A 57,671-nucleotide genomic window follows, 5' to 3' on the forward strand; every position below is an offset into this window, starting at 1 on the left:
GAAGCGTCGCTCTGCGGCGCTTTCGCGTATTTGAGGGTCAGTCCTCGGTAAAATACGTGATCCAACGGTAATCCCGTTATAAATTGGACTCGATGATCAGGCGAGAACGTCACTTCTTGCAAGTCCGCGGCTTTTAAGGCCTGTCGCATCGCATTAACGCGAGATTCACTCCAACTATTGAAGTCTCCAGCGAATAGGATCGGCCCTGTATGATGCTTTAAAAGCATTTCAAGAGCCGTTAGCTGAGAGACATACTCTTGCGTGCCAACCGTGAAGTTAATCGCATGTACATTCACCACAGCGAGTCTCTCGCCATTGCTTAATTGATATTGGCTGTATAGTGCAGACTTGGGTAAACGCAGCCAAGGCTCTTTAGACGTATAAGCACAGGCTTTTTCTGGTTGCCCTTGAGCGATACTAATCACACCCGCACCGCTGCCCAGCGCCTTAAAGGCACTCACTTGGTTGCTGACCCAGTTGCCATCCACCAACCATTGCTTAAAAGATGGTGTCATGCTGGCTTCTTGCAATAACAGCAGCTGCTTATCAGCAGAGAATTCATTGAGTGCGCTTTGCCAATTAGTCCGGTTCTGTTTGTAGATATTCCAGACAAGTACATTGATTTCACCGCCCTGATCCAGAGCTTTTGAGCCGCTAAATTCGATACACCTAATATCCTGCGTCAGCTCTGAACCTGTTTGAGTAATGATTTGCGGCTGATCTGGTACGGTGAAAATAACCTGGAAGCCGACCAATACCGCCATAATAAGAAAAGCTAACGCCAGAAAAAAACGCTTAAACATACGACAAACCTGAATATACACACCCTAAAACTGGAACAACCAACCTCGGGTTATTGGATTTCACTGAAAGTAAAAAACAAAAAAGGAGCCACTTGGCTCCCTTTTAGCATAATAAATACGAGACAGGTAACAAGAAACCTTAGATCGCGTCTTCGTCTTCTTCACCAGTACGAATACGAACCACACGCTCAACATCAGTCACAAAGATTTTACCATCACCAATTTTGCCAGTTTGCGCGGTTTCAATGATCGTCTCTACGCATTTATCAGCCACATCTTCCGTTACAACGATTTCGAGCTTCACTTTAGGCAGAAAGTCCACCATGTACTCTGCACCACGGTAAAGCTCGGTGTGACCTTTTTGGCGACCAAAGCCTTTCACTTCAGAGACGGTCATCCCTGTAATGCCAACTTCAGCTAGCGCTTCTCGAACATCATCCAATTTAAATGGCTTGATAATCGCTTCAATTTTTTTCATGTTCATCCCTTAAGCTTCAATCGATTGCGCTTATTATCGTTTAGCGTTTCGCAACATTCAATGTTTGTCTCTGATCCACCAGCGAAAATCCAGATTGAGCAAATTAACATAGCGAATATCGTGAGTTGATAAAACCCCAGTGAGGACTGCTCAATGCCCAATCGTCCAAGCTTTTTCAGACTCGCGTTTACTTCAAACTTGCGTAGTAAGCCGCTAGATTTGCGATATCTTCATCAGACAACAGTGAAGCTTGAGCTTGCATAACGGCAGCAAGACCACCTGTTCGCTCTTTGTTTTTATAGGCTTTAATTGAACTGATAATGTATTGCTCGTTTTGCCCTTTCAGGTTTGGGTAACCCGGAATGACAGCAATGCCGTCGGCGCCATGACACGCAGCGCATACTCCTGCCTTTGCTTGACCTGCTGTGGCATCTCCCGCTGCTAGAGCCTGCCCACTGAGCATGGTTAGCGCCACCATTGCGCCCATGATTGTTTTCTTCATTGCTTCACCTAATCAATTATTATTTAAGGATTTTTATATTTTATAATCGACATTGTGGCATGAATTTCCATTACCTGTGCCAAATAAGTTCACAATCTTGACCATTAAACGCCAGATCAACGAACAGATCTGCCACAGCAACGACTCGGTCTTGATACATCAAAATCGGAATTTGACGACGCAGCCAGCTTGGCACATTGTATTCTTGGAACAACTTCTTCAGTTTTCGACTGTGATTACGCGTGGTTGGATGCGCTGATAAGCCTTCCGGATTAAAGGTCACGCGAAGCAATTCTGGCTGACTCGGAAGCGCAATCGTTGCGTTGCTAGAACTCGTCGTTAAGGTCAGCTCCCCTAGCCGCTCTGGAAGCGATAAAACGGTATCGACTTGAATCGTACTTTGCCACTCAGTGACGTCAGCGATTTCCGTTACCCAATAGAGACGATTTCGAAAACGGCGCACTTCACCTTGTTTAAGTTGTAGTTTGGGGTTGGCATCTTGCTGAGCTAATGCGACTTCATTCCAGATAAGATTGAGTTGTACCTGAGTCGGCATACTAGTATTAAGCTTAGCCAGCCACATACGAATCAAGCGCGCACGCGCTAATTCACTGTGCTTAGCCAGTTCTTCAATACTCAAACTTAGATCCGTTTGTAAAGCGCGTTCAAACACCGCGCTCAATAGTTCATCCAATAGCGCTTCTTGTTGAGCACATAAGCTTGCACTGCGCTGAACCGCTTGATGGATACTAGGCCAGCGACCAGACAATTCAGGGATAACACAATGACGAAGAAAGTTACGATCATAACGAGTATCTTGGTTGCTTTCGTCTTCCACCCACTCCAAACCTAATTTAGTAGCCGCGTCTTCGATGGTCTTCCGCTTGATAGTAAGCAATGGTCGAACTAGGGACCCACTAGAAAACGGCATACTCTCCGCCATCGAAGATAACCCTTTTGGCCCGCTGCCTCGCTTAAGAGCAAGGAGAAAAGTCTCTAGTTGATCATCAGCATGTTGGCCGGTCAACAGTATATCGCCTTCTTGAACGTACTTAGTTAAGGCTTGATAGCGAGCTTCACGAGCAAGAAGTTCAATACTTTCACCATTGCTGATGTCTAAGCTCACTCGCTCAATCGAGCATGATATCCCCACTTGTTTTGCCCACAGTAGGCATTTATCAGCCCAATCATCGGCATTCGAGCTCAAACCATGGTGCACATATACGGCGTGGCACTCTATCGAATGCGCTTGTTGATAGCGACTGAGTAATTCGAGTAAAAGACGTGAATCCACTCCTCCGCTAAACGCCAAGACAACCTTAGTGCCTGATTGATAGTAGCGGCCGAGAACTTGAGCAAAATGCGGGTAAAGCGATTCCATAAGCGATCCGATAGGTACAAAAAAGGGCTGGACTCTCATCCAACCCTTTCTATTTTAACTGTTATCACTTGAGATATCAGCTAACGCTTAATTGCAATCACCGAAATTAACAGTAACCGTAGCTCATTAGGCGCTGGTAACGACGTTCACGTAGCGTCTCTTCATCCAATTGTTCTAGATCTTCTAGCTGACGAAGTAGTGTCGCTTTCATATTCGCTGCCATTTGAACATGATCGCGATGAGCGCCGCCTAGTGGCTCTTCAATGATTTCGTCGATCAGTTCAAGCTCTTTAAGACGAGGAGCAGTTAGACCCATCGCTTCTGCCGCTTGCGGCGCTTTGTCAGAATCACGCCATAGGATTGAAGCACAACCTTCAGGAGAGATTACTGAGTACGTAGAGTACTGAAGCATGTTCACGTAGTCGCCTACACCAATTGCTAGTGCGCCGCCTGAACCACCTTCACCAACAACGTTACAGATTACTGGCACTTTAAGACCAGACATCACTTTTAGGTTTTTCGCGATAGCTTCAGATTGACCACGCTCTTCTGCGCCCACACCTGGATACGCACCAGCCGTGTCGATAAATGTGATGATTGGCATATTGAAACGCTCTGCCATTTCCATCAAACGTAGCGCTTTACGGTAACCTTCTGGTTTTGGCATACCAAAGTTACGTTTCACTTTCTCTTTGGTTTCACGACCTTTTTGATGACCGATGATCATCACAGGACGGCCTTCAAGGCGAGCCATACCACCCACAATCGCTTTGTCATCTGCAAACGCGCGGTCACCCGCTAATTCATCAAATTCCTCAAAAGCATGTTGGATGTAATCCAGCGTGTAAGGACGTAGTGGGTGACGAGCCAGTTGAGCTGTTTCCCATGCACCTAGGTCACTGAAGGTTTTTTTCTTCAGCTCTAAGCTTTTCTTCTCAAGCTGTTCGATTTCTTTATCCAGGTCAATCGCAGAATCACCACCGTGACGAGAGACATCACGTAATGCTTCAATTTTCGCTTCTAGTTCTGCAATTGGCTTTTCAAATTCAAGAAAGTTTAGGCTCATCTATGAATCCTTGTTTACTCAGCGTCTAACATATTGCGCTGAATTTTTAGTTAAATTCGAGTTCTACCTGGCTTTTGCCAAGCAACTGTTTTAAATCGTCGAGCAATGTATCACTTGGCGTTACTCGCCACTCGGTGCCCAATGTTAACCGCGCTCTGGCGTCGGCACGCTGGTAGTATACATTGACGGGTACGGTTCCGGCTTTGTGCGGTTCTAAAATACGGCTGAACTGCTCAAAAAACTGATCGTTGATCTGATTTGCATCTATCGATACCGACAAACCACGAGCGTATTTCTCGCGCGCACTGCCGAGATCCATAACTTCACGCGCCGACATTTTAAGGCCACCGTTGAAGTCATCAAAGCTGACCTGTCCAGAAACGACCAAAATTCTGTCTTTTTCGAGAAGTTCAGCGTATCGATCCAGCGCATCGGAGAACAACATCACTTCCATACGACCACTTCGGTCATCCAGTGTCATAATACCAATTCGTGTACCACGCTTGGTCGTCATTACACGAGCGGCAATAACCAGGCCGGCTACCGTGACAGATTGATCGCGGCGAGTGGGCGTTGCGTCTTTTAGTCGACAACTGGTGTATTTGTTTAGTTCCTTTACGTAGGCGTTAATTGGGTGCCCTGTCAAATATAGACCTAGGGTATCACGCTCGCCCTCTAACCACACTTTTTCTGGCCAAGGCGGAACCTGCGTATACTTATGCTCTACTTCTTCAGGCGCATCCGTTAGCACACCAAACATATCCGTTTGACCAAACGCCTCAGCTTGGTGATGTTGACTTGCTGCTTTTACCGCATCATTGAGTGACGCCATCATCGCCGCGCGGTGTGGGCCTAGTCGATCCAACGCGCCCGCGTAAATCAGCTTCTCTATCACTCGTTTATTGACGCGTTTTAGATCAACTCGAGCACAGAAATCAAATAGGTCTTTAAAGTGACCACCATTATTTCTCGCCTCAAGAATCGCATCGATAGGGCCCTCACCTACCCCTTTTATCGCACCAATACCGTAAACAATTGCGCCATTTTCATCAACATTAAAGCGATATAGGCCAGAGTTGATGTCTGGTGGCAGCACGGTGAGCTTCATACGGAAACACTCATCGACCAAGCCAACGACTTTTTCCGTGTTATCCATATCAGCTGTCATTACCGCGGCCATAAATTCGGCAGGATAATGGGTTTTCAGCCAAAGAGTCTGATAAGAAACCAATGCATAAGCAGCAGAGTGCGATTTGTTAAAACCATAACCAGCGAACTTCTCTACCAAGTCGAAGATTTTCATCGCCAACTCGCCATCGATACCGTTCTTTATCGCACCTTCTTCAAAGATAGCACGTTGTTTTGCCATCTCTTCTGGCTTTTTCTTACCCATTGCACGACGGAGCATGTCCGCACCACCTAGCGTGTAACCCGCTAAGATCTGCGCAATCTGCATTACCTGCTCTTGGTACAGGATGATGCCGTAGGTTGGATCAAGCGTCTCTTTTAGCGACTCGTGTTGCCACTTTTCATCTGGATAAGAGATCGCCTCTCGACCATGTTTACGGTCGATAAAGTTATCTACCATGCCCGATTGCAAAGGACCCGGACGGAAGAGTGCTACCAATGCGATAATGTCTTCGAAACAGTCTGGCTGAAGTCGCTTGATCAGCTCTTTCATGCCTCGAGATTCAAGCTGGAATACTGCTGTCGTTTCAGAGTTTTGCAACAAACGGAAAGAGGCAGGGTCTTCTAACGGTATGGATTCAATTTGAACCGGCTCCTTACCTTCTCGCTCTAGACGTGGGTTAATCAGCCCTAACGCCCAGTCAATAATGGTTAAGGTACGTAAACCCAAGAAGTCAAACTTAACTAGGCCAGCGGTCTCAACATCGTTTTTATCAAATTGAGTAACCGGGAAGTGACCTTCAGCGTCTGCATAAATTGGCGCAAAATCGGTAATTGTTGTAGGTGAAATTACAACACCACCAGCGTGTTTACCGGCGTTTCGCGTACAGCCTTCCAAAATATGACACATGTCGATGAGTTCTTTAACTTCCTCATCGGCCTCATACAATTCAGGTAGTGCAGGTTCAGCTTTAAACGCCTTATCTAGCGTCATGCCTGGATCGGGCGGGATCAGCTTTGAAATACGATCAACAAAACCAAATGGATGGCCCAATACGCGGCCAACGTCACGGATTACCGCTTTTGCCGCCATGGTACCAAACGTGATGATCTGAGACACCGCGTCGCGACCATACATTTCTGCAACGTGGTCAATAACCTGGTCACGTTTATCCATACAGAAATCGACGTCGAAATCGGGCATCGAAACACGTTCTGGGTTCAAGAAACGTTCGAACAGCAAGTCGTATTCTAGTGGATCCAGATCGGTGATTTTTAGTGCGTAAGCCACCAAAGAACCTGCACCGGAACCACGTCCAGGACCTACAGGAATTCCATTATCTTTTGACCACTGGATGAACTCCATTACGATCAAGAAGTAACCAGGAAATCCCATTTGGTTGATAACATCTAGCTCTATCTGAAGACGTTCATCATATTCAGGGCGGCGACGTTTTCTCTCTTCCTCATCTGGAAATAGGAACTCTAAACGCTCTTCCAACCCCTCTCGGGATTTCATGACTAGGAACTCAGTCTCTTTCATCCCTTCGGTTGGGAAGGCTGGTAGGAAGTACTCCCCTAAGCGCACAGTCACGTTACAACGCTTCGCTATCTCGACACTGTTTTCTAACGCTTCAGGAATATCAGCAAACAGCTCGCACATTTCTTCTTCTGTACGAAGATATTGCTGCGGACTGTAGTTTTTTGGCCTGCGCGGATCTTCTAATGTGTAACCATCGTGAATCGCTACGCGTATTTCATGAGCATCAAATAGGTCTGGACTCAGGAATACAACTTCATTGGTCGCCACTACTGGCAAGTCTTGCTGCTCTGCCAATTCAACTGCAAAGTGAAGATAAGTTTCTTCATCTGGACGACCGGTACGAAGTAACTCAAGATAAAAGCGATCTGGAAAATGCTGTTTATAAAAATCAACACACCCTTGCACTATTTGACGGTTGCCTTTCAAAAGGCCGCGACCAATTTCCCCGCTTTTACCGCCGGATAATACAATCAGGCCTTCAGACATTTCAGCCAACCAGGCTTTATCAATCACAGGGTGGTGTTGAACATGTCCACGTAAGTACGCTTTTGATATCAATAACGTCAGGTTCTTATAACCCACATTATCCGCCGCAAGCAAAGTCACTTGAGTCAGCTCTTCACCAAACTCGTCCGACTGCATTTTAAAGTCAGCACCAATGATCGGTTTAACACCACTGCCATGCGCCGTACCGTAAAACTTCACCAAACCACATAGGTTGGTAAAGTCGGTCAACGCCATTGCGGGCATACCGAGCTCAGCAACTTTCTTTACGATTGGCGGAACTTTGTTGAGGCCATCCACCATCGAGAAGTCACTATGAACACGCAGGTGGATGAATTTGGGATCTGACATTAACAGGTACCGTGTAACTCTATTTTGTTGGGGATTCTAACCTAAAGAGGTTGGGTTTATAACACCAATTAGATCGTTTGATTATTCTATGCCTAACGCTTTTTTTACTGGCTTGAAACTCTTGCGGTGTTCACTGATCACTCCGTGTTGCTCAATCGCTTCAAAGTGCGCTTTAGTTGGATAACCTTTGTGCTTCGCGAAGCCAAATTGTGGATGAAGTTTATCCAACTCTTCCATCTCTTGGTCACGCACGACTTTGGCAATAATGGAAGCCGCACTGATTTCGGCAACGCGTAGATCGCCTTTTACTACAGCTTGAGCATCCATTGGCAGCTCCGGACAACGATTACCATCAATCAACACCAAATCAGGTTGAACCTTTAACCCCGCCACTGCACGCTGCATCGCAACCATAGTCGCCTGCAAAATATTCAGTTGATCGATTTCTTCAGGAGAACAGCGCCCGACCGCCCACGCCAATGCTTTTTCTTTAATTTCAGGAAGCAGCGCCATGCGTTTCTTTTCGGTCAATTTTTTCGAATCGTTCAAACCTTCAATAGGATTGTTAGGATCAAGGATAACCGCAGCGGTGACGACGTCTCCCACCAAAGGGCCACGTCCGACCTCGTCGACTCCGGCCACAAGCTGGTAACCTTGCGGATATTCAAACGGAGGGAGTTCAACTTTGGTTTTGGTCGCTTTTGGTTTAACAGCCATGATAAATCTCTATTTTTCAATCAGTTTTAGAACCGCGTTTGCGGCTTGTTGATCCGCATCTTTACGGATCCAATGATGCATTTCCGTAAACTTATCTAACATCGGTTTATTGTCGCTTTCCAATAAGCGAGAAACCTCAGCAAACAAATTTTCTGGTATGCACTCATCTTGTAGATATTCTTTGACGAGCTCATCATCCGCCAAGATATTCGGCAATGACACATACTTCGTTTTCAATAAACGTTTAGCTAAGAAAGCGGTAAATGCATTCACACGATAACCCACCACCATTGGACGCTTGAGAAGCATACACTCCAACGCTACGGTACCAGAGGCCAGCATCACGGCATCGGATGCGGTGATGACGTTGCGTGCGGTGTCATCAACTAACTTGAAGTCCAACTCTGGCGCGAGCTCTTTCCATGCTAGCTCAAACTGCTCTCGGCGTTTTTGATTAACAAGCGCGACAACAAACCCCAGTTCTGGAAATTTTTCATGAAGTAACTTGCAGGTTTCAATAAATGGCTCAGAGAGCATTTTTAACTCGCTACCACGACTGCCTGGCAGGACAGCAAGCCACTTTTTATCTTGTTCTAAACCAAGCAACTCACGTGCAGGCGCTTGTTCTGATTCAAGTGGGATGGAATCAGCCAAGGTATGACCAATGAACTCGCAAGGTACATTAAATTTGTCGTAGAACGCTTTTTCAAAAGGAAGAAATGCTAACACCAAGTTCGTTGCCGCTTCTATTTTAAAGATGCGCTTCTGACGCCAAGCCCAAACAGACGGACTCACGTAATGAACGGTTTTAATGCCCGCTTGCTTGAGGTCAAGCTCCAGGCGTAAGTTGAAGTCAGGAGCATCGATCCCGATGAAAACATCAGGCGGATTCTGAGTAAAATACTGAACGAGCTCAGCTTTCACTTTAAGAAGTCTCGGTAAGCGGCCTAAAACCTCGACTAATCCCATCACCGCAAGCTCTTCCATATCAAACAGAGACTCGCAACCTTGGGCTATCATTTTCGGACCGCCAATGCCTACGAACTCAGCGTCTGGATATTGCTGCTTTACTGCTTTGATAAAGCCTTCACCTAGCGTATCGCCAGACAATTCTCCGGCAATGATGCCAATACGTAATGGTCTTTCCATATCTACTTCGCTATTTTTCCTGTGCGCTATGGATAACGGTTTGCCTTATCCATAAAACACAAAAAGATCGTAACCTCAAATTCGGTCACGATCTTTTTATTTATTGGTTCATTCGCCAATTAACGAATAATGCCACGTTCCGTCGTTTCCAGAATATCTGAGAAACGCTTCACAGCCGGCCACTCTTGAGCCATTTCAGCCAGAATAGGCTTCACTTCTTCTAGCGTCTTACCTGAACGATAGATTTCTTTATACGCTTTTTGCAGCGCACGAATCTCTGGTTTCTCAAAGCCGTTACGCTTCAAGCCAACAAGGTTCAAGCCGAAAGGAGTCGCGTGGTTACCTTGCGCGAGTACGTAAGCTGGGACATCTTGCACCACTGCTGAGCAGCCGCCAATGTACGCGTAGGCGCCCACTGTACAAAACGGATGAATCGCAGACAGTGCCATCACACCGGCATAATCTTCAACAGTAACGTGACCACCAAGAATCGAGTTATTACCGATATGAGTATGGTTACCAATAACAACATCGTGCGCAATGTGTGCATTCACACATAATAAGTTGTCATCACCAATGATCGTGGTTGCTTTGTCTTGCACTGTGCCGCGGTGAACTTGGACCGCTTCACGAATGACGTTACGATCACCGATAACCACAGTTGTGTCTTCACCACCGTATTTTTTGTCTTGGTTTTCTTCGCCAATGACAGCATGCGGGAAAATACGGTTATCTTTGCCAATAGTCGTGTGACCTTTGATCACAACGTGAGACATCACTTCTGTGCCTTCACCAATTTCAACCGTAGAGGTGATGTACGTAAAAGGACCTACCGTTACGTTAGCACCAATTTTGGCACCCTCTTCTACCACCGCTGCCGGGTGGATTTTAGCGGTTTCATGAATCATATTAAAACTCTCGACGAGCACACTTCAGTTCTGCAGAACATACCACTTCGCCGTCAACTTTTGCTACACCGCTAAATGCAGCAATGCCGCGACGTTCTTTCAGAAATTCTACCTCAATAACCAATTGGTCGCCCGGAACCACTGGTTTACGGAATTTCGCGCCGTCTACGCTTGCAAAGTAGTACAGTTCATTTTCTGTTGGTGCACCAAATGATTTAAATGCAAGTAAGCCTGTTGCCTGAGCCATTGCTTCTAAAATCAAAACACCTGGGAATACTGGTAGTTGAGGAAAGTGACCTGTGAACTGAGGTTCGTTAACCGACACGTTTTTAATCGCGTGAAGGTACTTCTCTTCTTGGAAGTCTATCACTCGGTCGATCAATAAGAATGGGTAGCGATGAGGTAGTAGCTCTTGAATTTCAGAGATGTTCATCGTTTTCTTTTCAGTAGTCAAAGTCGTCTTCCTATATCAATTTTTTGCCGCCAAGATGGCAAACGTGGCAACAGGTCGTAAAGCCGAATCGCTTTGCAATATACTAGCAAAATACGCACCATCTTGGAGTTAAATCTACTTAGAGCGCGTCATTATAGAAGAAAAAGACCCGCATTTCGCGAGTCTTCTTACAGAATATGGAACTAGAGCTTATTAGCCTTCGTGTTAAATACAGAGCGAAAGATAACTGGCTCTAAATTTCTTCTTTCTGTTCCAGCTGTTTTTCAACCGCTTTTAGGCGCTTATTCATCTCATCAATACGGTGAACTCGAGTTGCAGTTTTACGCCACTCTCTGTTCGTTTGTAGTGGAATACCTGATGAGTAAAGGCCTTTTTCTTCGATACTGCGCATTACCATGCCCATACCTGTAATCGCCACACCATCTGCGATAGTGATATGGCCATTCAGAACAGACGCGCCGCCAATCTGGCAGTACTTACCAATTTTTGTACTGCCCGCGACAATAGTACCACCAGGCATCACGGTACCATATCCGATCTGCACGTTGTGCGCGATTTGAAGTTGGTTATCAAGAATGACATTGTCTTCAATGATAGTATCTTCGAGTGCACCGCGGTCAATCGTAGTACAAGCACCAATCTCAACGCGGTTACCGATACGCACTGAACCAAGCTGAGGAATTTTAATCCACTCGCCTTTGTCATTCGCATAACCGAAGCCATCAGAGCCAATGACGGTGCCCGATTGAACAAGACAGTCATCACCCAATGACACTTCATGGTAGATAGTGACATTAGCCCAAAGCTTGGTGTTATTCCCTAGCTTGGCGTTCTTACCGATAAAACAACCAGCGCCAACGCTTACGTTGTCGCCGAGTTCCACGCCCGTTTCAATCACGGCGTTAGCGCCGATTGTAACGTTCTCACCCATCTTAACGTCAGCGGCAATCACAGCACTTGGTGCAATATCGTCTGCCGGTTTTGGTGTGGTATCCATCGCTTGGACCACACGAGCAAATGCGACATAAGGGTCCGAAACCACTAGCGCATTTCCAACGCATTGCTCTTTATGCTCAGCCTTTACCATAACAACGGTAGCTTGGCACTCAGAAAGGTGTTTTGCGTATTTTGGGTTAGACAAGAAGGTTACATCACCTTCTTGTGCTTTATCCATTGGGGCAACACGGCTTACAACGAGAGACTCGTCACCAAACAGCTCACCCCCGGTAATTGTCGCCAATTCGGCTAATGTTAATGTCTTCATAACTTCTTATTTTAGAGCTTTAATTACGTCTTCAGAGATATTGTATTCTGGCTTGCCGTACTGCAAAGCAGAGATATCAATCACAAGATCGTAACCATTTTTGTCTGCGACTTTCTTAACTGCATCTTGAATCGTTTTGAAAAGCTTCGCTTTTTCTTCAGCTTCACGACGCGCACTTGCTTTTTCAAGTGCTTGTGCTTTCACTTTGTACTCGCTGTCTAGCTTCGCGATATCGATACGTAGCTTTTCAACTTCGTCTTGACCCAAAAGCTCGCCGTCACGTTGTAGCTTCTCAATCTTTGTTTTAGCTTGTGCTTGGATTGACTTCAGTTCATCAGCTTTGCTTTTGAAGTCTTTCTGCATTTTTTGTAGTACAACTTCACGTTGAGGAAGAGCTTGGAAAACTTGAGCTGTATTTACATAAGCAATTTTCTGTGCAGCTTCTGCCGCATTTGCAAACATTGAAGAGCTCAGTACAAGAAGGCCAATCCCAGCCGCTTTGATCATTTTATTCAAAATATTTTCCTCTTTAGAAAGTTCTACCGATAGTGAATGTGAAGAACTCTTCATCATCGCCATCAAATTTCTTAATTGGTTTCGCTAGTGAGAATACTAGTGGCCCCATTGGAGACATCCACTGCAACGCCGCACCGTAAGAAGAGCGGTAGTTGGTTGGATCTGAGTAATCGTAGTAGTAGTTAGCACCCGAAATGTTGCTATTTTCTCGATAATCAAACTCGGTATCCCAAACACTTGCCATATCAAAGAAGATACTGGTACGAATTTGGTTTTGTACTTCCTCTGATGCGAACGGCGTTGGAACGATCAACTCAATACTTGCTAATGCGACTGCGTTACCACCGACTGAATCATCTGTCGCAATATCTGTACCATTGTTAGAGCCGGATGTATCGCGGTAAACCGCTTTAGGGCCAACAGAGTTTGAGCCAAAGCCACGAAGCGATGTAAAGCCACCTGCGTAGTAGTTTTCGTAGAATGGGAACAAGTTATCGTTACCATCCGTTTGACCGTAACCATTACCGTAACCTAAGCGGCCACGGAACAAGAGGGTAAACTCATGCTTTTTAGTTAATGGTACATACTGGCGAACATCGTACTGCAGTTTAAAGTATTGAACGTCAGAGCCAGGTACGGTCATTTTATAGAATGCACGTTGGTGGTTACCTGCCGTTGGGAAGTAACCACGGTTTAAGTTATTACGTGTCCAAGAGATATTGAAGTCGAAGTCGTTCGTATTCAATGCCCCACTTGAATCTATATTATCTTTTTGCGCTTCTAAGAACTGCTCTACCTGTAGGTAAGGAGATAAGTTACCGATCTTGTTGTGCGTATAACCGACACCGAATTCAAAACGGTTCAGCTCATCGAATGGGAAGCCCCACGTTAAGCTCGCACCATAGCTTTCGTTGGTATAGTCAACGATATTGGCTTCTTTCGCTTCAAATTCGTTGTAGAAGACCTTACCACCTAAGCTAACACCGTCTAAGTTCCAGTACGGGTCTCGGTAATCTAGACTGATGTTTTTCTGGTAGTCATTCATCATCGCGTTGATACCAACACGGTTACCGCTACCAATGAAGTTATCTTGTTGCAGACCGACCTGGAAGCTCACGCCTGATTCGGTACCGTAGCCAACACCGAAGTTAACGCTACCAGAGTTCGCTTCTTTGACAGAGTAAACTAGGTCGACTTGATCATCACTACCTGGCACTCGAACGGTTTGTACTTCAACATTTTCAAAGTAGCCCAAACGGTTTAGACGAGTTTTACCCGTTTCAATCGATTTCGAGTTCAACCAACTGCCTTCCATCTGACGCATTTCACGACGAAGAACTTCATCTTTGGTTGAGTTATTACCCGTGAAGCGGATATCACGTACGTAAATACGGTTACCTGGATCGACGTTAACGACCAAAGAAACTTCTTGATTCTCGTCGTCAAACTCAGGAATGGTATTCACTTGTGGATAAGCGTAGCCGGACTCACCAAGCACACGTTTAATACCCTCTTCCATTGAAGTGACCAACGAGCCGTTGTACGTCTCATTGTCTTCAAATGGTACAAGTCGTTCGAACGTCGCTTCCTCACCGATCAAGTCACCACGGAACTTTACGTCCTTGACGGTATAAACCTCTCCCTCTTCTAAGCCAAGAGTAATGTATACCCCTTTCTTGTCAGGAGAGATTGCAACTTGTGTCGAATCAACGTTAAATTTTAAGTAACCGCGGTCCAGATAGAATGATTTGAGCGCTTCAATATCACCTGCAAGCACTTGTTTTTGGTACTTTTCGTCAGACAGGAAATTCCACCACGGCACATCAACATTCAAGTTAAAACGAGAAAGAAGGTCCTCATCGCTGAAAACTTCATTGCCGATAAAATTGATTTGCTGAATTTTTGCCGACACGCCTTCAGTAAAGACAAACTTTAGGTCAGAACGGTTACGTGGCAGTGGAGTCACCACAGCTTTTACTGTGGCGTTGTATTTACCTACGCTGTAGTAAAAGTCTTCTAAGCCTTTTTCAATGTTGCTTAGCGTGGTGCGGTCAAGCGCTTCGCCTTCACGAACACCAGATGCGTTCAGGTTTTCTTGTAGCTGCTCGTCCTTGATTGCTTTGTTACCAGAAAATGAGATGCTGGCAATGGTAGGACGCTCTTTGACTTGAACCATCAGAACGCCGCCGTCACGTAACACTTTCACATCTTCAAAGTTACCAGATGCATACAGTGCACGGATAATCTCTGCAACATCGCCTTGGCCAATGGTATCACCGACACGTACAGGCATTTTCAACAACGCAGCACCCAGTGCTACACGCTGCAATCCATCGATTTCAATATCTTGAACTACGAAGTTCTCTGCTCCATTTGCAGATACACTGGTCGCCAGTAAACTTGCAAATAGAATTCGCTTAATCGCCATACTTGTTCTAATTATTCCTTGCTACTGCTTTTGTCTCTGAACTATCACAGACGAGTAAAATCATTAAATAGCGCTAACGCCATGAGCGAGAAGATGATCGCACCACCAATTCTAAAACCCATTTCCTGCACTCTCTCAGGAACGGGACGTCGAATGACTGCTTCAATTGCAAAAAACAACAAATGACCGCCATCCAACATTGGTAAAGGAACGAGATTAATAATACCTAGGTTAACACTAATTAGAGCGAGAAAACCTAAAAAGTAGACCAAGCCATAATCAGCCGTCGCACCTGCGCCTTTGGCTATTGATATTGGACCACTCAGATTATTCAGACCAACGTCACCAACAATCAGTTTCTTAAGCATGCTGATTGTCAAGCCAATGACTTGGCCGGTTTTGTCTACCGCCTTACCTACTGACTCGAATACACCAAACTGAAGGTCGAAGCGATAACTTTCTGGCCATTCTGCGACTTTAGGTGCAATACCTGCAAAACCAACGACTTCTTTGTTAGCTAGCTCACGGCTACCAGGCGTCAGCGTTAATGTTTGCTCATAGCCCTGACGCAATACCGTTAATTCAATCGGTGTATCAGGATTAGAGCGAACCGCTTCAACAACTTGCTTCCACTCCGTGATGCGTTGTTCACCAATAGCGACAATCTCATCACCTGGAAGCACACCTGCTTTTTCCGCCGCTCCACCTTGCGAAACCTGTTCGATAACGCGATATACCTCCGGTGTATACGGCGCAAAACCTAACGACTGCATCGCAGACTGAGTTTCAGGGTCGAACTCCCATTCGCGCAGATCGAGAGTTTTCGTTACTTCTGAACCAACTTCATTCGCTGACGTCAGTGTTACTGTCATCAAATCATCGCCAATATGAGAAATCAATCCCATATTTACCGATTCCCAATCCGGAGTTTTGATACCAGATATCGATTTAAGTTCCATTCCTGATTCAATTCCGGCTTCTGCGACGATCGAATTGGGCGTAACTTCACCAATTACTGGCTTAACTGCTGGGATACCAATAAGAAATACGAGCCAATAGGCGAAAATTGCGAAAAGGAAGTTAAAGATAGGGCCTGCCGCAACAATAGAGGTTCGCTTCCATAGCGGCTTCTTATCAAACGCTAAGTGCTTCTCATGTTCTGGCACCTCATCAACACGGCTATCAACCATTTTTACATAGCCGCCGAGAGGGATCATTGAGATGCTGTACTCCGTTCCGTCTTTGCCTACCTTACTCCAGATAGACTTACCGAAACCGATTGAAAACTTTTCAACTTTCACGCCGCAACGGCGAGCAACCCAAAAGTGCCCAAACTCGTGCACAGCGACAAGAATGCCCAGTGCGACGATAAAAGAAATGAGATTCCACAATATACCAGTCATCAGATACGCTCGCGTATGGTTTCTAGGGCAATAGTTCGTGCCATTCTATCTAGCTCTAACAAGCTTTCCAAGCTATTCGCATTCTCAGCTTTGCAGCTTGCATTGATTTTATTCAACACAGACTCATTGATGCGAGCGATATCCGTAAAACCTAGGCTGTTATTTAAAAATGCATCAACAGCGACTTCATTCGCTGCATTCAGTGCCGTTGTTGCATGTTGACCTTCATAACAAGCGTCAATTGCTAGTTTTAGACATGGGTAACGAGCAAAATCAGGTTGCAAAAACGTCAATTCGCCAATTTGCGTGAAGTCTAGTGGCTTAACCCCAGCTTCAACCCTTGATGGGTATGACATAGTCAGTGCAATAGGGGTCGCCATATCCGGCTCACCCATTTGTGCCAAAACCGAACCATCGCGGTATTGAACCATTGAATGAATAACAGACTGCGGATGAATAATAACCTTTAGCTGCTCGCGAGCCGCATTAAACAACCATTTAGCTTCGATATACTCTAAGCCTTTGTTCATCATCGTGGCTGAGTCAACGGAAATCTTTGGTCCCATCGACCAGTTTGGATGGGCGATCGCCTGTTCAGGAGTCACCTTTTCCAGTTCTGCGATGTCAGTGTAACGGAAAGGACCACCAGAACCAGTCAGCAAAATATGAGAAATGCCATGTTCTTGTAAATTACAACGACCTAAATTGGTTTGTACTTGCTGTGGTAAGCACTGGAAAATAGCATTGTGTTCACTATCGACGGGAAGTAGCTCCGCACCAAACTCTTCTACGGCATCAATAAATAACTGGCCTGACATGACCAGTGCTTCTTTATTTGCCAACAATACTCGCTTACCAGCTTTCACAGCAGCCATGGTAGGCAGTAGACCAGCCGCTCCGACAATAGCAGCCATCACACTGTCAACTTCGTCCAATGAAGCAATATGGCATAGAGCATCCACACCACCTAATACTTCGGTGTTTGGCGAAACCAAATGTAACTCAGATTGGAGTTGAATCGCTGCGGCTTTGTCCGCCATTACCGCGTATTTAGGTTGCCACTGACGACATAGCCCGATCATCTTTTCAACGTTGGTGCTTGCCGCTAAGGCAACGACAGAAAACAGCTCTGGGTTTTGTTCGACCACTTTAAGCGTGCTTGCACCAATAGATCCAGTAGCACCAAGAATCGTTAACTTTTGCATGTTGTAAGACCGTTAGAAAGCTCAGGAGCGACAATGCCGCTCCTGATAAATTAGAATACGTAGTAAAGAAGAGCAAAAACTGGGAATGCTGCGGTTAGGCTGTCAATACGATCGAGCACACCGCCATGTCCTGGGATAATGTTGCTGCTGTCTTTAATGCCTGAGACACGCTTGAACATACTTTCCACCAGATCGCCGAGCACTGATATAACAACAGTAACCAACGTAATCAACACCATATGGACAGGACTGGAGAACTGAATATCAAACCAATCAGCAAATGCCCACGCCACGATCAATGCCGTGATAATGCCGCCAATAAGCCCTTCAATGGTTTTATTCGGACTGACATGTGGCGCCATTTTACGTTTGCCTAAGCTTTTGCCTGCAAAGTAAGCACCGCTATCTGCAGCCCATACCAAGAAACAAACGTATAACACGAGCTTTGCTCCGTGGTATGGATCTACCGTAATGTCATGAGCTCTAAGAATAACTACACTCCAAAGGAATGGAATTAATGTCAGAAAACCAAACACATGGCGTAAAACAAAATTATTTTGCCAAGATTTCGTTGTTTTGGGATAAGTAATCGCCATTAAGCTAGCAATAATCCACCAAACAAAACCAAGGCCCAGCACAACATAATGAGGCGTTGCTAAATGGTTGAGGCTATGTGCGTCAGGCGAAATATATAGAAAACTAAGTCCGGTAACAATGACTGCCGGAACGAGGGCAGCAAAGCGAGAGTTGCTTCCTGTAAATTGAGTCCACTCCCAAAAACCTAATAGGGTAATTGCAGTTAAAGCGGCAATAAAGCCCATTAGGGGTAATTTAAAAATGCCTAAAATAACCAGGGGAGCTAAAATTAGTGCTGTTATTATTCTCTGTTTCAAACTAACTAGTCCTTATTGAGCTGCCATCAATGCCTTTATTTGTTCACCTGTACAGCCAAAACGACGTTCTCGATTGATAAACCAAGTTACAGCTTCAACTAAGCTGTCTTCGTCGAATTCCGGCCAATACTCGGGTGTAAAGTACATTTCTGCATAAGCCATTTGCCACAACATAAAGTTGCTGATGCGACACTCTCCACTGGTACGAATCAAAAGATCCACTTCAGGTAAGTCTGCCATGGTCAAATGCTCAGTGATTAGCTGCTCATTGATATCCTCTACACGAATCTCACCGTTACGTGCTTTTAACGCTAACGTTTTGGCCGCTTCTGTGATGTCCCACTTACCGCCATAATTGGCTGCAATGTTGATCACCATCCCCGTGTTACCTGCCGTTAGATTTTCAGCTTCTACAATCTTCTTTTGTAGACGCTCACTAAATCGACTGGTATCACCGATCACGCGCAACCGTAAATTATTTTTGTGTAGTTTTTTTACTTCACTAGACAGGACCGTGATAAACAGTTCCATCAAAAGACCCACTTCTTCCTCCGGACGACGCCAGTTTTCACTACTAAAAGCAAATAGCGTCATGGCTTTAATGCCAAGCTTTGAAGCAGCAGCCACGGTCTTACGAACGGCATTAACGCCTTTTTTGTGACCAAATACGCGAGGTTTTCCTTTGGACTTAGCCCAACGGCCATTACCGTCCATAATGATGGCAATATGCTTAGGAAGGGAATCAGAGAAGGCTTGAGAATTTTGCATAGGGAGTTAATTGAGTTCCATCAGTTGGATAGACTAACATAAAAAAACGCTGAGCTGTGAGCACAGCGTTTTCCAACAGTGATGTGTGTGGGAGTATTAAACTTCCATCAACTCTTTTTCTTTTGCAGCAAGAACTTCATCGATCTTCTTAACTGCAACGTCAGTTAGTTTTTGAATTTCGTCTTGTGCTTTACGATCTTCATCTTCAGAGATTTCTTTATCTTTTAGAAGCGCTTTTAGATCGTTGTTTGCGTCACGACGGATGTTACGAACAGCAACACGACCACCTTCAGCTTCACCACGAACAATCTTAACTAGGTCTTTACGACGCTCTTCCGTTAGTGGTGGAAGTGGAACACGGATGATAGTACCAGCAGACATAGGATTTAGACCAAGATCAGACGTCATGATCGCTTTTTCTACTTTCGGAGTCAGCTCTTTATCGAAAACCGTGATTGCAAGTGTACGTGCATCTTCAGCAATAACGTTTGCTACTTGGTTTAGAGGTGTTGCTGCACCGTAGTATTCTACAGAAATACCAGATAGTAGGCTTGGGTGTGCACGACCTGTACGAATTTTAGAAAGGTTGTTCTTAAGCGCTTCAACGCTTTTATCCATGCGCTCTTGCGCGTCTTTTTTGATTTCGTTAATCACAGTTTCACCTTAAAAATGTCATCTTTCCTGAAGAAAGCCTAAAACGGTTGAGCAAAGCAAACGCCACCCTAACGCTTTGGGTGGCACCTTGGGACAAGCTTATTCGTTGATTAGCGTGCCTTCTGCTTCGCCCATAACCACGCGACGTAGTGCGCCTGGCTTGTTCATGTTAAATACGCGGATTGGCATTTTGTGGTCACGAGCTAGCGTAAACGCCGCCAAGTCCATCACTTTCAGCTCTTTATCCAGAACTTCTGCGTAAGATAGCTTATCATACAGCTCTGCGTCTGGGTTTGCTACAGGGTCAGCAGTAAATACACCATCAACTTTCGTCGCTTTTAGTACAACATCCGCTTCGATTTCAATACCACGTAGGCAAGCAGCAGAATCCGTTGTAAAGAACGGGTTACCCGTACCAGCAGAGAAGATGACAACACGGCCTTGGCGAAGCTCACGGATCGCATCAGCCCAATTATAGTCGTCACATACGCCTTTTAGAGGAATGGCAGACATAACGCGCGCATTCACGTATGCACGGTGAAGAGCATCGCGCATCGCTAGGCCATTCATTACTGTAGCAAGCATACCCATGTGGTCACCAACTACGCGGTTCATACCAGCTTCAGCAAGGCCTGCACCACGGAACAAGTTACCGCCACCGATAACTACACCAACCTGAACACCCAGTTCAACCAGTTCTTTCACTTCTTGTGCCATGCGATCAAGGACCGCAGGATCAATACCAAAACCGTCTTCACCTTGAAGAGCTTCACCACTCAGTTTTAATAGAATACGTTGATACGCTGGTTTAGGGTTCGTAGTCATGGAGTTTACCTTCCAAAGAGAGTTGTTGATTAACAGTCATGAATAGACACAAATTCAGTTATGGCTATTCATCACGGCTAATCGTTCACTGCTCATAAAAAGACCGCAGCCAAGGCTACGGTCTAATCTTTATACAGTCTCTAAGGATTAACCTTTTTGAGCTGCAGCAACTTCTTCAGCGAAGCTCATTTCTTCTTTCTTCTCGATACCTTCACCTACTTCTAGGCGAACGAATGTAGAAACTGAAGCGCCTTTTTCTTTCAGCATTTCACCTACAGTTTTCTTAGGTTCCATGATGAAAGCTTGACCTGTTAGAGAGATCTCGCCAGTGAATTTCTTCATGCGGCCAACAACCATCTTCTCAGCGATTTCAGCAGGCTTGCCTTCGTTCATTGCGATTTCAACTTGAACCGCTTTCTCTTTTTCTACTACGTCAGCTGGTACGTCTTCTGGGTTAACGAACTCAGGCTTAGAAGCAGCAACGTGCATTGCAACGTGCTTAAGAGTTTCTGCGTCGCCTTCACCAGCAACAACAACACCGATTTTCTCACCGTGACGGTAAGAAGCAATTGCAGTGCCTTGAACGTATTCTACGCGACGGATAGTGATGTTTTCACCGATTTTAGCTACAAGAGCTACACGTGCGTCTTCGAATTGTGCTTGTAGCTCTTCAACAGTCGCTTTTGAAGCTAGAGCTGCAGCTGCAACTTCTTCTGCGAATGCAGTGAAGTTACCGTCTTTAGCAACGAAGTCAGTTTGGCAGTTAACTTCAAGAAGAACAGCAACGCCGTTTTCTTCTTTGATGATGATTGCGCCTTCAGCTGCAACGTTACCAGCTTTCTTAGCTGCTTTCGCTGCGCCAGATTTACGCATGTTTTCAATTGCTAGTTCGATGTCAGCGTTTGCTTCTACAAGCGCTTTCTTACATTCCATCATGCCAGCGCCAGTACGCTCGCGAAGTTCTTTAACTAGAGCAGCAGTTACAGTTGCCATTCTGTATTCCTCGTTTGATTCGAAATAAGGTAAAAAACAGGGGCCTAACATTGTCGGCCCCCATTGCTAACTATAACTTAGTTTATGCTACACAAAGGTTTCACATAGACCAAGTGTGACACAGAGCCGCTATTATTCAGCTTCTACGAAACCGTCTTTTTCAGCAACTGCAGCTACGTCTTTGTTACGACCTTCAGATACTGCTGAAGCAGCAGCGTTCAGGTATAGCTGTACAGCGCGGATCGCGTCGTCGTTACCTGGGATTACGTAGTCAACGCCGTCTGGGTTAGAGTTAGTATCTACCACAGCGTATACTGGAATACCTAGGTTGTTAGCTTCTTTAATTGCAATGTGTTCGTGATCAGCGTCGATTACGAATAGAGCGTCTGGTAGGCCGCCCATGTCTTTGATACCACCAAGAGATTTCTCTAGCTTCTCCATTTCGCGAGTACGCATTAGAGCTTCTTTCTTAGTTAGTTTGTCAAAAGTACCGTCTTGAGATTGAGTCTCTAGATCTTTTAGACGCTTGATAGACTGACGAACTGTTTTGTAGTTTGTAAGCATACCGCCTAACCAGCGGTTGTTTACGTAAAACTGGTTGCTTGCGATTGCAGCTTCTTTAACAGCTTCAGATGCAGCGCGCTTAGTACCTACGAATAGAACTTTACCTTTCTTCTCGCCAACTTTAGCTAGTTCAGCTAGAGCGTCGTTGAACATTGGTACAGTTTTTTCTAGGTTGATGATATGAACTTTGTTACGAGCGCCAAAGATGAATGGCTTCATTTTTGGGTTCCAGTAACGAGTCTGGTGACCGAAGTGAACACCAGCTTTTAGCATATCGCGCATTGATACAGTTGCCATTTTAAATTCCTCTATGGGGTTAGGCCTCCACATTCCCCATAACTCCGACCAAGCTTCTGCTCAGCACCCCGGAATATGTGACGGAATGTGTGTGATTTAAAGATAAAAGGTTATTCGGATGAAGCTTGCTTCGCCGCTTAGCTTTGCTAAACGAAGAGAACAGTCCTCTATTCCGGCGCGCTTTATACCATATTTTAGCTCACTGTGGCTAGTAAAAATTATTTCTTCACCGTGCCACTTTCTCCTATTTATAAGCAAAACTTTAAACATACGATCGAATTAAGAATGATGCATATTCCTATCTAACTTGGGTTAACGCCCCGATGTCTGATAGAATGCGGCCATTCGCACGTTTACGTGCTTAGGAATAAGTAGAGAAAGCCAATGTCAATCAAGATTAAAACTGCTGAAGAAATAGAACGCATGCGCATTGCGGGCAAGCTGGCCGCAGAGATTCTAGAAATGATCGAACCACACATCAAAGTTGGTGTGACGACAGAAGAGTTGAACAAAATCTGTCATGAGTACGCTCTAGAAAAAGGCGCATACTCTGCTCCGCTTGATTACCATGGTTTCCCTAAGTCGATTTGTACTTCAATCAACCATATCGTATGCCACGGTATTCCAGCAGAAAAAGACGAAATCGGTAGCAACGGTCAAATGAAGCCGGCGGTACTAAAAGATGGCGACATCTTAAACGTTGATATTACCGTAATCGTTCCAAATGACGAAAATGCGGATCTGAGCGTGCGTCCTCAAGGTTACCATGGTGACACTTCTAAGATGTTCCTAGTCGGTGATGTTTCACCTGCAAACAAACGTCTATGCATGGTTGCTCAAGAAGCACTGTATGTTGGTATGCGTACCGTTAAGCCAGGTTCAACAGTTGGTGACATCGGTACAGCTATCGAGAAATACATCAAAGAGAACAACAAAAACAACCCTCGCAACAAGTTTTCTATTGTGAAAGACTTCTGTGGCCACGGTATCGGCGATGAGTTCCATGAAGAACCACAAGTGGTTCATTACAAGAACAAAGACCGCCGCGTACTAAAAGAAGGCATGTGCTTTACTATTGAGCCGATGATTAACGCAGGTAAATTTGGTTGCTCTGTTGACGCTCAAGACGATTGGACCGTTTACACAGGCGACGGCAAGAACTCTGCGCAATGGGAACATACCATTGTTGTAACAAAAGAAGGTTGTGAAGTACTGACGCTTCGTAGCGACGATACAATTCCTCGCCTAATGAAAAACGCGTAAAGCTGACGACCACTCGTTGTTTACTATATCCCTGCTTCGGCGGGGATATTTTTTATCTGCCACAAATTTGTTAGATTGTAACTAGATTAGCTTGCACGGATGGCAAATATGACACTTCAGTCCCCTCTTACCTTTTCCGATGAACAAATCAATATCGGAGAACTCAAACAAGAGTTAGAGAAATTTAGCTCCGATCAAAGCCAAGAGTTTCTCAATCATCATCCGGTAACAAGCTTGGTTTTAGCCAGGGCAGAATACATGGATCTGCTTCTGAATCGTTTGTGGCAACATTTTGGCTTCAAAGATATTTACAACATTTCCCTAGTTGCCGTGGGTGGCTATGGGCGTGGCGAGCTGCATCCGCTCTCCGATATCGATATTTTGATTCTGTCGAACAATAAGCTGCCGACCGCACTAGAAGCAAAAATCAGCGAATTCATTACGCTATTGTGGGATTTAAAACTCGAGGTCGGACACGCAGTTCGCACCGTTAACGAATGTGCGGAAATTGGTAAAGCCGATCTGACCGTCGCGACAAATCTTCAAGAAGCGCGTCTACTGTGTGGCAGCGAGGATACCTTTCAGGCACTGAAGAAAGTCGTATTGTCAGACTCCTTTTGGCCAAGTGAAACGTTTTACCGCGCTAAAATTCAAGAGCAGAGAGAACGCCATGCGCGTTACCATGATACGACCTACAACTTAGAACCAGACATTAAGTCGACCCCTGGCGGGCTGCGCGATATTCATACATTAAGCTGGGTCGCCCGACGTCACTTTGGTGCCACATCATTGCTGGAAATGAGCCGATACGGATTTTTAACTGACGCAGAATACCGAGAATTGGTTGAATGTCAGGACTTCCTTTGGCGAGTGCGTTTCGCTCTGCACATGGAGCTTCGCCGCTATGACAACCGCTTGACCTTTGCCCATCAAGCACAAGTTGCGGAAAATCTAGGCTACGTCGGTGAAGGTAACCGAGGCGTAGAAATGATGATGAAAGAGTTCTACCGCACGCTTCGTCGTGTGGCAGAGCTCAACAAAATGCTACTCAAACTTTTTGATCAAGCGATCATTAATGGTGGTGCGACAGAAAGTGCCGAGATTCTCGATGCCGACTTCCAACGTCGTGGCTCTTTGATTGAAGCAAGGAAGCCCGCGTTGTTTCAAGCTCGCCCAGAAACCATCCTAGATATGTTCTTACATATCGCGAACGACTCAACCATTGAAGGGGTGAGTCCACCAACACTACGTCAGCTGCGCACCGCTCGCCGTAGGCTCAACAAATTTTTGCACACCATTCCTGCTGCGCGTGAAAAGTTCATGGCGTTATGTCGTCACCCTAATGCTCTGCATAAAGCATTCAGCCTGATGCACCGATTAGGGGTTATGGCGGCCTATTTACCGCAATGGAGCCAAATTGTTGGTCAAATGCAGTTTGACTTATTCCACGCCTACACGGTTGATGAGCACAGTATTCGCTTACTGAAACACATTAATACCTTTAGTGACCCAGACAATCATGCGAAGCACCCTATTTGTTGTGACGTCTACCCACGGATGCAAAAGAAAGAACTGCTGATTATTGCCGCTATTTTCCACGATATCGGTAAAGGACGTGGCGGTGATCACTCTGTTATAGGCGAAGGTGAGGCTTACGACTTCTGTATTGAGCATGGCTTATCAAAGCCCGAGGCCAAACTTGTCGCTTGGTTGGTAAGGCATCATCTATTAATGTCCGTCACCGCACAGCGCCGAGACATTTATGATCCCGATGTGATTACCGAATTTGCCAAAAAAGTCAGAGACGAAGAATCTCTCGATTATCTTGTGTGCCTGACAGTTGCAGATATTTGTGCAACCAACCCAGAACTTTGGAATGCTTGGAAACGAACCTTACTGGCAGAGCTGTATTACTCCACACAACGTGCTTTACGTAGAGGGTTAGAGAATCCTGTCGATGTGCGTGAGCGAATTCGCCACAATCAACAAATGGCCTCCGCAATGCTACGCAAAGAGGGGTTTGCCGCGCGCGAAATTGAAGTATTGTGGCAACGCTTCAAAGCTGACTATTTCCTTCGTCATACCCATACGCAAATCGCGTGGCACTGCGAACACTTACTTCGCATGGAAGATCCGACTAAGCCTTTAGTCTTGATCAGTAAAAAAGCCACTCGTGGCGGCACTGAGGTGTTTGTATATACGAAAGACCAGCCAGCTTTATTTGCGACGGTCGTGGCGGAGTTAGATAGGCGTAATTTTAATGTACACGACGCGCAAATCATGACCAGCAAAGATGGGCACGTGATTGATACCTTTATGGTTCTCGATCAACATGGCGAAGCGATTGATGAGTCTCGTCACGCCGCGGTGATTAAGCACCTCACCCATGTACTAGAGGCGGGCCGACCAACCAAGATTAAAACACGCCGTACTCCGAACAAACTTCAGCACTTTAATGTGAAAACCAAAGTCGACTTCTTACCAACCAAAGGTAAAAAGCACACGTTGATGGAGTTTGTCGCGCTAGACACACCAGGGCTGTTGGCCAAAGTAGGCCGTACGTTTGCTGATTTGAATATCAACCTTCATGGTGCAAAAATCACCACCATTGGTGAGCGAGCAGAAGACTTGTTTATTTTAACCAGTGATGCAGGGGGAAGATTAAGTGAAGAACAGCAAGATGAGCTAAGAGAGAGATTGATCGAAAAGTTATCTGATGAGGTCGCTGCTTAGATCAAACCTGCCAATCTTTTCGGTTCAGGGCGAGAGCGATCTTGCCCACAAGTTAAGCATTTTAGCTAAATATCAGCTATCTAGCTCATACATAGGCTGCTACAGTTATACCAATATCAATTCGATGTAATAGAGGTAGCCTATGTATCCCCACCTCACTGGTTTGGGTATTCACGACCCTAAGCAGATTGAACGTTATTCCCTACGCCAAGAAGCACACAAAGACGTGCTCAAGATCTATTTCCACAAGCAAAAAGGCGAGCTGTTCGCCAAAAGCGTTAAATTCAAATACCCGCGCCAAATCAAAAATGTTCTTGTGGACAGTGGCAGTCACAAATATAAAGAAGTAACGGAAATCAACCGTAACCTCACATTGGTCATTGATGAACTGAATAAAATCACTAAGCCAACGAAACAACCTGAGGTTGATGTCAAAGAGAAAATTCTCTCAGACCTTCGTCATTTAGAAAAAGTTGTTTCGAGCAAGATCGCAGAGATCGAGGCGGATCTCGAAAAACTAAAGTAAAACGTTAAGTATTAAATATTAAATATTAAATATTAAAAAAGGGTTAGCATTGATGCTAACCCTTTTTATTTGTACTCAATCATTATCTAGATCTAACTGCGCCGATTATCGGTTGATCATCGATTCATCCCACTCAAATCGAGTAAACAATTGCTGCCAAGTCTCATCAATATTGGCCGTCATGACAATCTCTTGAGCGGTAAATGGATGGACGAACCGTAACTCTGAAGCATGCAGTAGCAAACGATGAGAATCAAACTCTGTGCGATACAGCTTGTTGTGCTTTCCATCCCCGTGAGTTGTATCACCCACAATAGGATGGCGTAGATGCGCCATATGACGACGAAGTTGGTGCTTACGCCCCGTTTTAGGTTTCATCTCAACTAAGCAGTAGCGCGTTGTAGGAAATTTACCCGTCGAATAGGGAACTTCCACTTTAGCCAACGGTTTATATTCCGTCACCGCTTCTTGCGCTTCTTTTTCTTGTGAAGCGAACTTATCCGCAATCTTGTCTAACTCGACTTTGAGCGCGTAATCCAAGACGCCCTCTTCCTCAATCCAACCGCGTACTATCGCGTGGTATGTCTTTTCCATTTTATGTTCAGCAAACATCGGCATGACTTGTGATGCGACTTCACTCGACAACGCAAACACGAGCACACCAGATGTTGGACGATCCAGACGATGCAATGGGAACACATGCTGACCAATTTGGTCGCGCAAAGTTTGCATGACAAATTGAGTTTCGTGTTTATCTAACCAACTGCGATGCACTAACATGCCGGCAGGCTTGTTGACCGCTACAAAATATTCATCCTGATAAACGATCTCCAGCTCAACTGGTTCTGAAGATCGCGCTATTTCTTGTTCTAGCATTCGTTTACTTACACAGTTCGTCAATGGTTCGGATTGTAACAAGCAGCTCTGCGAACTGCGGTTCCTGCTTCCACGCTTCTGAAAAATAGGGCTCGAGAGAAAACCCTCTTGGCAATGGTTGGTTGTTTTCCACTAGCACGTGCATTCTGTCTATAAAGATCCACTGCAACCACTCATGAGGATGCAATGTATCAATCGCAAATGGCTCCACGCTTTGTAAGGCTTGCTCTGAAGGCCTAGTGTGTTGCCACAACTTATGTTCTTTAAGCTGCGTTTCAAGTTGGTGAAGTAAGTCGACCAATTGAGTATTTGTTACCATTAATTCTATCTCGAACCTTGAATTAGCCGAGAATGATACCATTTCTTGTGAAAAGAACGTTAGGACGTCGTATTTAATGGAAAACATTCAAACCCTCACTCAACTGTTGAACAACAGCCGCTGTGATTATCAAATCTTCGATCTTGGTCGTCGTATCAAAACCATCGCTAAGAAAGAGTTTGCCGATGTAGAAAAAGGTCAAGCACCGTACCCATTCCCAATGCAGCGTAAAGCACACCTTGCCATCGCTTATTGGAATGAACAAAAGCAACCTTGGATTTGGTTTCTAAAGTTTGAATTGGACGAGCGCGGTTTGTTAAAGCAATCAGATATCGGCAATTTCATTAAATACGTAGTGGAAGCCATGGGAACACGCCTCAATGATGATATCTCTGAAGAGCAACAGCAAAAGCTGTCTAATAACCCATATACGTTCAAACCTTCCGAAGACAAAATGGCCGTGTTTCATAGCCAGGTCCGCGCGAACCTCGATCTTCCTACCAGCCAATATTATGAGCACACTCAGCATTACTTTTCAGGTGGTTTAGGCTGGGATAATTGGCAAACCGTAGGTCTGCAAGGGATCACCGACATGGCCGCTCGTTTGGACAAAGAGCAAAACGGGGTAATGATACGCAAAGCGTTGAACCACCTACCGAATGAACCACTTTATGCTCTGTTGGGTGCGCTTGAGCATGTAGAGTTACAAGAACGTTTAGCTGAGCGTATCGCCGAAAAAGCACAACAAGAAATCGCAAGTAGCGAGCCTGATCTCTTCCTACTTTCAGCGCTTATCCGAGCTTTGGCTGGCGCACCAACAGCCATTGCCTCTCCAGTGTTAGAAGCGATTTTACAAAGCCCTCGTTTAAGCCATCAGGAAGTACTGATTGGCGTGGCTGGCCGAGCTTGGCACTTACTAGCCAATGAAAAGGTAGCAGAACAGTTTTTGCTGCGTTTAGCTCAAACCGGTAATCAAGCCCTATTTAATCAGTTATTTGCCGATTTAGTGATGCTACCAGAGTTAAGAATGGTGCTATTGCCCCTGTTACATTCAAATCCATCTGAAGAACTAGCAAAGGCGCTAGTAAGCTTACAACAAGCAACAAAGGGATAATAAAGGTTCAGGGATGATTGGTGATCTTTTAGCAATTTTAGGGCTATGCTTTTTCTGTTATCTGTTTTGGCAACAACGTCGTCAAGCCGAACTCGCAAAAGTGGCAATCACGCGTAAATGTGAGCAATTGGATCTCCAATTAATCAGCATCGCCTTTGGTGCCCACAAACTAAAAACGCCAGACGGAGTCTGGCGTTGGCATACGGTGTATCAATTTGAGTTTTCATCTCTTGGTGACGATTGCTACCAAGGGGAGTTAACCATGGTCGGTTTCAGGCCGCAGAACTTTCACCTACCACCGCATCGCTTGTAAATTCCATTTCAAAGTAAGGACCATATAGATCCTTACTTTCTTTTGTTTCAACAAATCCCAGTTTTTTCAGCACCGCCATAGAAGCTTGATGGTTGCTATTCACGTTAGCTTTCACCTTATGTAGCCCCAGCTCACGGCACGCCTTTGGGAAAAACGCTTTTAGAGCTTCTGTCGCTAACCCTTTACCCCAATAAGATTTATCAAAAATAAACCCTAACTCAGGCTCGGAATCGAGATGGGAAATGAACACGTGCCCCATATAGTCACGACTGGTGCTTTCTAGCACCGCCATACTATAAATATTTTCATCATCCAGTATTTTCTCAAACATCTGTTTGGCAGACGCGACAGTATACGGACCGTTCATTTCAGCACGGTTTTTCGCACAGCAATTCAGCATGACGAACTCTAGTTGCAACGACTCATTGTAGGGTAGAAGAAGCATTCTTCTGGTTACTATGGCCACATCTGTTCCTTGATTACAACAAACTTTATTTATCCGCAGATCGCAAACTTGATGAGCTTGAATATGCTCAATAGCTGCGGGGCATAACACCTTGTAGAGAAGCCGAAAGTTAAACCAACTGATTGGAAAGGATATTGATCTGGATTGTTTTTTATTAAGTGTTATTAGGAATTTATAAATTTTGTGATATTGATATACCCAAGTCACCTCTAGGTGCTTAATTCAACGAGAACGACTAGGTATCTTTTTTATATAAGAAAGACCCCGACACATAAGTATCGGGGTCATGGTCTTACTCGCAGCAGTCCGGCTACTAAAAGTGCTCCATGCATCATCCATAATAGTGGCTGATTCCGTCAGCTTATTCCTTACGTCGCCGTCCTAGCGGTGTCCTTATCATCCTGATAGCTAACATTCCCCGTTAGCACACATCACTTGTTCCTTGAGCGGTGTCCCTTGCATCTTCCTGACGCTGTCCATAACCTCTATCCTAGAGGTGTCCATTGTCTATCCTTAGTCATCAACATCCTATTGATGATAGTGTCCTTACAATGTCCTACGCTCCATGCTTGATTAATCATCCTGACCAACCAAATCGTCTTCCTGACGATAACCAAATCCTTGGTGCTTTCCTGTTCCATGTCTGCTTCCTGCTGACAACTCTCAATTTACGCCTTTCCTAAAAATTGACAATCTATCCTAGATAAATATTTATACATAACATTGGTTAAATAGTTGTTAAATCATTATTTATCAATAACTTGATGATTGTAATTTCTATTTTTCCGCTCACGAAATCGTTTTCTCTCACAACCTATGTAAGAGATCTCTCACACCACACATTCCAAATTGCTATTCGCCAAATTAGGGGACTCAACGTATGATGATAGATATATCGTTGTTAAGGATTAAAAATGTTAACTCAAGACGTTACTAAAGAATTAGAAGCGGTAATGGAACAACTGCAACAACAAGGAAAAGAACCAACCGTAGCGTTAGTGAAAGCACGCTTGAAAACGCCCGTCCCAATGCCTGCATTAATCACCGCAATAAAAAGTTGGAAAAGTGCTCAGCGTGTTCCCAAGGTTGAAGTCGCAGCGCAAGCGCATACCGATAATGATCGTCTTGCAGCACTAGAAAGCACGGTGAAAAAACTAGTCGCTCGCATTGAAGAGCTAGAAGCCAAGCTAAGTGAGAAGTCATCATGAAGTTATGGGTAGATGCAGACGCGTGTCCGAAAGTCATCCGCGAAACCATTGTGCGTGCCGCCGAACGCACGGGGATTGAATGTACGTTTGTCGCCAACCACGTTGTCCCGGTGCCCAAAAGAGACAACATCCACTCGCTGCAAGTTCCAGCTGGATTTGACATCGCTGACAACGAAATCGTTAAGCGTGTGGAGGCCAACGATTTGGTGATCACATCAGACATTCCGCTTGCAGATGAGGTCATCTCTAAAGGTGCTCAAGCCCTCAGTTCACGTGGCGAGCTTTATACAAAAGATACTATCAAAGCTCGTCTAAATATCCGCGACTTCATGGAAACCATGCGCTCAAGCGGAATTCAGACAGGTGGACCCGCTTCGCTTTCCCAAACCGATCGCCGCGAATTTGCGAACCATTTAGATCGTATTTTGGCTAAATTTAAGAAGTAATACTCACTCTATTCATATTGAGCCAGCAAATCAAAGCCTGGCTCATTACTGAAAATTCATTTTCAATATTGCACCCAAAGCGTGCTCTTACTCCCATTTGTTTTGTTCTGTTTATTTTTCATCTCGCTCGCCATAGCTTCAATATGCAACGTGGTTTATTTTGAACGACGTTTTTAATAAATGTATAGAGAATAATGGGCTTTAACATCGTTTCCAGTGGAAGCTACCTGCCAACGAATCAATGGTCAGATCGAGAGATGGATCGCTTCCTAAAATTGGCGCCTGGGACCTGCCGAAATAAATTCGACGTTGAATATCGTCATGTAGCCAATACAAAAGAGACCGCTATTTACATGGCGGTGCAGGCGATAGAGCAGTGTTTAGGAAACATATATACCTTGGGCTCCATTGATCTCCTTATCTACGCCAGCGGCACTCACCACCAGTCTCTGCCCTACGACGCCTCAGCGGTTCTCGCCGCGTTAGACGCTCCAACATGGCTAGAAAGTTTTGATTTGAACAGCACCTGTTTATCATTTCTTTCTGCGCTTGATCTTGCTCAGAGTCTATTCTTCGCAAAACGATACCGTCGGATTCTCATTGTCACCAGCGAACTCGCTACTGGCATCACACTGAATCGAAATTTTACACTCAAACCAGAAGTTGCAACTCTATTCGCAGACGGTGCCGCCGCATTTTTGCTCGAAGAACACAACGGTGATGGATTGCTCACCAGTCACTTTGAAACGCATCATACCGGGTATTCATTTTGTCAAATTAAGGGCGGAGGTAGTCATGTCAACCCTCACACCTCGGAGCATCAAGCCTATTTAAAAAGCTGCCAGTTTGAGATGGAGGGCAAAGCACTCTTTAAACATGTGCGTAAAACCTTACCGGCGTTTCTAAAAAAAGGCTTTGACGCCTCTCCGGTAACACTCAGCGATATTGATTATTTTCTTCCGCATCAAGCCAGTGCGCACGGATTAAAAAAACTGCCATCACTCACCGGGTTACCAACCGAGAAAACAGTTAATCACTTTTCGACTTTGGGAAACCAAGTCGCCGCCTCACTCCCAATTAACTTACACTGGCTGCGTAATCAGCCAGAAACAGCAGGAAAACATGTGTTATTAGCTGGCACCGCCGCAGGGTTGTCACTAGGTATGGGAGTGCTAAAACTATGAAGATATTAGTCACTGGCGGCAGTGGGATGTTGGGTAGCGCAATTCTAAGAATGTTTCACCAGCAGCATGAACTGCATTTTACAGCACGAAACACAGTCATCGCTAAACAACTCGCCGAGCAATTCGATGTTATCCCACATATAGTCGATTTAAGAGACCACTCAGCAGTTCATGCGGTATGCCAAGGTATGGATGCAATCATCCATTGTGCCGCTCTCTCAAGCCCATGGGGAAAGTGGCAGGCGTTTTATCAAGCCAATGTAGATGCCACCAAAAACCTCGTCAATGCGGCTAATACGCATCAAATCTCGCGTTTTATCCATATTTCCTCCACCAGCGTCTACTTTGACCATCAAGACCGTTGGAATATTCGAGAAACCGACGCCATTGCTTCACACTGGTGTAATGATTACGCACACACCAAATACCTATCTGAACTTGAAGCCATAAAAGGCCAAAGCAAAGCGATCATTTTAAGACCGCGTGGCATTTTTGGTCCCAACGATCGCGCGATTATCCCAAGAGTGCTTAAGGCGATAAAAAACAACACTCTGCTTCTGCCATCGGGTAGAAACCCAGTGGTTGATCTAACTTATGTCGACAACGTTGCCCATGCGGCGATGCTCGCTTGCACTCAGGCAGACCGGCTTCAGCATGGTGATGTCTTCAATATTTCCAACAACGAACCAATGCCAATTGAGACTGTTCTACAAGCTTTATGTGTGGGGTTGAACCTAAAAGTAACGTTACAATCATTACCATACGGTGTGGTATCACCATTATTAAAGCTCAGTGAGCAAATACGAAGGCGCTTACCACATCAGCCAGAGCCAAGGCTCACTTCATACAGCGCAGGATTGTTTAACTATCATCAAACTCTGGATATCAGCAAGGCGATAAAAAACCTGAATTACCAACCGCTTTTTTCAATTCAAGAAGGAATACAGCAGTATGCAAACTGGTCTAAAAATAAAAATCTTTGAGGCTGGACACTGCGTACACCCAGGCTTTGTTGTCAAACCAGGCTCTGGTATCAAGCCTAGAGCATTTCCTGCAGCCGTTGCGTTAATTCAGCACCCGACACAAGGCAACATCCTGTTTGATACGGGATATCACGAGCACTTTTTTAGCGCGACTCGTCCCTTCCCTGAACGTTTTTATGCTTGGACAACACCTTGCCGCTATCAACAAGAACATGGGATTGTTGCGCAGTTAGCAAAAGAAAATCTCAAACCTCATGATATTGAGCATTTAGTGCTCTCCCACTTTCACGCTGATCACATTGCCGCCGTGTCTGAGTTTTCTCACTCTCAATTGCATTGCCAACAAAAAGGGGTAGATGCGATTACTAAAAGTGGTCGAATTGGAGGCGTAAGAAAAGGCTACCTAAAAGCTCTGCTCCCTCCACAACTAGAATCTAACTTCATCATTCATGGTGATTTTTCTGTGCCAATCAGCCAAATTCTTCCTCAGTGCCAAGGGGTTAACTTGTTCTGTAAAGACATGTTCGACGATGGACTTATTTATATGGTTAGCTTGCCAGGCCATGCAGCTGGCCAAGTGGGCTTGCTGGTTAAAAGAGACCAAAGTTGGCTGTTCTTACTCGCCGATGCATGCTGGTTAATCGAGAGCTTGAGTGAAAATATCGATCAGCATTGGCTGGCGAACATGCTTTGCGATGACACAAAGGCCTATAAAAACACCCTCTCCGAGTTGAGAAGTTGCTACCAACAAGCCCACCACGTTGTTCGCTTCGTGCCTTCACATTGTCAAGAAACTATCCAGCAGCTAATCAAAGAAGGATGGATTAAGTGAGAACGCTTATCTCAGAATTCTGGCGAACCCGCTACCGCCCTTTCGGCTCAAGGGAACAAGTCGAAACGTGGCAGCAACAACATTTAACGCAACATCTGGATTGGGTATGCCGTCATTCACCGTATTACCGCTCTTTTCAAGGTGCACCACTCAGTGATTTCCCTATCATGAATAAGCAAACCATGATGGAGAACCTTTCAGAGTTAAATACGAAGGGCTTAGATGCTGAACAGTTAATGCAACAGGCACTCAAAGCAGAGCAGTCACGCAACTTTGCCGCTTCGAAAGTTGGCGATGTTACGGTTGGGCTTTCTTCGGGCACATCAGGCATGCGCGGGCTGTTTCTTGCTGACAAGCAGGAAACACAACTGTGGGCCGGCAATATATTGGCTCGCCTTTTGCCCAACCTATGGCAAAAGCACCGAATTGCACTAGCCTTGCGAGCCAACAGCCCACTGTATAAATCCGTCGCGAAAGGGCCTGTCACATTCTTTTATGCCGATTTAACCAAACCTTACCAAGAATGGATAAAAGAGTTGGATGAGTTCCAACCCACGCTTTTGGTTGGTAGTGCGCAAGCTCTTCAGCTCTGCGCCCAGTTCAGCGGTCAATTTGGTCAACCCGCAATTCAACCACAGCGGATCATTTCTGGGGCAGAGGTTCTAACCGAGAGTGACCGTCACTATATTTCTCAACGGTTCGACAGCGAACTCCATGAAGTCTATCAATGTACCGAAGGTTTTCTTGCATGTACTGATCAGCAAGGACAAATGCGCTGGAATCAGGATGTTGTTTACATCGAAAAACATTGGCTGAATACCGAACGTACTCATTACAGCCCAATCATTACCGATTTTCGTCGTAAAACTCAGCCAATTATTCGTTATCAGCTCGACGATATTATTGAGAATAAACAGGATAATGGCGTATTTGAACCTCTTGGCGCGATTGCCGGACGATGTGGTGATCGCCTCACGCTAAACGCAAACCACGTCCCAGTGACGGTGTTACCAGATCTCATCTACCGCGCTATAACACTATCTGCCCAAGGTCGCGTGGATTACCGAATCACCCAAACAGGGTCACAAACCATTCAAATTGAAGCGGAGGTTCACCACCATCGGGTTATACATCAAGCCTTGATAAAGTTGTTTGACCAATTGCGGCTTGATCCTGTCAGATTTAGTTACCGCCCTGCGCCTATTTGGACGCCAATGAATAAACAACGACGTGTGGTGAACATATGCGGGTCTTAATCACCGGAGCCCGAGCACCAGTTGCACTAGAGTGGGCAACCATGTGTATGCATCATGGGCATGAAGTAATTCTCACCGATTCACTAAAAAGGCCTTTGGGGTCATTTTTGCGAGGCATCGAGTCTTATATCCCCACCGCTTCACCTCGATTTGCGTTTCCCACCTATCAACAGCAGATCCTAAAAATCATTACCCAGATGCGTATTGATATGGTGATACCCACTTGTGAAGAAGTGTATTACTTGGCTCATGTTGCCAAACAATGTCCAGAAGTAGATTTTTTTCTTCCCGATGTGGCGCTGCTCAATGCCCTACACAACAAGTTGACCGTCTTTGAACAACTTCAAGGCTTGCCAGAAATTACACTTCCAAAAACTCGTTTGGTCGCTGATAAAAGTGAGATTGAAATTAATAAGAGAACCGTTCTAAAGCCAGTTTACTCTCGGTTTGGCGGGCAAGTCATACGAGATGTGACAACTCAGTCTATTTCTGCCGCCACGATATCCCCCCTTTTCCCTTGGGTTCAGCAACAAAAAATCCATGGGACTCCGGTGTGTAACTATGCGATTTTTGAACATGGTGACCTTAAAGCACACCAAGCTTATGTGCCGAAATACTGTGTAAACGGATCGGCCGCCAGTGCTTTTCAGCCGCTCTCATGCGAACGACTAGATACATTTATCGCAGCTTTTGGTAAACGTCATACTTATCATGGGCAAGTGTCGTTTGACTTCATCCAATCACAAGATGAACTCTACGTGATTGAATGTAACCCAAGAGCCACCAGTGGTTTGCACCTACTCTCGTCTCGATGCAATCAACTGCTTCCTTATATGGAGTTTACCAGTCCTTCCAAGCAGCGATTACATCATTTAGGGCCAATAACACTCATCGCTGAAGGTGGATTATCCCTGTTTAAGGCTCGAACTTGGCAAGATTGGTGGTCTGGTGTGAATGTAATGCAACAGCATAACTTGCCGGTCGGGAGCCAAATCCGGAGTGTGTTTGAATTACTCCGGTTAGCTAGGCAAAACAAGGCAAAATGGAGCGCCGCTTCTACCGTTGATATTGAGTGGAATGGAGAGGCGTTGAGATCATGACGCTTTCCTCTCAAGAATGGCATAAAACCTTTATCACTCTTATGCAATCGAATCCTATTAATGAATGCACAGCAAGCTTTGGTTGCTACTATATCGATGATGTTGCCATTCCCTACTCCGTAACACCAAAAATACCAAACAACTGTTATGCCGTGTCCCCTATGACACTGCTTAGTGGCTACGCCGAAGAAGAGCTTCACAAAGTCAAAAATGTGGCTGTTCGATGGGTATGTAAGCTACTTATTAATATGACTAAACCAATCTTATCATTGGCTGGATTGGATCAAGTCCAAACGCTCAACAATCAGTGCTTGTCCACCAATATGTATAGCGAACAATGGGAATCCTTAAATCTAGATGAGCTGCGCCGCGTGGCACTCGATCAATACCCCACCTTTCCCTTGGTGCTTCGCTCCCTCAACCAACTTCAGCACTCATACTTAATTCAGCGATTAGAACAGCAACAATGGCAAAGTTTGGTAACGCGACAAGTGTATTTACTTGAGGATTGGCAAGCATTCAGCTTCAACCGAGATTTAACGAAAGACTTCAAGCTGTTTAATGATAAAGATTGGCAGTTTAAGCCACTGGCTACTGATGAAGAGTTTCAGCGTGCCAAAGCGTTATATGACATGCTTTACCTTGATAAATACAGCCGGAATAACATCCAGTTTTCAACCCAATATTTAAAACAGGCTAGCCAGAATAACTTAGTGCATTTAGTGGGACTATTTTATCAAGGAGAGATGCTGGCTACGTTAGGCATAGTAGAAATTGATAACGACATGACTTGCCCAATTTTTGGCTACGATACCAATAAGCCGCAGAGTTTTGCGCTATATAGAAGAATATCTGCTTATACCATCCGCCACGCAATGATATGCCAGCGTCGCTTTAATATGAGCTCAGGGGCTCCAGCTTTTAAACGCAACCGAAAAGCCCAGCCAGAAATTGAATTTAGCTATGTTTATATTGCGCACTTACCTTGGTACAAACGCGTAATTTGGCAAAGCTTGTGCTGGCTCACTCAGCACTTTTATCGCCCTTTATTGATGCGTTTTCAGCTATAAACCTACATCTATAATCAGGCAAGCCTGCGTGCACACAATCTGGAACGATAAAAAAGCCTGCGACGTTCGCAGGCTTTTGTAATGGAGCTGTGTGAGGTAACCGTTTTTTACGGTGTGTAGTATGTTGCTGCGCCAGGGCCTACTGGTAAACCAAATACGAATACCCATAGGTAGAACAGCACACTCCAACCGACAATGAAGCAGATTGAGTAAGGTAGCATGGTCGCGATCAGCGTACCGATACCTAAGTTCTTCATGTAACGAGTTGCTACGGCAAGAATCAAACCAAAGTAGCTCATCATTGGAGTAATAATGTTTGTCGTCGAGTCACCAATTCGGTAAGCAGCCTGAATCGTTTCCGGTGCATAACCAACAAGCATCAACATAGGAACAAAAATCGGTGCCGTCACTGCCCACTGTGCCGATGCTGAACCAATCATTAGGTTGATAAAGCCACACATGAGGATGAAGGCAAAGAACAACATTGGGCCAGTTAAGCCAATTTCTTGCAAGAAGCTTGCACCAGCAACCGCAAATACCTGACCGAAGTTGGTCCATTTAAAGAAAGCAACGAACTGAGCAGCAAAGAAAACCAATACAATGTACATGCCCATAGAAGACATAGATTTCGCCATTGCATCAATCACATCGCGATCCGTCTTCATCGTGCCAACAACTTTACCAAACACAAAGCCTGGGATAGCAAAGAACACAAAGATGAATGCCACGATACTTTTCAGGAATGGAGAACCTGCAATTGTACCTGCATCAGAACGTAGAATGCCGTCTGCTGGAACAACCGTCCAAGCAAGCAACGCGGAAACAACCAGTACAGCAACACCTGCTAGTTTTAGACCTTTCTTCTCAATGTCTGTTAAGCCGCCCATTTTGTCGTTCGACAAATCTTCTGAGGCTTCTTCTTCACTGTATTTGCCAAGCTTTGGCTCAACAATTTTTTCAGTAACAAACGCACCAGTGATTGCAATGAAGAACGTCGACACAAACATGAAGTACCAGTTAACTTCTGGACCAACAGTGTAAGTTGGGTCAATCATTTGCGCTGCTGTTTCAGTAATACCTGACAGTAGCGGGTCAACCGTACCGATAAGTAGGTTTGCTGAATAACCACCAGATACACCAGCGAATGCCGCAGCAAGGCCTGCAAGTGGGTGACGACCTAGAGAATGGAACAGCATTGCTGCCAGTGGAATAAGTACCACATACCCCAGCTCTGATGCCGTATTTGAAATGATACCAGCGAAAACAACAGTCACTGTTACCATGCGTTGAGATGCGCCCATGACCAAGCCACGCATAGCTGCAGATAGCAAACCAGAGTACTCGGCAATAGCAACACCCAACATCGCAACCAAAACCGTGCCTAAAGGCGCAAAGCCAACAAAGTTTTTCACTAAATTGGTAACGATAAGTTCGAGTCCATCAGCGTTAAGTAAGCTGACGACATGAATCATGCCATCTGCGGCACGACCTTTTGCGCCCTCAGGACGAGGGTCTACAACGGAAACTTCGAAGTATCCTGCAATGCCCGACATCACCAGAATGGCTAAACAGAAAATGGCAAATAGTGTGATCGGGTGAGGTAATAAGTTCCCCAAATATTCGACAGTATCCAAAAAGCGCGTAAACAGCGGCTTCTTAGGCGAGTTTTGTTTAATTGAATCAGATGAACTCATCTGTTCCCTCCTTGTTTTTATTCCTGTGCAAATGTGACAAAAATGTCAAAAAAGCGAGCGAAGGGTACTTGAGTAGAAGGTTAAAGAAAAGCCCTAAATGTTACAAACTGTGACCATTAGAGAGTTTTATAACCAATAATAAACAAAAATGTAGATATTTCATCCATGTAAAACAGTTAAGTCAAAATTATCAATTAAACAAAACCATAAGCCAGAAATATGCAGAACGATTACTTCTGCACTGCTTTAAACCTCGGATTCGCCTTACAAATGACATATAGACGCCCTCTTCGTTTTACGATCTGGCAATCCGGATGACGACTTTTTGCACTTTTTAATGATTTTACTACCTTCATGATTTATTCCTTTTCGCTCTTAAATTGACCAAAACGACGGTTGAAGTTCGCAATACGACCTTCTGTTTGAACCACTCGCTGTTTACCGGTGTAGTACGGATGGGATGCTGACGACACATCTAACGTAAAGTAAGGGTAGGTTTTGCCATCTTTCCATTCGATGGTTCTCTCTGTTTTCAACGTAGAACCAACAACGAAGTATTCATCTACGCTGGTGTCGTGGAACACCACTGGACGATATTCAGGGTGGATTCCTGGTTTCATAATACTTTTCCTTTCAATTGAAATGTTATGTTATAACGTTTTAATTAGTAATCATTATCAACAAGAAAAGCAAGAGAAATTTGTGATACTTTTCATCTCAATGAATTCTTAAAGATGTCCACCATGTATTCCATTGAACCCATCGGTGTCATTGAGACACCGTACAAAGAAAAGTTTGCAGTACCGCGCCAGCCTCGCTTAGTACCAACAGCGAAAGCACGCGTAAAACTGTTAGGCGCAGCGAATAGCCCTGAAGCAGTGCGTGGGCTAGAACAGTTCTCTCACGTTTGGCTGTTATTTTTGTTTGATCAAAATCTGGAAGCAGGTTGGAAGCCAACCGTCCGTCCACCACGACTAGGCGGCAATGAACGAATAGGTGTCTTTGCCTCACGCTCGACTTTCCGCCCAAACGGAATCGGAATGTCAGCCGTTGAAGTGAAAGGAGTCACTAAGCAAGGCGATCAAATCTATCTTGATTTAGGCAGCGTTGATCTCGTTGATGGGACACCGATTGTAGATATTAAGCCTTATATCCCCTATTCGGATTCTATTTCGGAAGCACAAGGCGGATACGCAGACCAAGAACCAGAAAAGTCACAAGTCACCTTTTCTGCTCAAGCATTAGCAACGATAGAAAATCGATCCGATACTGACTATGTAAGATCGGTCATTGAACAAGTTCTGGCACAAGATCCTCGTCCTGCATACAAGAAAAGCAAGCCGGACGACAAAGAATATGCGGTAAATTTGTTCGACTTGAACGTAAAGTTCACAGCAACAAGCAACTTAATAACGGTTACCGCTATTGAAAGCTTTTGACAAACGCAATTGGCTGATATTATAGACGGCTAATAAATTTCCCTTTCGGGAACTCCTATACTCCAGCTTATTCAAGCTTGAGTATCTAACTTAAATAAACGGATAAATTTAATGCGTACCAGTAATTATCTTCTTTCTACTCTGAAGGAGACTCCAAACGACGCAGAAGTAGTGAGCCACCAGCTCATGCTACGTGCAGGTATGATCCGTAAGCTGGCTTCAGGTCTATACACCTGGCTACCTACTGGTCTACGTGTACTGCGTAAAGTCGAAAACATCGTTCGTCAAGAAATCGACAATGCAGGTGCAGTCGAAACTTTGATGCCCGTTGTTCAGCCGTTTGAACTATGGGAAGAGACAGGCCGCAGCGAAAAGATGGGTCCTGAGCTACTTCGCTTTACTGACCGTCATGTTCGTCCGTTTGTACTTAGCCCAACCGCTGAAGAAGTGATCACTAGCCTTGTTCGCAATGAAGTGAGCTCTTACAAACAGCTTCCGCTAAACCTGTACCAAATCCAAACCAAATTCCGTGACGAACGTCGTCCACGCTTCGGTGTAATGCGTTCACGTGAATTCTCAATGATGGATGCGTACAGCTTTGACATTGATAAAGACGGCCTACAAAAGTCATACGACGCAATGCACGATGCTTACTGCAAAGCATTCGATCGCATGGGTCTGGATTACCGTCCTGTACTAGCAGATAGCGGTGCTATCGGTGGTAGCGGCTCTCAAGAGTTCCACGTACTGGCTGAAAGTGGCGAAGACATCATCGCATTCTCTACCGAGTCAGATTACGCGGCAAACATCGAAAAAGCAGAAGCACTAGCTCCAGCCTCTGAAGCAGCTGCACCAACGCAAGAAATGACGTTGGTAGATACGCCAAACGCAAAAACAATCGCTGAATTGGTTGAACAGTTTGAGCTGCCAATTGAAAAAACAGTGAAAACTTTGTTTGTGAAAGCGTCTGACGAAGTTGATGCACCAATCATCGCGCTTATCATTCGTGGCGATCATGAACTGAACGAAGTGAAAGCAGAGAACCTTCCTCAGGTTGCAGCTCCACTGGAAATGGCATCTGAAGAAGAAATTCGTGAGCTTATCGGTGCTGGTCCTGGTTCTCTAGGCCCTGTTGGTCTTAAACTGCCGTTCATCGTTGACCGCAGCGTAGCGGTAATGAGTGATTTCGGTGCGGGTGCGAACATCGATGGCAAACACTACTTCGGCATTAACTGGGGGCGTGACGCAGAGCTTGGTCAAGTTGAAGACCTACGCAACGTGGTTGAAGGCGATCCAAGCCCATGTGGTAAAGGCACTATCCAGCTTAAGCGTGGTATCGAAGTTGGCCATATCTTCCAACTTGGCAACGCTTACTCCGCAGCGATGAACTGTGGTGTACTTGGTCCTGATGGTAAGAACGTCATCCTAGAAATGGGCTGTTACGGCATCGGTATCACTCGCGTCGTTGCGGCTGCTATTGAGCAAAACCATGACAAATACGGCATCATCTGGCCAGATGCAATCGCACCATTCCAGGTTGCGATCGTTCCAATGAACATGCACAAGTCAGAAGAAGTAAAAGAAGCCGCTGAGAAGTTGTACGCTGAGCTAACGGCAATGGGCATCGAAGTACTATTTGATGATCGTAAAGAACGCCCAGGCGTAATGTTCTCTGACATGGAGCTTATTGGTGTACCGCATACCATTATTATCGGTGACCGCTCAATGAAAGAAGGCAACTTCGAGTACAAGAACCGTGCTACTGGTGAGAAAACGCCAGTCGCAATGACTGATATTATCGAGCACGTAAAGGCTCAACTAAAGTAAGCGCTCTACGAGTTCGCATTTGAAGTAATTTCAAAATAATTAGAAAGGGTTGGCTTCGGTCAGCCCTTTTTTATTACTGGGCAACCTTACTACTCCCCTTTAGATCTATTCACTTTGTTAATCTTTGGTTCAGCTTCTTGCTATTAAACTGATTTCATCATCTAAAGGAGGTCAGTTATGGATTTAAAAAGTCTTCTAAACCAAGCACTCAAATCAGACTTACTCAAGCAAGGAGCTGATGCGTTAGGTAAACAAACTAACAACATCAAATCCTCATCAAACTCAAGTAGCCTGAAAACGCTAGGAGCAGGCGCCGTTGGCGGAGGCCTTATCGGCATGCTGATGGGCTCGAAGAAAAGTAAAAAAATGACCAAGAAAATAGGCTCGGGCGCATTAAAAGTCGGTGGCGCTGCTGCGCTTGGAGCATTAGCCTACAAAGTTTATAACGACTGGCAAGCCAAACAGTCCGGTCAAGGTGTTCATGAGACCTTTGACCCCGATGACAGCAAACACAGTGTACTAATTTTAAAAGCAATGATTGGAGCCGCAAAAGCCGATGGCCATGTCGATGAAGAGGAAATGGCCCGCATCGAGCAAGCCCTCGCGGATATGGGCGCAGATGAGCACGTACGTCAACTCGTTCAGCAAGAACTAAACAAACCGCTCGATCCTGCTGAAATTGCTAATCAGGCGACCTCTCCTCAACAAGCGTCAGAAATTTATCTCGCGTCTTTGATTGTTGCTGATGAGCAAAATTTCATGGAAAAAGCGTATTTGCAAGAACTGGCAAAACAGCTTCAGCTTTCACCAGAAGTTACTCAGCAGTTAGAAGTACAAATGCAGTGATTAAATCTCGCTCAAGCAACTCCTCAACTTGAGCCAAAACAACTCTGCACTTTGAGTTTCAAATCTGCTGTGTGTATATTGAGATAAGTTATCATTTAGTGGAAAGAAAACATGCAAGTATACGGCTGTTGTGAACTGGTTCGTGAGCTTTATGCTCAAATTGGTAGTGGCGATCAAGCTTACATTCCTCAGGCAATTTCATGTGCTGTTAAAGCGCTGAACGATGTTGCGGCGGATGAGTCTCTGCCTAAAGAAGTGCGTGAAAAAGCGGCATTTGCTGCGGCAAACCTACTGATTTCAGATTTTGAGGATAAGTAATGAATCTAGCGAACTTTGAATCCATGGATCCTGTCATGCTCATGAGCATTGTAAATATGAAGCTACGCGACGACTTCGGTGGTGACTTAGATAAACTGGTAGCTTTCTTCGATATTGATCGCACAGCACTAGAAGCAAAACTGGCTTCTGCTGGTTTTGACTTTCTTCCAGAAGCAGGACAATTCCGTTAACCCGCAGCAATCACCGCGGGTAACTGAAACGGGGAATAATCAACATGAAAAAGGGCTTGATGAGTGATCATCAAGCCCTTTTCTTTTGTCCAATAGACGTTTCGGTTAGCCGAAAGAAGCCCAGATGACCGTAGCCACAAGAATTGGACATACAAACTTCACATACGCAGGCCATAACTTACCAAACCAACCTTGCGTAAACTCCGGGCAACCTTGCTCAAGCTCTTTGATTTTTGAGTTGCGATTCCATACCCAACCACCAAATAAGCAGAATAAGAGCGCAGCGGTTGGTTGTAGATACTGAGTAGCAACCGTCGCGACCATACCAAACAGAGCGCCAAAGTTATAAACAATCACCACACTGAACAAGGCGATGAGACCACCTAAAACCCAGCTCGTTGCGCTACGCTTGGTGTTGAAACGCTCACTCACTAACGCCACTGGACACTCTAACATTGAAATGGAAGACGTTAGCGCCGCAATCGTCAGCAATAAAAAGAACACAATAGAGAACAATTGACCAAGCAAACCTAAGCTATCAAACATCAATGGCAATACGGTAAATACCAACGTATCAGAGCTTAATAGAGAGCCATCTTCAGCATAGATTTGAACGCCTTTTTGCATCGCAACAAACATCGCTGGCATCACCACTAACCCTGCAATGAAAGCAACGGCAGTATCTACCATGGTCACGTTCATCGCCATCTTTGGTAGGTTCTCTTTCTTACTCAAGTAAGAGCCATAAATCAGCATTGAACAGCCACCGATCGTAAGCGAGAAGAAGCCCTGCCCCATTGCAGCAAGAATCAACTTGCGGTCCCATACCTTTTCGAAATCCGGTACCAAGTAATGCTTTAGCCCTTCCATCGCACCGTTTTGCGTCATGATGTAAGCAAACAGCAGGGCAAACAGAACAAACAATGCTGGCATCAAGCGTGTTGACCACTTCTCAATACCTTGTTTTACTCCACCTTGTACGATAAGAATTGTTAGCACATAAAAAGTAATAGTTCCGAACAAGTTACGTTCAACGCTAAAGCCCTTTAGCCATTGAGTTGCAGCTTCTAACCCCATTAGATCTGTGATTGCACCCAGTAAAAAGCAGATCAACCAACCACCGACAATAGAGTAAAACGCTAAAACAGCGCTTGGTACGCTTAAACCAATCCAGCCCACAATACCGCCGAGCTTTTTACCTACCGGATGATTGGTAAGCGAGCGCATACTATCCACCGGGTTGGCTTGACCATGACGACCAATCGCCATTTCAACCACCAGCATAGGAAATGCGACGATAAGAATCATCACCAAATAAACCAACAGGAAAGCACCGCCGCCATTACTGGCAGCTTGGGTTGGAAAGCCCCAAATATTGCCAAGGCCAACTGCGGCACCTGCGGCTGCTAAGATGAATCCGAGACGAGAGCCAAAATGCTCACGAGGCTGAGAAGAGGTTTGCTGTGTCATACTACTCACACAAAATATCATTGAACTAGCTAACTAGTACACTATAGCAATATTCACTATTCAACAAGAGCACCCCGGTTAAATACTCGACAGTTGAAACAATTCACAGTCATTCAGCTTGTAAATTTTAACGTACATCTCACATTCATCATTCTAAGACCTGGCGACTTTTGTCTTTTTCACACGCCTAGAATTTGTGATTCTCCCATCGTGAAGTGAGCCGAAAAATAATGAGCTTTGGTGTAAGGAACGAATAGTTCCTCGTGATACTGTGTCGAAAAGCAGAATATTGTGCTTCGCTTTTTCCCCCTTATGTCTATTTATCAGCTAGTTATTACTCTGTTCTCATTTATATCCATGACTCAAGGAGAGGAAAATGAAGGTCACTCTACTTCACGGAGCGATGGTTGCAGCACTCAGCGTCAGCTACCAAGCTCAAGCCTATAACTGCCAAAGCCTACCCGACTGGGACAGCACTGCGACTTATACATCGGGCGCTTTAGTAAAAACGCAAGGAGCCGCTTATGAGGCTGCATATTGGACGCAAGGCAATGACCCCGTGACCAACTCAGGATCTTGGGAAGCATGGAAAGCGTTAGGGCAATGCGATGGTGGAAGCAACAACTTATCACCAACGGTGTCGTTCTCCTCTCCAATAAACAACGCACAAATTCCCGAAGGCAGTGCGATCACTTTGTTAGCCAACGCAGCAGACGAAGATGGCCAAATCACACAAGTTGAGTTTGTTGCAGGCAACCAAACGGTTGCTGTGGTAACTCAAGCACCATTCGAAGCTTCTTGGACCGCTATTGAAGGGATCTCGCAATTGACCGCAATTGCGACCGATAATGAGGGAGCCGTTAGCACCACGACGATTTCTATCCAAATTCAACCACAAGTCGAATTACCACCACCAAGCATTTCATTGACCAGCCCAGTAGGCACAGAAGTGCTTAATGTAGGTGATAACCTAACCGTAGCCGCTCAAGCTGACGATATTGATGGTGTGGTCACACAAGTTGAGTTCTTCGTAAACAATCAATCTGTCGCCATTGATACTAGTGCACCTTACGAATATCAATGGACCGCGAGTCCAGGTACATACTCGTTCAAAGCACAAGCGACTGATGATACAAACCTCGCAACGATGAGCCAAGAAGTAGCGCTGGTTATTAGTAATTCAGAAACCGGAACGGGCGGATGTGCAGATGCAGTACCTTATGTGGCAGGCACAAGTTATCAAGCTGGCGACCTGGTTTCTCACTTCAACCAAAAATATCGTTGTGATGTTGCTGGTTGGTGTTCCTCGGATGCGACATGGGCTTACGAGCCAGGTGAAGGGTTATACTGGCAAGATGCTTGGAGTGGCCTAGGTGCTTGTTCGACGCCGCCGCAAGTTACCATTACGGCACCAACGGATGGACAAGTCGTGCTCGCTGGCAGCAATAACGAAATCACGGCTAACGCAAGCGATGCTGATGGCACAGTCACGCAAGTTGAGTTTTTTGCGAACAACACCAGCTTAGGGGTCACCACTCAAGCACCATATTCCGTTACTTGGAACGCCACACTTATTGGCGCTAACCAGCTTAAAGCCGTCGCAACCGATAATGATAACAACACGTCAGAGTCCTTGGTTGGTGTGGAAGTCAGCGATAAAGATTTGGTCGTCTCACTGACTTCACCAAGTAGCGGTCAAACCGTCGGCTTAGGCAAAAACCTCGCATTAAGTGCCGATGCAACATCTTTAACCTCAGGCATTAAACACGTTGATTTCATGATCAACGGCTCTATTGTTGCAACCGATACCACGGCACCTTACACAGCCAACTGGACACCAACTGCACTTGGTAACTTTACAGTTAGCGCCCAAGCTGTGGATTTGTCAGGAAGCAATGCATTGTCTGACGCAGCAGCAATAACGGTGGTTGAGCAAGCAGAGAAACGTCATAAACTCATCGGTTACTGGCACAATTTTGTAAATGGGGCTGGCTGTCCAATTCGTCTAGCGGATATGGCTGATGCGTGGGATGTGATTGATATTGCCTTTGCCGAAAATGACCGCAACAGTGATGGTACCGTGCACTTTAATCTATATTCAGGCGATATTTACAGCGATTGTCCAGCGCTCGACCCAGCACAGTTCAAACAAGACATGGCAGCGCTTCAAGCTAAAGGTAAAAAGTTTGTTCTCTCTCTTGGTGGCGCAGAAGGCACGATTACGCTGAATACCGATCAAGACGAAGCCAACTTTGTCTCTAGCCTAACAGGTCTTATCGCTGAGTGGGGCTTTGATGGTCTTGATGTGGATTTAGAGAGTGGATCTAACTTGGTTCATGGCTCGCAAATTCAAGCTCGCCTTGGTCGTGCTTTGCTTCAAATAGAGCAAAACATGGGTGGCGATATGTACCTAACCATGGCACCTGAGCATCCTTATGTTCAAGGCGGCTATGTGGCTTACAGCGGTATTTGGGGAGCTTACATTCCTGTGATTAATGAGACACGCAGCACGCTCGACCTGCTTCACGTCCAGCTATATAACAACGGTGGTTTGCCAAACCCATATCTGCCAGGCAGTGCACCAGAAGGCTCTGTGGATATGATGGTAGCGCAATCTAAAATGCTTATCGAAGGCTTTGAACTGGCCGACGGCACTCAGTTTGCACCACTACGTGATGATCAAGTCGCAATCGGCTTACCTTCAGGTCCTAGCTCAGCAAATTCAGGGCAGGCTCCGACACAGAATATTATCAGCGCACTAGATTGTTTAACCAAAGGCACTTCATGTGGCACCGTTAAACCAGCGTTCATTTACCCGAATTATGCAGGGGTAATGACGTGGTCTATCAACTGGGATCAGCATGATGGTTTTAACTTCTCAAAACCTGTCGGCGATAAACTCACTCAGATGAACGCGCAGTAAGTTGTTAATGAGCAAACGAATAACATCGTCTTGCTTTCATTACTTGTTCAAGTATGTAAAAACGAAAAGAGAGCACAATTGTGCTCTCTCTTTATACCATTGAGTTCTACTTTTTGAAGGGTAATTAAATCGTAAATACTCGGTAATCTTTTAGCTCAGGGATTTTCTTCAACAAATCGTCTTCTTGCCCTGCCATGTCATCCAACGAGTCACACAAGTCTTCTGCTTGTTGCTCTACCTCTTTCGAATGCTCAGCTAAACGCTCTTCTACTTTCGCGCTGAGTTCAGCCATACTCCCCGATAATGCAGTGAGGTTTATTCCCCCCTCTTCCTTCATTTTTTTCGATAAAGCATCCAACGAACTCGCTAAAAACTCTTTATTGAAGATCTCTTGTGCTTTTGCAAAGTCTTCAGTCCACCCTTGTGTCATGGACTCAAAACTTTCCGCTGGTAGAATGAAATCGCCATCTTTGTAGTAACGTGATTCAACATCAGCGAAAAAGTCCTGTACTGCGACTTTGACGTTATCAAACGCGCCAGGTGCGTCTAGGCTTTCCGCGACATCATCGATGATGTCATTTGCAAGCGCTAAACCATCACTCGCCAACTGCTTTGCTTGTGGAATATACGCGTTCATTTTTTCGCGATAGTCTTCAATTGCCGCTTTTTGGTCGGCATTGAGTTCAATTAGCTCACCTTTGATGAATAGATTGTTATCCTCATCCACGACAGCTTTATCACCTGTCGTTTGGCGAATTTCCAAGCTTTGCCCATCCATACGGACTTCATTATTGATGTCCACACGACACTGCGCTGCATAACCAGTAGCACTGACCATCAGCAATGAGAGTGTAAAAAGCTTTTTCATGTCATTCTCTTTTATTTAACATTACTCGTGTTAAACATAACACTGAGTGATACATGAGATGTCAGCAAATCGTCACGACTTCGTAACAAGTTGTTTTATCTCCTATTTTTACATCAATCTCATCGCCTTCTTCTTTCCCGAATAACGCTCGACCAAGAGGAGATTTTGCTGTTAAGACAAAGACTTCCTGAGCCTGATATTTAACAGTCAGACCACCAGAGCAAGGGCCTACAAAGAAGTGCTTTTCAAGCAAATTCTCATCTGCGAGAACGACGTAAGCACCTACACCAACAGGTGCGCCTTTAAAGTCGCGAGTCACTAGAGCGCGATATTGACGCAGCTCGTCTTCACTCTCTTGGATTCGCATTGCTTGTCCATGAGCAAGATACGCGGCTTCAAGTGCTAACGTATCGTACTTATGCTCGGGAACAGTTTCTTCATCTGTCGCGGCATCAATGGCTCGCAGAGCCGATGCATGGGCCACTTGAAGTTTTTCTTCCAGATGTTGGATGATAATTTGGACTAAGTCAGCTTTGTTCATACTTTTAGGACGCGCGTTTGGCACTCAGGGTGTGTTAATGTACCTAAGTTTACCATCAAAGAAAGGTTTCCCTATTATGCAAAGTGACTCGCTGCATCAAACACTTCAATCCGTATTTGGTTTTGACTCATTACGCCAAGGTCAACAACCTGTTATTGAAGCGGTTATGAATGGTTACTCTGCTGCGGCCATCTTTCCTACGGGTTCGGGTAAGTCTCTCTGTTACCAATTGCCAGCAACCGTATTGCCCAATCTTACGTTGGTGATCTCGCCGTTGTTGGCGCTAATGAAAGATCAGCTGAACTTTTTGCAAAGTAAAGGGATCCCAGCCGCTTCTATCGATAGCAGTCAAAGCAGAGAAGAGTCACAACGCGTCATGGCAGGGGTAAAAAATGGACAGATCAAAATATTGATGATTTCTGTTGAGCGCCTAAAGAACGAGCGTTTTCGTGAGTTCATTCGCCAAGTGCCGATCTCTTTGATGGTGGTTGATGAAGCGCACTGTATTTCCGAATGGGGACATAACTTCCGCCCTGATTATCTCAAGCTACCGCAATATCAACGTGAACTGAACATTCCACAATCTTTGCTTCTCACTGCAACAGCAACGCCCGCAGTTATTGAAGACATGAAACAAAAGTTCGATATTGCCAGTGAACATATTACCGTTACAGGCTTCTACCGCCCCAATCTGGATATCTCGGTTATCCCATGCGAGGAAGCAACGAAACAAGAAAAGCTAAGTGAAATCATCGCCTCTTCTCCTAAGCTTCCGACTATCGTATACGTGACACAACAGCAGACAGCAGAGCAAGTAGCAAAATCACTAATCCATATTGGCATTAATGCTCACGCGTACCATGCAGGTATGAAAAGCGACATCCGTGAACAAATCCAACAGCAGTTTATGGATAGCCAAATTGACTGTATTGTTGCCACGATTGCATTTGGTATGGGGGTCGATAAATCTGATATCCGCCGCGTCATTCACTTCGACTTACCCAAATCGATCGAGAACTACGCACAAGAGATTGGACGTGCAGGCAGGGACGGGCAACGTTCTGAGTGCATTCTGCTGGGCAATACGTCCGGCTTAACGGTGTTGGAAAACTTTGTCTATGGTGACACACCTGAACTAACCTCGATTAACTATGTAGTCGAGCAAGCGAAAGAACATGCTCCACAATGGGAGGTAGTGCCACTGCGTTTATCGCGTGAAAGTAATATCCGCCAATTGCCACTCAAAACCTTGTTGGTTTATTTGGAGCTACATAAACTCATTGAAGCAAAATACAGTTACTTTGCGGAATATCGCTTTAAGTTTTTGCACGATCAGCAATTTATTGTGAATCAATTTCAAGGCGAGCGACGTCAATTCGTGGAGGCTATTTTCTCCTGCTCGCAAAAAGCCAAAGTGTGGTGCCAAGTTGACCTAGAAGCGTTATGGATGAACTGTCAATCGGAACGCAGCCGAGTTGTCGCAGCCCTCGACTATTTTCACCAGAATGGTTGGATAGAGCTAGAGAGCAAACAACTGACCGACGTGTACTCTGTTTTGCCAACCACACAGAGTTCTGATGTTTTAATCCAACAACTGTATGAACTGTTCCAATCCAAAGAAAGCAAAGATATCGAAAGAATTCACACCATGCTGCGCTTGTTCCAGTCAGAGCACTGTTTGAGCTCACAATTGGCGAACTACTTTGCGGATCACAATGCACCAGAGCAATGTGGTCACTGCTCCGTGTGTCGTGGTCAAGTCGCTTCGTTCCCAACACCACAAGGTAAGGATATTGAGCCACCTCAAGTAGCAATGTGGGTGCAGGAATTTATTCAGCTCTCCCCTTCAGCTATCAGCAATGATGCTGTCGCCCGCTTCTTGTGTGGCATTAGTACCCCTTTAATTAGCCAGCTAAAAGCTTCAAAACTGTCAGGTTATGGTGCGATGGCCAACACAAGCTTTGAGCAAGTATTAGATCAGGTAGAAGCAGTAAGAGCCTAGAAAAAGCTCAATTGACGCGCTTGGTTCTCGGGCTTGAGCATCACGTTCAAGCCTAAAAGGCGTATTTCCCGTCCGTTTTGGCGCTTAAGAATATCTCTTAACAAGATCTTGAAGTCCTCAAGCTCTAATTGCGGATGGATATGCTCAATTGTTGTCAGTTGAAAGTCGGCAAATTTAACTTTAATACCTTGTTTAATAATCGATTTATCTGGGCTTGCACGCTCTAAGCGTTTCTCGAGTTCAGGATAAAGTTTATCCTCGATCACTTGCCAACATTCATCATAGCTCGAGATATTCTGGCTGAATGTTCGTTCCACACCGACGGATTTTCTCTCTCGCTCAACGACGACCTCTCGATTATCAATTCCATGGCTACGCTGCCATAAAGATGCTCCCTGACGACCAAACTGTCTCAGCAATTCACGATAGTCGCTGTTTTTAATATCCTCACATCGATAAAAGCCCGCTTGATGTAGCTTCTCAAGACTCACCTTCCCAACGCCAGGAATGTTTTCCAGCGGAAGTGTATCGATAACTTCCTGAACCTTATCTGGCGGGATAACAAACTGACCGTTGGGTTTATTCATATCAGAGGCGACTTTGGCAAGAAACTTAATCGGTGCAATGCCCGCCGATGCCGTCAGTCCAAGCTCATTCCAAATGTCGCGTCGAATAGACTCTGCGATCAACGTTGCGGAGCCACGACAAGCTGTCGAGTCCGTGACATCGAGGTATGCTTCATCTAATGATAGAGGTTCAATGATAGGCGTATAACGCTCAAAAATAGCACGAATCTGCTGAGAGACTTGTTTGTACACGTGCATTCGACCGGGAACGACTAGTAAATGGGGGCAGAGTTGTAATGCACGCGCCGTTGACATTGCACTACGAACGCCATATTTGCGCGCCTCATAATTACAGGTGCTAATCACGCCACGCTGTTTTTCATGACCGCCAACGGCGAGTGCAATGCCACGGTAACTAGGATTATCTCTCATCTCAACGGCAGCATAAAAACAATCCATATCGACGTGAATGATTTTTCTGATTCGGTCTGACATAGCCATTAAACACTGTTCAAAAACACAGTATAAATTAAATCTGCCTTGATAGAAATGAGAGTTTGTAAACGTGCTTTAATCTCGTAACATCACATCAAGCTGATCGACCAACTCTGCCCAGTCTGCGTCTTCTTCAATGGCTTGTTTGAGAAATGTGGCCTGCGAACTTGTCCAAAAGCTGGCTTCATGCAGAGGGGCTGAAGCTCTTTTGTGCCGATGTTCGTTAATAAAGTCCTTTATCTCTTGAGGAGAGCTGCCGAGGCCTAGTTGTTGAAACAATTCAGCCATACCGTGTTGATGCATTTCCATATTTCCTCCTAAGTTAACGCGCTTTAGTTTGAGTATATAACCAAATAACAGTTAAGTACGGTGATTAAAGGGAAATGACTTGGCTGTGAAGTCTGCACCGACTTAAGCTTCCGGTCATCCTAGATTAAACGTAGCAAGCAAAGTATAAACTCTCAGAGAAGTAGAGCGAGAGATATAAAAAAACCCAGCTTTAGCTGGGTTATTTTGTATTACTCTTTGGATGACCGATACTTAAGCAATTCGATCTTTTTCCCATGCAGCTAATTTCTCAGCTCGCGCCGCTTCACGTGCTTCACGTTTCTTACGCGCGTCACATGGTTCTGGACAGTTACATACTTTCTCAATACCTACTGCACCAAGACCGCCACAGCTACCCTTCACCACTTTCTTCTGGAAGATGTAGCCAACAGCCATCGCTGCGATTACCGCAACAAAAACTGCAAACGTAATTAGAAATGTACTCATAAGAACATGCTCACTTCTGTTGTTATTTCTTCATGAACGGCTTGTATGCTTCCGAAGCCAGCTCTTTAAAACCATTTTCCGTTTTCACAATCATGAAAACAGGAATATTATTTTCGTTCGCAATTGCCATGCCTTTGTCTTCACCTAGCACCATAAGGCCAGTTGCAAGACCATCAGCAGTCATCGACGATTTATCTAATACCGTTACAGACACCACTTTATGATGAATAGGTTTGCCTGTTCTTGGATTAATAATATGAGAGTATCTCACACCATTACTCTCAAAGTAATTACGATAGTCACCACTTGTTGCAATTGCCATGTCCCCTGGCTCAATAATTTCTTGAATTGAGCGCTCATCAATAGTCGGCTTTTCAATCGCAATGCGCCACGGCACGCCTTCACGATTCACGCCTTTGAGGCGCATTTCGCCGCCCACTTCTACCATGAAGTTATGAACCCCTTCAGATTGAAGGTAGTCAGCAACCACGTCAACCCCCCAACCTTTAGCAATAGTTGATAAATCGACATACAAGTTAGGAATATCTTTGGACAATTTATTGCCATCAACAGATAGATGATGAATGCCAGTATTGGCTTTGCGTGCCGCTAGCTCTTCATCTGTAGGAACGACATCAGGGCGAGCTTCTGGGCCAAAGCCCCACAGGTTAACTAAAGGGCCGACTGTCACATCCAATGCGCCTAAAGTAAGACCGTTGAGACGAATCGCTTCTTTGACTACGGTTGCTGTTTGTATCGATACAGTAAATGGCTCACTCGTTTGATGCTGGTTAAAGCGACTTAATTCTGAGTCATCACGGTAAGTCGACATTTGATCATTAACCTCTTCCAGTAAGCGATCAATTTCCGTCTGCATCGCTTTTGGCGTAGGAATACCATCTTGCTCGATATATTTGATGTTATAAGAAGTCCCCATGGTAGGGCCACTTAGATGAATTTGATCTGCTGGCTGCTCACAGCCAGCCAAAATCAATAGAGAAGCGAATGCAACAAGCCACGTTTTCACTTGTTAACTCCCAATGTTGTTGAATTGATATGGGGAATGGGACCGATTACTTAAATCCAATTACCTATATCAACTGTTGAATATTATTTTTACTTCTACAAAAAATAATGGCTAGCTCTTAGAGAGCTAGCCATAGATTCAATCACTTGGAGGGATTAACCACCGAAGTCATCTAGTAGGATGTTTTCATCCTCTACACCTAGATCTTTTAGCATGCCGATAACAGCCGCATTCATCATAGGTGGACCACACATGTAGTATTCACAGTCTTCTGGCGCTTCGTGATCACGTAGATAGTTCTCGTAAAGAACGTTGTGAATAAAGCCAGTGTAACCATCCCAGTTATCTTCTGGAAGTGGATCAGACAGTGCACAGTGCCATACGAAGTTATCATTCTCAGCTTGTAGCATATCGAAGTCTTCTACGTAGAACATTTCACGCTTAGAACGTGCGCCGTACCAGAAAGACATCTTACGCTTAGAGTGTAGACGCTTAAGTTGGTCGAAGATATGTGAGCGCATTGGAGCCATACCAGCACCACCACCAACGAATACCATTTCTGCATCTGTATCTTTCGCAAAGAACTCACCAAATGGACCAGAAATAGTACACTTGTCGCCTTCTTTTAGAGACCAGATGTACGAAGACATGATGCCTGGTGGTACGTCTGGGTTGTTCGGCGGCGGAGTCGCGATACGAACGTTAAGCATGATGATACCGTGCTCTTCTGGGTAGTTAGCCATTGAGTATGCACGGATTGTCTCTTCGTTAACTTTAGACTCGTAACGGAAAAGGTTGAACTTCTCCCAGTCTTCACGGTATTCCTCAGGAATATCGTAGTCTGCGTATTTCACGTGGTGAGCAGGAGCTTCAATCTGGATGTAACCACCAGCACGGAAAGGTACTGATTCGCCATCTGGAATTTGTAGCTTAAGCTCTTTGATGAATGTCGCTTTGTTATCGTTAGAGATAACGGTACATTCCCACTTCTTAACGCCGAAGATTTCTTCAGGAAGCTCGATGTCCATGTCAGTTTTCATAGCAACCTGACACGCTAGACGCTCACCTTCACGCGCTTCACCTTTAGTAATATGGTCAAGCTCGGTTGGTAGGATGTCGCCGCCACCTGATTTAACTTTTACGCGACACTGACCACATGAGCCACCGCCACCACAAGCAGAAGATACGAATACGCCAGCACCGGCTAGAGCACTCAGTAGCTTACCACCTGGTTGTGTAACGATCGCCAGAGAAGGGTCATCGTTCACAGAAATTGTAATGTCACCTGTTGGTACAAGCTTAGACTTAGCGAAAAGAATCACTAGTACTAGTGCAAGTACGATCAGAGTAAACATCACTACACCAAGAATAATGTCCATTGACTATTCCTTAATTGTTGCGGTTTACCCGACTTACAGTTGAACACCAGAGAAAGACATAAAGCCTAACGCCATAAGACCTACAGTGATAAATGTGATACCAAGACCACGTAGACCTGGAGGTACGTCAGAGTACTTCATCTTCTCACGGATACCTGCAAGAGCAACGATTGCCAGCATCCAGCCCACACCAGAGCCGAAACCGTAAACGATAGATTCAGCAAAGTTGTAGTCACGTTGTACCATGAAAGATACACCACCGAAGATTGCACAGTTTACTGTGATCAGCGGTAGGAAGATGCCTAGCGCGTTGTACAAAGGTGGGAAGAAACGGTCTAGAACCATCTCTAGAATCTGTACAAGTGCTGCAATTACACCGATAAAGGTGATGAAGTTTAGGAAGCTAAGGTCCACGCCCTCAACTAACGCGTTCTCTCTCAGAACTAGGTTGTATACTAGGTTGTTCACAGGAACAGCGATAGTCAGTACTACCACAACTGCAACACCTAGGCCGAAAGAGGTCTTAACCTTCTTAGATACGGCAAGGAAAGTACACATACCTAGGAAGAAAGACAGAGCCATGTTTTCGATGAAAATCGATTTAACTAACAGACTAATGTAATGTTCCATGACGTCCTTACTCCTTCGCTTCTACTTGTTCTGGTTTCAGAATACGGATTACCCAGATAAGGAAGCCGATTAGGAAGAATGCTGATGGTGCTAGTAGCATTAGGCCGTTAGGCTGGTACCAACCACCGTTGCTCACTAGAGGTAGAACTTCTAGGCCAAATAGTTTGCCTGAGCCAAATAGCTCACGGAAGAAACCTA

57 protein-coding genes (2 of these 57 cut by a window edge) are annotated in these 57,671 nt (G+C 45.1%); 20 read left to right on the forward strand and 37 right to left on the reverse strand.

The window, feature by feature from the left end:
* From ACWYVB_RS16005 to rpsB, 21 genes are all read right to left on the reverse strand, one after another.
* On the reverse strand, nt 1–803 hold the 5' portion of the coding sequence (locus ACWYVB_RS16005) for an endonuclease/exonuclease/phosphatase family protein (RefSeq protein ID WP_053809794.1). The gene continues 43 nt to the left of window position 1, outside the view; the window shows 803 of its 846 coding nt (coding positions 1–803); its start codon is at nt 801–803; its stop codon lies off the left edge, out of view.
* Between the two features lie 139 nt (nt 804–942).
* The gene (glnB, locus tag ACWYVB_RS16010; RefSeq protein WP_005436810.1) at nt 943–1,281 is read right to left on the reverse strand and encodes a nitrogen regulatory protein P-II; all 339 of its coding nucleotides are present in this window, start codon (nt 1,279–1,281) and stop codon (nt 943–945) included.
* A 187-nt stretch (nt 1,282–1,468) separates the two neighbouring features.
* Nucleotides 1,469–1,783 (reverse strand): c-type cytochrome, encoded by a 315-nt coding sequence (locus ACWYVB_RS16015; protein ID WP_012841507.1) that lies wholly within the window; start codon nt 1,781–1,783, stop codon nt 1,469–1,471.
* Nucleotides 1,784–1,853: 70 nt separating this feature from the next.
* A complete protein-coding gene (gene tilS, locus ACWYVB_RS16020) occupies nt 1,854–3,164 on the reverse strand; it encodes a tRNA lysidine(34) synthetase TilS (protein ID WP_395222206.1) in 1,311 nt (436 codons plus the stop codon).
* A gap of 106 nt (nt 3,165–3,270) precedes the next feature.
* A complete protein-coding gene (accA, locus tag ACWYVB_RS16025; RefSeq protein ID WP_005380365.1) occupies nt 3,271–4,230 on the reverse strand; it encodes an acetyl-CoA carboxylase carboxyl transferase subunit alpha in 960 nt (319 codons plus the stop codon).
* 46 nt (nt 4,231–4,276) lie between these two features.
* Entirely contained in the window at nt 4,277–7,756 is a 3,480-nt protein-coding gene (gene dnaE, locus ACWYVB_RS16030) for a DNA polymerase III subunit alpha (protein ID WP_282149668.1), read from the reverse strand.
* An 81-nt stretch (nt 7,757–7,837) separates the two neighbouring features.
* Nucleotides 7,838–8,473 (reverse strand): ribonuclease HII, encoded by a 636-nt coding sequence (gene rnhB, locus ACWYVB_RS16035; RefSeq protein ID WP_253643887.1) that lies wholly within the window; start codon nt 8,471–8,473, stop codon nt 7,838–7,840.
* Between the two features lie 9 nt (nt 8,474–8,482).
* Entirely contained in the window at nt 8,483–9,622 is a 1,140-nt protein-coding gene (lpxB, locus tag ACWYVB_RS16040; RefSeq protein WP_395222207.1) for a lipid-A-disaccharide synthase, read from the reverse strand.
* A 119-nt stretch (nt 9,623–9,741) separates the two neighbouring features.
* On the reverse strand, nt 9,742–10,530 hold the full coding sequence (lpxA, locus tag ACWYVB_RS16045) for an acyl-ACP--UDP-N-acetylglucosamine O-acyltransferase (protein WP_203347008.1): 789 nt from the start codon (nt 10,528–10,530) through the stop codon (nt 9,742–9,744).
* Nucleotide 10,531: 1 nt separating this feature from the next.
* Complete coding sequence (gene fabZ / locus ACWYVB_RS16050; protein WP_005380349.1) at nt 10,532–10,984, reverse strand: 3-hydroxyacyl-ACP dehydratase FabZ; 453 nt, start codon at nt 10,982–10,984, stop codon at nt 10,532–10,534.
* Nucleotides 10,985–11,216: 232 nt separating this feature from the next.
* A complete protein-coding gene (lpxD, locus tag ACWYVB_RS16055; RefSeq protein WP_065645509.1) occupies nt 11,217–12,248 on the reverse strand; it encodes a UDP-3-O-(3-hydroxymyristoyl)glucosamine N-acyltransferase in 1,032 nt (343 codons plus the stop codon).
* Nucleotides 12,249–12,254: 6 nt separating this feature from the next.
* Nucleotides 12,255–12,764, reverse strand: coding sequence for an OmpH family outer membrane protein (locus tag ACWYVB_RS16060; protein ID WP_005391804.1), 510 nt, complete (start codon nt 12,762–12,764; stop codon nt 12,255–12,257).
* A 13-nt stretch (nt 12,765–12,777) separates the two neighbouring features.
* A complete protein-coding gene (gene bamA / locus ACWYVB_RS16065) occupies nt 12,778–15,192 on the reverse strand; it encodes an outer membrane protein assembly factor BamA (RefSeq protein ID WP_047008880.1) in 2,415 nt (804 codons plus the stop codon).
* Nucleotides 15,193–15,236: 44 nt separating this feature from the next.
* Nucleotides 15,237–16,595: a sigma E protease regulator RseP gene (rseP, locus tag ACWYVB_RS16070; RefSeq protein WP_085344093.1), complete on the reverse strand. Its 1,359-nt coding sequence runs from the start codon at nt 16,593–16,595 to the stop codon at nt 15,237–15,239.
* The gene (gene ispC, locus ACWYVB_RS16075; RefSeq protein ID WP_047008882.1) at nt 16,595–17,800 is read right to left on the reverse strand and encodes a 1-deoxy-D-xylulose-5-phosphate reductoisomerase; all 1,206 of its coding nucleotides are present in this window, start codon (nt 17,798–17,800) and stop codon (nt 16,595–16,597) included. Before ispC ends, rseP begins: the two co-directional genes overlap by 1 nt.
* 50 nt (nt 17,801–17,850) lie before the next feature.
* Entirely contained in the window at nt 17,851–18,693 is an 843-nt protein-coding gene (locus ACWYVB_RS16080) for a phosphatidate cytidylyltransferase (RefSeq protein WP_048625888.1), read from the reverse strand.
* A 12-nt stretch (nt 18,694–18,705) separates the two neighbouring features.
* Entirely contained in the window at nt 18,706–19,461 is a 756-nt protein-coding gene (locus ACWYVB_RS16085) for an isoprenyl transferase (protein ID WP_006741661.1), read from the reverse strand.
* A gap of 96 nt (nt 19,462–19,557) precedes the next feature.
* Nucleotides 19,558–20,115 carry a ribosome recycling factor gene (frr, locus tag ACWYVB_RS16090; protein ID WP_005380330.1) on the reverse strand — a complete coding sequence of 186 codons (558 nt, stop codon included), beginning with the start codon at nt 20,113–20,115 and terminating at the stop codon, nt 19,558–19,560.
* A gap of 99 nt (nt 20,116–20,214) precedes the next feature.
* Nucleotides 20,215–20,940 (reverse strand): UMP kinase, encoded by a 726-nt coding sequence (gene pyrH / locus ACWYVB_RS16095; protein WP_005380329.1) that lies wholly within the window; start codon nt 20,938–20,940, stop codon nt 20,215–20,217.
* A gap of 147 nt (nt 20,941–21,087) precedes the next feature.
* The gene (gene tsf / locus ACWYVB_RS16100; protein ID WP_012841502.1) at nt 21,088–21,933 is read right to left on the reverse strand and encodes a translation elongation factor Ts; all 846 of its coding nucleotides are present in this window, start codon (nt 21,931–21,933) and stop codon (nt 21,088–21,090) included.
* A 132-nt stretch (nt 21,934–22,065) separates the two neighbouring features.
* The gene (gene rpsB, locus ACWYVB_RS16105; protein WP_012841501.1) at nt 22,066–22,794 is read right to left on the reverse strand and encodes a 30S ribosomal protein S2; all 729 of its coding nucleotides are present in this window, start codon (nt 22,792–22,794) and stop codon (nt 22,066–22,068) included.
* 384 nt (nt 22,795–23,178) lie between these two features.
* Here rpsB and map point away from each other — a divergent pair, with 384 nt between their 5' ends.
* The 3 genes from map (at nt 23,179) to ACWYVB_RS16120 (ending at nt 27,316) form a co-directional block, all read left to right on the forward strand.
* Nucleotides 23,179–24,057, forward strand: a complete 879-nt coding sequence (gene map / locus ACWYVB_RS16110; protein WP_005380326.1) for a type I methionyl aminopeptidase — start codon at nt 23,179–23,181, stop codon at nt 24,055–24,057.
* A 108-nt stretch (nt 24,058–24,165) separates the two neighbouring features.
* A complete protein-coding gene (glnD, locus tag ACWYVB_RS16115; RefSeq protein WP_170903201.1) occupies nt 24,166–26,790 on the forward strand; it encodes a bifunctional uridylyltransferase/uridylyl-removing protein GlnD in 2,625 nt (874 codons plus the stop codon).
* A gap of 142 nt (nt 26,791–26,932) precedes the next feature.
* Nucleotides 26,933–27,316 carry a DUF3461 family protein gene (locus tag ACWYVB_RS16120; protein WP_005380322.1) on the forward strand — a complete coding sequence of 128 codons (384 nt, stop codon included), beginning with the start codon at nt 26,933–26,935 and terminating at the stop codon, nt 27,314–27,316.
* 105 nt (nt 27,317–27,421) lie between these two features.
* Here the strand turns inward: ACWYVB_RS16120 and truC are convergent, their stop codons facing one another.
* Entirely contained in the window at nt 27,422–28,192 is a 771-nt protein-coding gene (gene truC, locus ACWYVB_RS16125; RefSeq protein WP_164666273.1) for a tRNA pseudouridine(65) synthase TruC, read from the reverse strand.
* Between the two features lie 4 nt (nt 28,193–28,196).
* A complete protein-coding gene (locus tag ACWYVB_RS16130) occupies nt 28,197–28,511 on the reverse strand; it encodes a YqcC family protein (protein ID WP_005391784.1) in 315 nt (104 codons plus the stop codon).
* A gap of 76 nt (nt 28,512–28,587) precedes the next feature.
* On the opposite strand from ACWYVB_RS16130, the gene ACWYVB_RS16135 reads away from it, so the two are divergent.
* Together ACWYVB_RS16135 and ACWYVB_RS16140 are read left to right on the forward strand one after the other, a co-directional pair.
* On the forward strand, nt 28,588–29,625 hold the full coding sequence (locus ACWYVB_RS16135) for a DUF3549 family protein (RefSeq protein ID WP_164666274.1): 1,038 nt from the start codon (nt 28,588–28,590) through the stop codon (nt 29,623–29,625).
* Between the two features lie 13 nt (nt 29,626–29,638).
* Nucleotides 29,639–29,938, forward strand: coding sequence for a DUF3301 domain-containing protein (locus ACWYVB_RS16140; protein ID WP_012841498.1), 300 nt, complete (start codon nt 29,639–29,641; stop codon nt 29,936–29,938).
* Here ACWYVB_RS16140 and ACWYVB_RS16145 read toward each other — a convergent pair.
* Entirely contained in the window at nt 29,898–30,383 is a 486-nt protein-coding gene (locus ACWYVB_RS16145) for a GNAT family N-acetyltransferase (RefSeq protein ID WP_080936742.1), read from the reverse strand. The two genes, ACWYVB_RS16140 and ACWYVB_RS16145, sit on opposite strands and share 41 nt — an antisense overlap.
* Before the next feature lie 935 nt (nt 30,384–31,318).
* On the opposite strand from ACWYVB_RS16145, the gene ACWYVB_RS16150 reads away from it, so the two are divergent.
* From ACWYVB_RS16150 to ACWYVB_RS16185, 8 genes are all read left to right on the forward strand, one after another.
* Complete coding sequence (locus tag ACWYVB_RS16150; RefSeq protein WP_012841496.1) at nt 31,319–31,612, forward strand: hypothetical protein; 294 nt, start codon at nt 31,319–31,321, stop codon at nt 31,610–31,612.
* A complete protein-coding gene (locus tag ACWYVB_RS16155) occupies nt 31,609–32,058 on the forward strand; it encodes a YaiI/YqxD family protein (RefSeq protein ID WP_395222208.1) in 450 nt (149 codons plus the stop codon). Before ACWYVB_RS16150 ends, ACWYVB_RS16155 begins: the two co-directional genes overlap by 4 nt.
* Before the next feature lie 194 nt (nt 32,059–32,252).
* Nucleotides 32,253–33,242, forward strand: coding sequence for a ketoacyl-ACP synthase III (locus ACWYVB_RS16160; RefSeq protein WP_006742535.1), 990 nt, complete (start codon nt 32,253–32,255; stop codon nt 33,240–33,242).
* Entirely contained in the window at nt 33,239–34,225 is a 987-nt protein-coding gene (locus ACWYVB_RS16165) for an NAD-dependent epimerase/dehydratase family protein (RefSeq protein WP_109169605.1), read from the forward strand. The genes ACWYVB_RS16160 and ACWYVB_RS16165 overlap by 4 nt, the downstream gene beginning before the upstream one ends.
* On the forward strand, nt 34,194–35,057 hold the full coding sequence (locus ACWYVB_RS16170) for an MBL fold metallo-hydrolase (RefSeq protein WP_395189457.1): 864 nt from the start codon (nt 34,194–34,196) through the stop codon (nt 35,055–35,057). Before ACWYVB_RS16165 ends, ACWYVB_RS16170 begins: the two co-directional genes overlap by 32 nt.
* Nucleotides 35,054–36,313 carry a F390 synthetase-related protein gene (locus tag ACWYVB_RS16175; protein ID WP_395222209.1) on the forward strand — a complete coding sequence of 420 codons (1,260 nt, stop codon included), beginning with the start codon at nt 35,054–35,056 and terminating at the stop codon, nt 36,311–36,313. The genes ACWYVB_RS16170 and ACWYVB_RS16175 overlap by 4 nt, the downstream gene beginning before the upstream one ends.
* Nucleotides 36,301–37,413 carry an ATP-grasp domain-containing protein gene (locus ACWYVB_RS16180; protein ID WP_395222210.1) on the forward strand — a complete coding sequence of 371 codons (1,113 nt, stop codon included), beginning with the start codon at nt 36,301–36,303 and terminating at the stop codon, nt 37,411–37,413. The genes ACWYVB_RS16175 and ACWYVB_RS16180 overlap by 13 nt, the downstream gene beginning before the upstream one ends.
* Entirely contained in the window at nt 37,410–38,483 is a 1,074-nt protein-coding gene (locus ACWYVB_RS16185) for a hypothetical protein (RefSeq protein ID WP_395222211.1), read from the forward strand. Before ACWYVB_RS16180 ends, ACWYVB_RS16185 begins: the two co-directional genes overlap by 4 nt.
* A 107-nt stretch (nt 38,484–38,590) precedes the next feature.
* On the opposite strand, the gene ACWYVB_RS16190 is transcribed toward ACWYVB_RS16185, so the two are convergent.
* The 3 genes from ACWYVB_RS16190 to ACWYVB_RS16200 form a co-directional block, all read right to left on the reverse strand.
* Complete coding sequence (locus tag ACWYVB_RS16190; protein ID WP_006742541.1) at nt 38,591–40,177, reverse strand: AbgT family transporter; 1,587 nt, start codon at nt 40,175–40,177, stop codon at nt 38,591–38,593.
* A gap of 230 nt (nt 40,178–40,407) precedes the next feature.
* Nucleotides 40,408–40,533 carry a type B 50S ribosomal protein L36 gene (gene ykgO / locus ACWYVB_RS16195; RefSeq protein WP_009844388.1) on the reverse strand — a complete coding sequence of 42 codons (126 nt, stop codon included), beginning with the start codon at nt 40,531–40,533 and terminating at the stop codon, nt 40,408–40,410.
* A gap of 3 nt (nt 40,534–40,536) precedes the next feature.
* Nucleotides 40,537–40,797, reverse strand: coding sequence for a type B 50S ribosomal protein L31 (locus tag ACWYVB_RS16200; protein WP_012841491.1), 261 nt, complete (start codon nt 40,795–40,797; stop codon nt 40,537–40,539).
* A gap of 123 nt (nt 40,798–40,920) precedes the next feature.
* On the opposite strand from ACWYVB_RS16200, the gene tsaA reads away from it, so the two are divergent.
* The 5 genes from tsaA (at nt 40,921) to ACWYVB_RS16225 (ending at nt 44,798) form a co-directional block, all read left to right on the forward strand.
* Nucleotides 40,921–41,616 (forward strand): tRNA (N6-threonylcarbamoyladenosine(37)-N6)-methyltransferase TrmO, encoded by a 696-nt coding sequence (gene tsaA / locus ACWYVB_RS16205; protein WP_170903214.1) that lies wholly within the window; start codon nt 40,921–40,923, stop codon nt 41,614–41,616.
* Nucleotides 41,617–41,727: 111 nt separating this feature from the next.
* Nucleotides 41,728–43,443, forward strand: coding sequence for a proline--tRNA ligase (locus ACWYVB_RS16210; protein WP_046874977.1), 1,716 nt, complete (start codon nt 41,728–41,730; stop codon nt 43,441–43,443).
* A gap of 177 nt (nt 43,444–43,620) precedes the next feature.
* Nucleotides 43,621–44,289 carry a tellurite resistance TerB family protein gene (locus tag ACWYVB_RS16215; RefSeq protein ID WP_046874978.1) on the forward strand — a complete coding sequence of 223 codons (669 nt, stop codon included), beginning with the start codon at nt 43,621–43,623 and terminating at the stop codon, nt 44,287–44,289.
* A 111-nt stretch (nt 44,290–44,400) separates the two neighbouring features.
* Nucleotides 44,401–44,607, forward strand: coding sequence for a YaeP family protein (locus ACWYVB_RS16220; protein WP_005391765.1), 207 nt, complete (start codon nt 44,401–44,403; stop codon nt 44,605–44,607).
* On the forward strand, nt 44,607–44,798 hold the full coding sequence (locus ACWYVB_RS16225) for a DUF4250 domain-containing protein (RefSeq protein WP_012841490.1): 192 nt from the start codon (nt 44,607–44,609) through the stop codon (nt 44,796–44,798). The genes ACWYVB_RS16220 and ACWYVB_RS16225 overlap by 1 nt, the downstream gene beginning before the upstream one ends.
* Before the next feature lie 105 nt (nt 44,799–44,903).
* Here ACWYVB_RS16225 and ACWYVB_RS16230 read toward each other — a convergent pair whose 3' ends face one another.
* A complete protein-coding gene (locus ACWYVB_RS16230) occupies nt 44,904–46,268 on the reverse strand; it encodes a sodium-dependent transporter (RefSeq protein ID WP_012841489.1) in 1,365 nt (454 codons plus the stop codon).
* Nucleotides 46,269–46,644: 376 nt separating this feature from the next.
* On the opposite strand from ACWYVB_RS16230, the gene ACWYVB_RS16235 reads away from it, so the two are divergent.
* Nucleotides 46,645–49,191 (forward strand): Ig-like domain-containing protein, encoded by a 2,547-nt coding sequence (locus ACWYVB_RS16235; protein WP_457529451.1) that lies wholly within the window; start codon nt 46,645–46,647, stop codon nt 49,189–49,191.
* A gap of 124 nt (nt 49,192–49,315) precedes the next feature.
* Here ACWYVB_RS16235 and ACWYVB_RS16240 read toward each other — a convergent pair whose 3' ends face one another.
* Nucleotides 49,316–50,059, reverse strand: a complete 744-nt coding sequence (locus ACWYVB_RS16240; protein WP_395222213.1) for a YggN family protein — start codon at nt 50,057–50,059, stop codon at nt 49,316–49,318.
* A gap of 61 nt (nt 50,060–50,120) precedes the next feature.
* Nucleotides 50,121–50,600: a GreA/GreB family elongation factor gene (locus ACWYVB_RS16245; RefSeq protein ID WP_182036626.1), complete on the reverse strand. Its 480-nt coding sequence runs from the start codon at nt 50,598–50,600 to the stop codon at nt 50,121–50,123.
* Between the two features lie 76 nt (nt 50,601–50,676).
* Between ACWYVB_RS16245 and ACWYVB_RS16250 the strand changes: the two genes are divergently transcribed.
* Complete coding sequence (locus tag ACWYVB_RS16250; protein WP_395222269.1) at nt 50,677–52,602, forward strand: RecQ family ATP-dependent DNA helicase; 1,926 nt, start codon at nt 50,677–50,679, stop codon at nt 52,600–52,602.
* Here the strand turns inward: ACWYVB_RS16250 and dinB are convergent.
* The 7 genes from dinB to ACWYVB_RS16285 all read right to left on the reverse strand — a co-directional run.
* A complete protein-coding gene (dinB, locus tag ACWYVB_RS16255; RefSeq protein WP_053809828.1) occupies nt 52,599–53,663 on the reverse strand; it encodes a DNA polymerase IV in 1,065 nt (354 codons plus the stop codon). The two genes, ACWYVB_RS16250 and dinB, sit on opposite strands and share 4 nt — an antisense overlap.
* A gap of 75 nt (nt 53,664–53,738) precedes the next feature.
* Complete coding sequence (locus ACWYVB_RS16260; RefSeq protein WP_012841486.1) at nt 53,739–53,972, reverse strand: DUF2789 domain-containing protein; 234 nt, start codon at nt 53,970–53,972, stop codon at nt 53,739–53,741.
* 231 nt (nt 53,973–54,203) lie between these two features.
* Nucleotides 54,204–54,437 (reverse strand): (Na+)-NQR maturation NqrM, encoded by a 234-nt coding sequence (nqrM, locus tag ACWYVB_RS16265; RefSeq protein ID WP_005436655.1) that lies wholly within the window; start codon nt 54,435–54,437, stop codon nt 54,204–54,206.
* Between the two features lie 22 nt (nt 54,438–54,459).
* On the reverse strand, nt 54,460–55,464 hold the full coding sequence (locus tag ACWYVB_RS16270) for an FAD:protein FMN transferase (RefSeq protein WP_046874982.1): 1,005 nt from the start codon (nt 55,462–55,464) through the stop codon (nt 54,460–54,462).
* A 155-nt stretch (nt 55,465–55,619) separates the two neighbouring features.
* On the reverse strand, nt 55,620–56,843 hold the full coding sequence (gene nqrF, locus ACWYVB_RS16275) for an NADH:ubiquinone reductase (Na(+)-transporting) subunit F (RefSeq protein ID WP_005380271.1): 1,224 nt from the start codon (nt 56,841–56,843) through the stop codon (nt 55,620–55,622).
* A gap of 33 nt (nt 56,844–56,876) precedes the next feature.
* Nucleotides 56,877–57,473, reverse strand: coding sequence for an NADH:ubiquinone reductase (Na(+)-transporting) subunit E (nqrE, locus tag ACWYVB_RS16280; RefSeq protein ID WP_005380270.1), 597 nt, complete (start codon nt 57,471–57,473; stop codon nt 56,877–56,879).
* Nucleotides 57,474–57,480: 7 nt separating this feature from the next.
* A protein-coding gene (locus ACWYVB_RS16285) for an NADH:ubiquinone reductase (Na(+)-transporting) subunit D (protein ID WP_005380269.1) crosses the window boundary here: on the reverse strand, nt 57,481–57,671 show its end. It continues 442 nt past the right edge of the window; 191 of the gene's 633 nt are visible here — the last part of the coding sequence; its start codon lies off the right edge, out of view; the stop codon is at nt 57,481–57,483.

Source organism: Vibrio sp. JZG10 (assembly GCF_054064075.1).

Excerpts from the sequence above, each read along its gene's own strand:
- ACWYVB_RS16260 (WP_012841486.1), bottom strand. The coding sequence starts at position 53,972 with ATGGAAATGCATCAACACGGTATGGCTGAATTGTTTCAACAACTAGGC.
- ACWYVB_RS16085 (WP_006741661.1), bottom strand. The coding sequence starts at position 19,461 with ATGCAAAATTCTCAAGCCTTCTCTGATTCCCTTCCTAAGCATATTGCC.
- ACWYVB_RS16015 (WP_012841507.1), bottom strand. The coding sequence starts at position 1,783 with ATGAAGAAAACAATCATGGGCGCAATGGTGGCGCTAACCATGCTCAGT.
- lpxB (WP_395222207.1), bottom strand. The coding sequence starts at position 9,622 with ATGGAAAGACCATTACGTATTGGCATCATTGCCGGAGAATTGTCTGGC.
- ACWYVB_RS16215 (WP_046874978.1), top strand. The coding sequence starts at position 43,621 with ATGGATTTAAAAAGTCTTCTAAACCAAGCACTCAAATCAGACTTACTC.
- ACWYVB_RS16150 (WP_012841496.1), top strand. The coding sequence starts at position 31,319 with ATGTTAACTCAAGACGTTACTAAAGAATTAGAAGCGGTAATGGAACAA.
- nqrE (WP_005380270.1), bottom strand. The coding sequence starts at position 57,473 with ATGGAACATTACATTAGTCTGTTAGTTAAATCGATTTTCATCGAAAAC.
- ACWYVB_RS16210 (WP_046874977.1), top strand. The coding sequence starts at position 41,728 with ATGCGTACCAGTAATTATCTTCTTTCTACTCTGAAGGAGACTCCAAAC.
- ACWYVB_RS16170 (WP_395189457.1), top strand. The coding sequence starts at position 34,194 with ATGCAAACTGGTCTAAAAATAAAAATCTTTGAGGCTGGACACTGCGTA.
- accA (WP_005380365.1), bottom strand. The coding sequence starts at position 4,230 with ATGAGCCTAAACTTTCTTGAATTTGAAAAGCCAATTGCAGAACTAGAA.
- ACWYVB_RS16190 (WP_006742541.1), bottom strand. The coding sequence starts at position 40,177 with ATGAGTTCATCTGATTCAATTAAACAAAACTCGCCTAAGAAGCCGCTG.
- truC (WP_164666273.1), bottom strand. The coding sequence starts at position 28,192 with ATGCTAGAACAAGAAATAGCGCGATCTTCAGAACCAGTTGAGCTGGAG.
- lpxD (WP_065645509.1), bottom strand. The coding sequence starts at position 12,248 with ATGAAGACATTAACATTAGCCGAATTGGCGACAATTACCGGGGGTGAG.
- ACWYVB_RS16120 (WP_005380322.1), top strand. The coding sequence starts at position 26,933 with ATGTATCCCCACCTCACTGGTTTGGGTATTCACGACCCTAAGCAGATT.
- rseP (WP_085344093.1), bottom strand. The coding sequence starts at position 16,595 with ATGACTGGTATATTGTGGAATCTCATTTCTTTTATCGTCGCACTGGGC.
- ACWYVB_RS16160 (WP_006742535.1), top strand. The coding sequence starts at position 32,253 with ATGGGCTTTAACATCGTTTCCAGTGGAAGCTACCTGCCAACGAATCAA.
- ACWYVB_RS16140 (WP_012841498.1), top strand. The coding sequence starts at position 29,639 with ATGATTGGTGATCTTTTAGCAATTTTAGGGCTATGCTTTTTCTGTTAT.
- map (WP_005380326.1), top strand. The coding sequence starts at position 23,179 with ATGTCAATCAAGATTAAAACTGCTGAAGAAATAGAACGCATGCGCATT.
- bamA (WP_047008880.1), bottom strand. The coding sequence starts at position 15,192 with ATGGCGATTAAGCGAATTCTATTTGCAAGTTTACTGGCGACCAGTGTA.
- ACWYVB_RS16145 (WP_080936742.1), bottom strand. The coding sequence starts at position 30,383 with ATGCTTCTTCTACCCTACAATGAGTCGTTGCAACTAGAGTTCGTCATG.
- nqrF (WP_005380271.1), bottom strand. The coding sequence starts at position 56,843 with ATGGACATTATTCTTGGTGTAGTGATGTTTACTCTGATCGTACTTGCA.
- glnB (WP_005436810.1), bottom strand. The coding sequence starts at position 1,281 with ATGAAAAAAATTGAAGCGATTATCAAGCCATTTAAATTGGATGATGTT.
- pyrH (WP_005380329.1), bottom strand. The coding sequence starts at position 20,940 with ATGACTACGAACCCTAAACCAGCGTATCAACGTATTCTATTAAAACTG.
- ACWYVB_RS16245 (WP_182036626.1), bottom strand. The coding sequence starts at position 50,600 with ATGAACAAAGCTGACTTAGTCCAAATTATCATCCAACATCTGGAAGAA.
- ACWYVB_RS16250 (WP_395222269.1), top strand. The coding sequence starts at position 50,677 with ATGCAAAGTGACTCGCTGCATCAAACACTTCAATCCGTATTTGGTTTT.
- rpsB (WP_012841501.1), bottom strand. The coding sequence starts at position 22,794 with ATGGCAACTGTATCAATGCGCGATATGCTAAAAGCTGGTGTTCACTTC.
- ACWYVB_RS16130 (WP_005391784.1), bottom strand. The coding sequence starts at position 28,511 with ATGGTAACAAATACTCAATTGGTCGACTTACTTCACCAACTTGAAACG.
- ACWYVB_RS16165 (WP_109169605.1), top strand. The coding sequence starts at position 33,239 with ATGAAGATATTAGTCACTGGCGGCAGTGGGATGTTGGGTAGCGCAATT.
- ACWYVB_RS16180 (WP_395222210.1), top strand. The coding sequence starts at position 36,301 with ATGCGGGTCTTAATCACCGGAGCCCGAGCACCAGTTGCACTAGAGTGG.
- dnaE (WP_282149668.1), bottom strand. The coding sequence starts at position 7,756 with ATGTCAGATCCCAAATTCATCCACCTGCGTGTTCATAGTGACTTCTCG.
- ACWYVB_RS16185 (WP_395222211.1), top strand. The coding sequence starts at position 37,410 with ATGACGCTTTCCTCTCAAGAATGGCATAAAACCTTTATCACTCTTATG.
- ACWYVB_RS16155 (WP_395222208.1), top strand. The coding sequence starts at position 31,609 with ATGAAGTTATGGGTAGATGCAGACGCGTGTCCGAAAGTCATCCGCGAA.
- ACWYVB_RS16230 (WP_012841489.1), bottom strand. The coding sequence starts at position 46,268 with ATGACACAGCAAACCTCTTCTCAGCCTCGTGAGCATTTTGGCTCTCGT.
- tilS (WP_395222206.1), bottom strand. The coding sequence starts at position 3,164 with ATGGAATCGCTTTACCCGCATTTTGCTCAAGTTCTCGGCCGCTACTAT.
- nqrM (WP_005436655.1), bottom strand. The coding sequence starts at position 54,437 with ATGAGTACATTTCTAATTACGTTTGCAGTTTTTGTTGCGGTAATCGCA.
- tsf (WP_012841502.1), bottom strand. The coding sequence starts at position 21,933 with ATGGCAACTGTAACTGCTGCTCTAGTTAAAGAACTTCGCGAGCGTACT.
- ykgO (WP_009844388.1), bottom strand. The coding sequence starts at position 40,533 with ATGAAGGTAGTAAAATCATTAAAAAGTGCAAAAAGTCGTCATCCGGAT.
- ispC (WP_047008882.1), bottom strand. The coding sequence starts at position 17,800 with ATGCAAAAGTTAACGATTCTTGGTGCTACTGGATCTATTGGTGCAAGC.
- ACWYVB_RS16200 (WP_012841491.1), bottom strand. The coding sequence starts at position 40,797 with ATGAAACCAGGAATCCACCCTGAATATCGTCCAGTGGTGTTCCACGAC.
- ACWYVB_RS16235 (WP_457529451.1), top strand. The coding sequence starts at position 46,645 with ATGAAGGTCACTCTACTTCACGGAGCGATGGTTGCAGCACTCAGCGTC.
- glnD (WP_170903201.1), top strand. The coding sequence starts at position 24,166 with ATGACACTTCAGTCCCCTCTTACCTTTTCCGATGAACAAATCAATATC.
- lpxA (WP_203347008.1), bottom strand. The coding sequence starts at position 10,530 with ATGATTCATGAAACCGCTAAAATCCACCCGGCAGCGGTGGTAGAAGAG.
- ACWYVB_RS16240 (WP_395222213.1), bottom strand. The coding sequence starts at position 50,059 with ATGAAAAAGCTTTTTACACTCTCATTGCTGATGGTCAGTGCTACTGGT.
- ACWYVB_RS16225 (WP_012841490.1), top strand. The coding sequence starts at position 44,607 with ATGAATCTAGCGAACTTTGAATCCATGGATCCTGTCATGCTCATGAGC.
- tsaA (WP_170903214.1), top strand. The coding sequence starts at position 40,921 with ATGTATTCCATTGAACCCATCGGTGTCATTGAGACACCGTACAAAGAA.
- ACWYVB_RS16135 (WP_164666274.1), top strand. The coding sequence starts at position 28,588 with ATGGAAAACATTCAAACCCTCACTCAACTGTTGAACAACAGCCGCTGT.
- dinB (WP_053809828.1), bottom strand. The coding sequence starts at position 53,663 with ATGTCAGACCGAATCAGAAAAATCATTCACGTCGATATGGATTGTTTT.
- ACWYVB_RS16220 (WP_005391765.1), top strand. The coding sequence starts at position 44,401 with ATGCAAGTATACGGCTGTTGTGAACTGGTTCGTGAGCTTTATGCTCAA.
- rnhB (WP_253643887.1), bottom strand. The coding sequence starts at position 8,473 with ATGGCTGTTAAACCAAAAGCGACCAAAACCAAAGTTGAACTCCCTCCG.